Origin of the sequence: Luteimonas campi (assembly GCF_051162505.1) — a bacterium.
Taxonomy (GTDB): domain Bacteria; phylum Pseudomonadota; class Gammaproteobacteria; order Xanthomonadales; family Xanthomonadaceae; genus Luteimonas.
This window is the reverse complement of sequence record NZ_JBNWEM010000001.1, coordinates 455,586-513,256: the sequence shown is the minus strand read 5'-3', so window position 1 is coordinate 513,256 and position 57,671 is coordinate 455,586. Positions and strand designations below refer to the sequence as shown.

General features: G+C 69.3%; 45 protein-coding genes, 1 other RNA gene and 1 pseudogene (2 of these 47 cut by a window edge). 31 read left to right on the top strand and 16 right to left on the bottom strand.

The genetic code is table 11. The features are described from left to right. The 3 genes in view from ACQYVW_RS02370 to asnS are tightly spaced (at most 19 nt apart) and all read right to left on the bottom strand, a layout consistent with a single transcriptional unit that may run on beyond the window. On the bottom strand, positions 1-192 hold the 5' portion of the coding sequence (locus ACQYVW_RS02370; protein ID WP_434945923.1) for a hypothetical protein. 129 nt of this gene lie to the left of the window's left edge; 192 of the gene's 321 nt are visible here — the first part of the coding sequence; its start codon is at positions 190-192; its stop codon lies beyond the left edge, outside the window. Beyond that, the gene (locus tag ACQYVW_RS02365) at positions 189-494 is read right to left on the bottom strand and encodes a hypothetical protein (protein ID WP_434933239.1); all 306 of its coding nucleotides are present in this window, start codon (positions 492-494) and stop codon (positions 189-191) included. The genes ACQYVW_RS02370 and ACQYVW_RS02365 overlap by 4 nt, the downstream gene beginning before the upstream one ends. A 19-nt stretch (positions 495-513) precedes the next feature. Continuing rightward, positions 514-1,914, bottom strand: coding sequence for an asparagine--tRNA ligase (gene asnS, locus ACQYVW_RS02360; RefSeq protein ID WP_434945922.1), 1,401 nt, complete (start codon positions 1,912-1,914; stop codon positions 514-516). Between the two features lie 102 nt (positions 1,915-2,016). On the opposite strand from asnS, the gene ACQYVW_RS02355 reads away from it, so the two are divergent. From ACQYVW_RS02355 to ACQYVW_RS02335, 5 genes are all read left to right on the top strand, one after another. After that, positions 2,017-2,358 (top strand): HesB/IscA family protein, encoded by a 342-nt coding sequence (locus ACQYVW_RS02355; protein ID WP_434933206.1) that lies wholly within the window; start codon positions 2,017-2,019, stop codon positions 2,356-2,358. Between the two features lie 298 nt (positions 2,359-2,656). After that, positions 2,657-3,088 carry a 30S ribosomal protein S6 gene (gene rpsF, locus ACQYVW_RS02350; protein ID WP_434933207.1) on the top strand — a complete coding sequence of 144 codons (432 nt, stop codon included), beginning with the start codon at positions 2,657-2,659 and terminating at the stop codon, positions 3,086-3,088. Positions 3,089-3,099: 11 nt separating this feature from the next. Continuing rightward, positions 3,100-3,330: a 30S ribosomal protein S18 gene (gene rpsR, locus ACQYVW_RS02345; protein WP_146385085.1), complete on the top strand. Its 231-nt coding sequence runs from the start codon at positions 3,100-3,102 to the stop codon at positions 3,328-3,330. Positions 3,331-3,488: 158 nt separating this feature from the next. Then, complete coding sequence (rplI, locus tag ACQYVW_RS02340; RefSeq protein WP_434933209.1) at positions 3,489-3,941, top strand: 50S ribosomal protein L9; 453 nt, start codon at positions 3,489-3,491, stop codon at positions 3,939-3,941. A gap of 382 nt (positions 3,942-4,323) precedes the next feature. Beyond that, complete coding sequence (locus ACQYVW_RS02335; protein ID WP_434933210.1) at positions 4,324-5,724, top strand: replicative DNA helicase; 1,401 nt, start codon at positions 4,324-4,326, stop codon at positions 5,722-5,724. A 12-nt stretch (positions 5,725-5,736) separates the two neighbouring features. Here ACQYVW_RS02335 and ACQYVW_RS02330 read toward each other — a convergent pair whose 3' ends face one another. Further along, on the bottom strand, positions 5,737-6,462 hold the full coding sequence (locus tag ACQYVW_RS02330; RefSeq protein WP_434945921.1) for a hypothetical protein: 726 nt from the start codon (positions 6,460-6,462) through the stop codon (positions 5,737-5,739). A gap of 137 nt (positions 6,463-6,599) precedes the next feature. Here ACQYVW_RS02330 and alr point away from each other — a divergent pair, with 137 nt between their 5' ends. The 3 genes from alr to ACQYVW_RS02315 all read left to right on the top strand — a co-directional run bounded on the left by alr (position 6,600) and on the right by ACQYVW_RS02315 (position 10,028). Then, the gene (gene alr, locus ACQYVW_RS02325) at positions 6,600-7,730 is read left to right on the top strand and encodes an alanine racemase (protein ID WP_434945920.1); all 1,131 of its coding nucleotides are present in this window, start codon (positions 6,600-6,602) and stop codon (positions 7,728-7,730) included. A gap of 28 nt (positions 7,731-7,758) precedes the next feature. Further along, positions 7,759-9,189 (top strand): cryptochrome/photolyase family protein, encoded by a 1,431-nt coding sequence (locus ACQYVW_RS02320; RefSeq protein WP_434933213.1) that lies wholly within the window; start codon positions 7,759-7,761, stop codon positions 9,187-9,189. 164 nt (positions 9,190-9,353) lie between these two features. Further along, positions 9,354-10,028, top strand: coding sequence for a YiaD family glycine zipper/OmpA-like lipoprotein (locus ACQYVW_RS02315; protein ID WP_434933215.1), 675 nt, complete (start codon positions 9,354-9,356; stop codon positions 10,026-10,028). Positions 10,029-10,147: 119 nt separating this feature from the next. On the opposite strand, the gene ssrA is transcribed toward ACQYVW_RS02315, so the two are convergent. Beyond that, positions 10,148-10,500, bottom strand: a transfer-messenger RNA (tmRNA) gene (ssrA, locus tag ACQYVW_RS02310). Between the two features lie 109 nt (positions 10,501-10,609). Between ssrA and ACQYVW_RS02305 the strand changes: the two genes are divergently transcribed. Continuing rightward, positions 10,610-12,844, top strand: a complete 2,235-nt coding sequence (locus ACQYVW_RS02305; protein WP_434945919.1) for a CHASE domain-containing protein — start codon at positions 10,610-10,612, stop codon at positions 12,842-12,844. Positions 12,845-13,004: 160 nt separating this feature from the next. Here the strand turns inward: ACQYVW_RS02305 and smpB are convergent, their stop codons facing one another. After that, the gene (gene smpB, locus ACQYVW_RS02300; RefSeq protein ID WP_434933217.1) at positions 13,005-13,499 is read right to left on the bottom strand and encodes an SsrA-binding protein SmpB; all 495 of its coding nucleotides are present in this window, start codon (positions 13,497-13,499) and stop codon (positions 13,005-13,007) included. 38 nt (positions 13,500-13,537) lie between these two features. On the opposite strand from smpB, the gene ACQYVW_RS02295 reads away from it, so the two are divergent. Both ACQYVW_RS02295 and ACQYVW_RS02290 read left to right on the top strand, forming a co-directional pair. Further along, on the top strand, positions 13,538-13,966 hold the full coding sequence (locus tag ACQYVW_RS02295) for a type II toxin-antitoxin system RatA family toxin (protein ID WP_434945918.1): 429 nt from the start codon (positions 13,538-13,540) through the stop codon (positions 13,964-13,966). Between the two features lie 3 nt (positions 13,967-13,969). Then, entirely contained in the window at positions 13,970-14,239 is a 270-nt protein-coding gene (locus ACQYVW_RS02290; protein ID WP_434945917.1) for an RnfH family protein, read from the top strand. 102 nt (positions 14,240-14,341) lie between these two features. Here the strand turns inward: ACQYVW_RS02290 and ACQYVW_RS02285 are convergent, their stop codons facing one another. Beyond that, on the bottom strand, positions 14,342-14,728 hold the full coding sequence (locus ACQYVW_RS02285; protein ID WP_434933240.1) for an outer membrane protein assembly factor BamE: 387 nt from the start codon (positions 14,726-14,728) through the stop codon (positions 14,342-14,344). Positions 14,729-14,845: 117 nt separating this feature from the next. On the opposite strand from ACQYVW_RS02285, the gene fur reads away from it, so the two are divergent. Continuing rightward, positions 14,846-15,250, top strand: coding sequence for a ferric iron uptake transcriptional regulator (gene fur / locus ACQYVW_RS02280; protein WP_434933221.1), 405 nt, complete (start codon positions 14,846-14,848; stop codon positions 15,248-15,250). Positions 15,251-15,292: 42 nt separating this feature from the next. Here the strand turns inward: fur and ACQYVW_RS02275 are convergent, their stop codons facing one another. The 4 genes from ACQYVW_RS02275 to recN form a co-directional block, all read right to left on the bottom strand. Beyond that, positions 15,293-15,982: a sensor histidine kinase gene (locus ACQYVW_RS02275; RefSeq protein ID WP_434945916.1), complete on the bottom strand. Its 690-nt coding sequence runs from the start codon at positions 15,980-15,982 to the stop codon at positions 15,293-15,295. Further along, complete coding sequence (locus tag ACQYVW_RS02270; RefSeq protein WP_434945915.1) at positions 15,979-17,739, bottom strand: response regulator; 1,761 nt, start codon at positions 17,737-17,739, stop codon at positions 15,979-15,981. Before ACQYVW_RS02270 ends, ACQYVW_RS02275 begins: the two co-directional genes overlap by 4 nt. After that, positions 17,724-23,174, bottom strand: a complete 5,451-nt coding sequence (locus tag ACQYVW_RS02265; protein WP_434945914.1) for a HAMP domain-containing protein — start codon at positions 23,172-23,174, stop codon at positions 17,724-17,726. Before ACQYVW_RS02265 ends, ACQYVW_RS02270 begins: the two co-directional genes overlap by 16 nt. Before the next feature lie 438 nt (positions 23,175-23,612). Then, the gene (recN, locus tag ACQYVW_RS02260) at positions 23,613-25,283 is read right to left on the bottom strand and encodes a DNA repair protein RecN (protein ID WP_434945913.1); all 1,671 of its coding nucleotides are present in this window, start codon (positions 25,281-25,283) and stop codon (positions 23,613-23,615) included. 206 nt (positions 25,284-25,489) lie between these two features. Here recN and hrcA point away from each other — a divergent pair, with 206 nt between their 5' ends. The 10 genes from hrcA (at position 25,490) to recJ (ending at position 38,857) form a co-directional block, all read left to right on the top strand. Beyond that, positions 25,490-26,548, top strand: a complete 1,059-nt coding sequence (gene hrcA, locus ACQYVW_RS02255) for a heat-inducible transcriptional repressor HrcA (RefSeq protein ID WP_434945912.1) — start codon at positions 25,490-25,492, stop codon at positions 26,546-26,548. Between the two features lie 44 nt (positions 26,549-26,592). Beyond that, positions 26,593-27,096 (top strand): nucleotide exchange factor GrpE, encoded by a 504-nt coding sequence (grpE, locus tag ACQYVW_RS02250; RefSeq protein WP_434933228.1) that lies wholly within the window; start codon positions 26,593-26,595, stop codon positions 27,094-27,096. Positions 27,097-27,202: 106 nt separating this feature from the next. Further along, positions 27,203-29,125 (top strand): molecular chaperone DnaK, encoded by a 1,923-nt coding sequence (gene dnaK, locus ACQYVW_RS02245; protein WP_434933229.1) that lies wholly within the window; start codon positions 27,203-27,205, stop codon positions 29,123-29,125. Between the two features lie 111 nt (positions 29,126-29,236). Then, positions 29,237-30,367, top strand: a complete 1,131-nt coding sequence (gene dnaJ / locus ACQYVW_RS02240; RefSeq protein ID WP_434933230.1) for a molecular chaperone DnaJ — start codon at positions 29,237-29,239, stop codon at positions 30,365-30,367. Between the two features lie 47 nt (positions 30,368-30,414). Next, the gene (gene dapB, locus ACQYVW_RS02235) at positions 30,415-31,125 is read left to right on the top strand and encodes a 4-hydroxy-tetrahydrodipicolinate reductase (RefSeq protein ID WP_434945911.1); all 711 of its coding nucleotides are present in this window, start codon (positions 30,415-30,417) and stop codon (positions 31,123-31,125) included. Positions 31,126-31,326: 201 nt separating this feature from the next. Next, a complete protein-coding gene (gene carA / locus ACQYVW_RS02230) occupies positions 31,327-32,463 on the top strand; it encodes a glutamine-hydrolyzing carbamoyl-phosphate synthase small subunit (protein WP_434945910.1) in 1,137 nt (378 codons plus the stop codon). Further along, a complete protein-coding gene (gene carB, locus ACQYVW_RS02225) occupies positions 32,463-35,714 on the top strand; it encodes a carbamoyl-phosphate synthase large subunit (protein WP_434945909.1) in 3,252 nt (1,083 codons plus the stop codon). Before carA ends, carB begins: the two co-directional genes overlap by 1 nt. Before the next feature lie 22 nt (positions 35,715-35,736). Next, positions 35,737-36,201: a transcription elongation factor GreA gene (gene greA, locus ACQYVW_RS02220; protein ID WP_434933241.1), complete on the top strand. Its 465-nt coding sequence runs from the start codon at positions 35,737-35,739 to the stop codon at positions 36,199-36,201. 5 nt (positions 36,202-36,206) lie between these two features. Next, the gene (locus ACQYVW_RS02215; RefSeq protein WP_434933234.1) at positions 36,207-37,139 is read left to right on the top strand and encodes a phosphoglycerate mutase; all 933 of its coding nucleotides are present in this window, start codon (positions 36,207-36,209) and stop codon (positions 37,137-37,139) included. Next, the gene (gene recJ, locus ACQYVW_RS02210) at positions 37,139-38,857 is read left to right on the top strand and encodes a single-stranded-DNA-specific exonuclease RecJ (RefSeq protein ID WP_434933235.1); all 1,719 of its coding nucleotides are present in this window, start codon (positions 37,139-37,141) and stop codon (positions 38,855-38,857) included. Before ACQYVW_RS02215 ends, recJ begins: the two co-directional genes overlap by 1 nt. Before the next feature lie 12 nt (positions 38,858-38,869). On the opposite strand, the gene ACQYVW_RS02205 is transcribed toward recJ, so the two are convergent. Further along, the gene (locus tag ACQYVW_RS02205; RefSeq protein WP_434945908.1) at positions 38,870-40,093 is read right to left on the bottom strand and encodes an acyltransferase family protein; all 1,224 of its coding nucleotides are present in this window, start codon (positions 40,091-40,093) and stop codon (positions 38,870-38,872) included. A gap of 146 nt (positions 40,094-40,239) precedes the next feature. Here ACQYVW_RS02205 and ACQYVW_RS02200 point away from each other — a divergent pair, with 146 nt between their 5' ends. Continuing rightward, positions 40,240-41,121, top strand: coding sequence for a LytTR family DNA-binding domain-containing protein (locus ACQYVW_RS02200; RefSeq protein WP_434945907.1), 882 nt, complete (start codon positions 40,240-40,242; stop codon positions 41,119-41,121). A gap of 7 nt (positions 41,122-41,128) precedes the next feature. On the opposite strand, the gene ACQYVW_RS02195 is transcribed toward ACQYVW_RS02200, so the two are convergent. After that, positions 41,129-43,003 (bottom strand): GGDEF domain-containing protein, encoded by a 1,875-nt coding sequence (locus tag ACQYVW_RS02195; RefSeq protein ID WP_434945906.1) that lies wholly within the window; start codon positions 43,001-43,003, stop codon positions 41,129-41,131. A gap of 121 nt (positions 43,004-43,124) precedes the next feature. On the opposite strand from ACQYVW_RS02195, the gene prfB reads away from it, so the two are divergent. The 3 genes and pseudogenes from prfB to ACQYVW_RS02180 all read left to right on the top strand — a co-directional run. Further along, a protein-coding gene (gene prfB / locus ACQYVW_RS02190; RefSeq protein WP_434933827.1) for a peptide chain release factor 2 occupies positions 43,125-44,253 on the top strand; the annotation gives its coding sequence in 2 pieces (ribosomal slippage) (positions 43,125-43,199 and positions 43,201-44,253; 1,128 coding nt in all). 140 nt (positions 44,254-44,393) lie between these two features. Continuing rightward, positions 44,394-45,917, top strand: a complete 1,524-nt coding sequence (gene lysS / locus ACQYVW_RS02185; protein WP_434933826.1) for a lysine--tRNA ligase — start codon at positions 44,394-44,396, stop codon at positions 45,915-45,917. Positions 45,918-46,063: 146 nt separating this feature from the next. Beyond that, a pseudogene (locus tag ACQYVW_RS02180) lies at positions 46,064-47,134 on the top strand (HD domain-containing phosphohydrolase); the annotation flags it as partial. A gap of 175 nt (positions 47,135-47,309) precedes the next feature. Here ACQYVW_RS02180 and ACQYVW_RS02175 read toward each other — a convergent pair. Further along, positions 47,310-48,983 carry a long-chain fatty acid--CoA ligase gene (locus tag ACQYVW_RS02175; protein WP_434933825.1) on the bottom strand — a complete coding sequence of 558 codons (1,674 nt, stop codon included), beginning with the start codon at positions 48,981-48,983 and terminating at the stop codon, positions 47,310-47,312. A gap of 146 nt (positions 48,984-49,129) precedes the next feature. Here ACQYVW_RS02175 and ACQYVW_RS02170 point away from each other — a divergent pair, with 146 nt between their 5' ends. Beyond that, entirely contained in the window at positions 49,130-49,630 is a 501-nt protein-coding gene (locus tag ACQYVW_RS02170) for a Cif family virulence factor (RefSeq protein ID WP_434945905.1), read from the top strand. A 1,076-nt stretch (positions 49,631-50,706) separates the two neighbouring features. On the opposite strand, the gene acnA is transcribed toward ACQYVW_RS02170, so the two are convergent. Beyond that, on the bottom strand, positions 50,707-53,466 hold the full coding sequence (gene acnA, locus ACQYVW_RS02165) for an aconitate hydratase AcnA (protein ID WP_434945904.1): 2,760 nt from the start codon (positions 53,464-53,466) through the stop codon (positions 50,707-50,709). Positions 53,467-53,635: 169 nt separating this feature from the next. On the opposite strand from acnA, the gene ACQYVW_RS02160 reads away from it, so the two are divergent. From ACQYVW_RS02160 to ACQYVW_RS02145, 4 genes are all read left to right on the top strand, one after another. Further along, complete coding sequence (locus tag ACQYVW_RS02160) at positions 53,636-53,833, top strand: AbrB/MazE/SpoVT family DNA-binding domain-containing protein (protein ID WP_434933822.1); 198 nt, start codon at positions 53,636-53,638, stop codon at positions 53,831-53,833. Continuing rightward, entirely contained in the window at positions 53,830-54,228 is a 399-nt protein-coding gene (locus ACQYVW_RS02155) for a type II toxin-antitoxin system VapC family toxin (protein WP_434933821.1), read from the top strand. Before ACQYVW_RS02160 ends, ACQYVW_RS02155 begins: the two co-directional genes overlap by 4 nt. A 35-nt stretch (positions 54,229-54,263) precedes the next feature. Further along, positions 54,264-56,855 carry a bifunctional aconitate hydratase 2/2-methylisocitrate dehydratase gene (gene acnB / locus ACQYVW_RS02150; RefSeq protein ID WP_434945903.1) on the top strand — a complete coding sequence of 864 codons (2,592 nt, stop codon included), beginning with the start codon at positions 54,264-54,266 and terminating at the stop codon, positions 56,853-56,855. Positions 56,856-56,994: 139 nt separating this feature from the next. Beyond that, a complete protein-coding gene (locus ACQYVW_RS02145; RefSeq protein ID WP_434945902.1) occupies positions 56,995-57,315 on the top strand; it encodes a DUF3817 domain-containing protein in 321 nt (106 codons plus the stop codon). Between the two features lies 1 nt (position 57,316). Here the strand turns inward: ACQYVW_RS02145 and hflD are convergent, their stop codons facing one another. Continuing rightward, positions 57,317-57,671, bottom strand: partial view of a high frequency lysogenization protein HflD gene (gene hflD, locus ACQYVW_RS02140; RefSeq protein WP_434945901.1) — the 3' portion only. Its footprint extends 245 nt past the window's final position; the window shows 355 of its 600 coding nt (coding positions 246-600); its start codon lies beyond the right edge, outside the window; it ends in the stop codon at positions 57,317-57,319.

Here is a 57,671-nt window from a genome sequence, read left to right as displayed (position 1 = left end):
GGCGACGAATTCCGCGTCCATCAGCATGGCGCGCGCGGTGTCCTCGCTGTCGTAGACCAGGCTGTTGCCGTCGCTGTCGAATACTTCGGCCGTGCCCGCCTCGCGCACGCGCAGCCGCGCCCACACCACGGTGCGGCCGAGGCTGGCCAGCCACCATTGTTCGAGTACGTGGGGAGGGGATCGATCGTTCACTTCAGCACCAGGGCCCAGAGCCAGAGGATGGCCGACGCGGCCAGCGCGGCGAGGATGACGAAGGCCGAGATGCGCGCAGGCGTGGCCAGGCCGGTGAACTGCGCGTCGTGCACTTCGCGATAGCCGCCGCCCAGCAGCCAGCGCAGCGACTTGCGGCCGAGGAAGGGGCCGGAACCCAGTCCGGCATGGATCTCGGGATGGCGGTCGCGCAGGTGCACCAGCGACAGCGGCCAGAAGATCACGAAGGCCGTGATCCCGCCGATCGCGATGCCGATGAAGCACAGCGCCGCGAACAGCACGATCGGTTCGGACAACAGCACCTCAGTACTCCGCGGTGCCGGGTGCGCGCGGGTAGGGGATCGCGTCGCGGATGTTGGACAGGCCGCACACGTACACGATCAGCCGCTCGAAGCCGAGGCCGAAGCCGGCGTGGGGCACGGTGCCGTAGCGGCGGAAGTCGCGGTACCAGGCGTAGTGTTCGCGGTCCAGGCCGAACTGGTCCATGCGCGCGTCCAGCACGTCCAGGCGCTCCTCGCGCTGGCTGCCGCCGATGATCTCGCCGATGCCCGGCGCCAGCACGTCCATCGCCGCGACGGTCTTGCCGTCGTCGTTGAGGCGCATGTAGAAGGCCTTGATGTGCTCGGGATAGTTGGTCACCACCACCGGGCGGCCGACGTGCTGTTCGGTCAGCCAGCGCTCGTGTTCGGTCTGCAGGTCCAGGCCCCATTCGACCGGGAAATCGAACTTCTGCCCCGACTTCTGCAGCAGCGCCACCGCATCGGTGTACTCGATGCGTTCGAACGGCGCGTTGATGAACTTCTCCAGCCGGCTGATGGCGTCCTTCTGCACCCGTTCGGCGATGAAGGCCATGTCGTCGCCGCGCTCGTCGAGCACCGCGCGGAACAGGTGCTTGAGGAAGTCCTCGGCCACGCGCGCGTCCTCGGCCAGGTCGGCGAAGGCGATTTCCGGCTCGATCATCCAGAACTCGGCCAGGTGGCGCGTGGTGTGGCTGTTTTCGGCGCGGAAGGTCGGGCCGAAGGTGTAGACCTTGCCCATCGACAGCGCGAAGGCCTCGACGTTGAGCTGGCCCGACACCGACAGGAACACTTCCTTGCCGAAGAAGTCCCGGGAGAAGTCGACCTCTCCGCGGTCGTTGCGCGGCAGGTTGGCGAGGTCCAGGGTGGAGACACGGAACATCTGTCCGGCGCCTTCGGCGTCGGAGGTGGTGATGATCGGGGTGTTGATCCAGTAGTAGCCGTTCTGGTGGAAGTACCTGTGCGCGGCCTGGGCCAGACAGTGGCGGATGCGGGTGACCGCCCCGAACAGGTTGGTGCGCGGACGCAGGTGCGCGACCTCGCGCAGGAACTCCAGCGAATGCGCCTTGGGCTGGATCGGATAGGTCTCCGGATCCTCCACCCAGCCGACCACCTCGATCGATTCGGCCTGGATCTCGAAGCTCTGGCCCTGGCCCTGCGAGGCCACCAGGGTGCCGCGGGCGACGACGGCGCAGCCTGCGGTGAGGCGCTTCACCTCGTCCTCGTAGTTCGACAGGGTGGCGGGCGCCACCACCTGGATCGGCGCGAAGCAGGAACCGTCGCTGACGTTGACGAAGCTCAGCCCGGCCTTGGAGTCGCGCCGGGTGCGTACCCAGCCACGGACCGTGACTTCGCCGCCGGCGGGGATCCTGCCCGCGAGCGCGTGTTCGACGCTGGTAACCGTCATGCCTTGAATCCTGCGGAGAGGGGCCGATATCGGAACGCACAGTTTACCGTGCTGCAGACCCCTCAAAGGCCTTCTTCAGGCACCCCGCGCTAGAATCACGTCATGGCCATCCAGCTCACGCCCCCCGCCCTCGAACGTGTCCGCCAGTTTCTGACCGGCAGCCCCGATGCGCTCGGACTGCGTTTCGGAGTGAGGAAGACCGGGTGCTCGGGCTGGGGCTACGAGGTGGAACTTGCGCGCGATGTGCGCGAAGGCGACGCGGTCAGCGAACAGGACGGCGTGCGCATCTACGTCGATGCCGCCAGCCAGCCGATGGTCGAGGGCACCACGATCGACTTCGTGCGCAAGGGCCTGAACCACGAGTTCGTGTTCGACAACCCCCGGGCGGCGGCCGAGTGCGGCTGCGGCGAGAGCTTCACGACCGACGCCGACCGGGCGGCCTGAGCGCCGCACCGTTCGGGGCATCGGCTGCGGGCTTTCGCCGGAACGACACCACGCATTGCGGCCCGGCAGCCCGCGCTCCGCTTGTCCCGGCCGTCGGGAGACCGGAGGTGGCGCGCCTGGGGTCGGCAGGGCCCGGCCTTGGCGCCACCGCCTTGCTCGCAAGCCATTGATCCGCCATAATGCGCGGCTCCCTGCGGCCCGCGTCTGCAGGGGCCTTGCTCCACCGCGTCCATTCCGGGGCGTTGGGGAGCTGTCCGGGCCGTCCGCGAGGGCGCCCGAATACCCGAAAGGACAACCCATGCGTCATTACGAAATCGTGTTCCTGGTCCACCCGGACCAGAGCGAACAGGTGCCGGCGATGATCGAGCGTTACAAGACGCTGATCGAGAACGGCAACGGTACGGTCCATCGTCTCGAGGACTGGGGCCGCCGCCAGCTGGCCTATCCGATCGACAACCTGGTCAAGGCCCACTACGTGCTGCTCAACATCGAAGCCGGCCAGGACGTGCTCAACGAGCTCGTCGAGGGCTTCCGCTTCAACGACGCCATCCTGCGCCACCTGGTGATGCGCCGCGACGAGGCCGAGACCGAGCAGTCCCTGATCATGAAGAACAAGGACGAGAAGGGCGACAAGCCCGAGCGCACCGAGCGTCGCCGCCGCGATGACGAGGAAACCACGTCCACCGACGGCGACGGCAGCAAGGCCGAATCGACCGACGCCGCCGCCTGAGGAGCACCGACATGTCCAAGTTCTTCCGCCGCCGCAAGTTCTGCAAGTTCACCGCCGAGGGTGTCAAGGAGATCGACTACAAGGATCTCAACACCCTGCGCCAGAACCTCACCGAGAACGGCAAGATCGTGCCGAGCCGCATCACGGGCACCAAGTCGCGCTACCAGCGGCAGCTGGCGCTCGCGGTCAAGCGCGCGCGTTTCCTCGCGCTGATCCCGTACACCGACAACCACAACGTCTAAGGCGCGGCCCGCACGACGCGGGCCGTTTCTTCCTCCCGCAGGCGGGAGGAGAGGGCAGGGTGGCGATCGCGTCGCCACCTCCTCGACGCACCGATCCGTCCGATTCGGACAGCAACCGTTGCGGCGCCTCGCGCCGCTAACGAATACGGAGCAACGACATGCAACTGATCCTGCTGCAGCGCGTGACCAACCTCGGCAACCTCGGCGACAAGGTCACCGTGAAGCCGGGCTACGGCCGCAACTTCCTGGTTCCCCAGGGCAAGGCCGTGCCGGCCACCGCCGCCAACCTGGCCGAGTTCGAGGCCAAGCGCGCCGAGTACGAAGCCAAGGCCCAGGCCATCACCGACCAGGCCCAGGCCCGCCTCGCGAAGCTGGAAGGCGCCAGCGTGACGATCTACGCCAACGCCTCCACCGAGGGCAAGCTGTATGGCTCGGTCGGCCCGCGCGACATCGCCGAGGCCCTGACCAAGGCCGTGGCCCCGGTCGAGAAGTCGGAAGTCGTGATGGGCGAAGGCCCGCTGCGCAACACCGGCGAGTTCGACGTGGTGATCCACCTGCACGCCGACGCCGAGACCACGGTCAAGGTGATCGTCGAGCCCGAAGCGGCCTGAGTTTCCGCCAAGGTTGGACCCAGGACAGGCGCCGCGAGGCGCCTGTCCTGTTTCGGGGGCGGGAAGGGCCGGGGCGACCTGCGTGGCCCGTCGCCAGTCGCCGCGGGACCGGGCGGGCCGGGTGTTCGCACCCGGGCCGTGCGCACCCGAAGGGCCGAGTTTCCCTGCCTGTCGGCGAGATGTTCCGCTGCCGACGTGCGGAGGCATCCTGAAGCCGCCGGGAACGCGTCGGAGCCGCCCTCGCGCGGTCGCATGTCGCGAGACCTCCGCGCGCGATCTTATCCACAGCTTGTTCCGTCGCGTGCCCACAGCCGTGGCCGCTACGATGACCGGCCCGGTGCCGCCGACGCGGCCCGGACCGTTGCCAGGAGTGACTTGCACGATGTCCGCACGCCCCGGCTTCCGCCAGGACCAACGCAGCGAACCCCGCATCGACCAGCTGCGCGTTCCCCCGCAATCGGTGGAGGCCGAGCAGGCGGTGCTCGGTGGCCTGATGCTGGCGCCCGATGCCTTCGACCGCATCGCCGACCTGCTCAACGACAAGGACTTCTACCGGCGCGACCACCAGCTGATCTACCGCGCCATCCGCGAGCTGGCGGAGAAGGACCGTCCCTTCGATGCGGTCACCCTGGGCGAGTGGTTCGAATCCAATGGCCTGTCCGAGCAGGTGGCCGGCGGCGCCTACCTGGTGGAACTGGCCAGCACCACGCCCTCGGCGGCCAACATCAAGGCCTATGCCGAGATCGTGCGCGACAAGGCGGTGCTGCGCCAGCTGATCGAGATCGGCACCGAGATCGTCAACGACGGCTTCCAGCCCGAGGGCCGCGAGAGCGCCGAGATCCTGGCCAAGGCCGAGCAGCAGGTGTTCGCGATCGCCGAGGCCGGCTCGCGCGGGCGCCAGGACTTCACCCCGATCAACAAGGCCATGGCCGAGGCCTTCGACGTGCTGCAGACGCGGCACGCCAACGGCGGCGGCATCACCGGCCTGCCGACCGGCTACACCGAGTTCGACCAGATGACGGCCGGCCTGCAGCCGACCGACCTGATCATCCTGGCCGCGCGCCCGGCCATGGGCAAGACCACCTTCGCACTCAACATCGCCGAGTACGCGGCGATCAAGACCAAGAAGGCGGTGGCGGTGTTCTCGATGGAAATGTCGGCCAGCCAGCTGGCGCTGCGCCTGATCTCGTCCAACGGGCGGATCAACGCCACCCGCCTGCGCACCGGCCAGCTCGAGGACGAGGACTGGAGCCGCGTGACCAGCGCGATCCGGATGATCAAGGAAACCAAGATCTTCATCGACGACACGCCGGGCCTGTCGCCCGACGTGCTGCGCGCCAAGGCGCGCCGTCTCAAGCGCGAGCACGACCTCGGCCTGATCGTGATCGACTACCTGCAGCTGATGGCCGTGCCCGGCAACAGCGAGAACCGCGCCACCGAGATCTCCGAGATCTCGCGCTCGCTCAAGGGCCTGGCCAAGGAACTCAACGTGCCGGTGATCGCGCTGTCGCAGCTCAACCGCTCGCTGGAAACGCGTACCGACAAGCGCCCGGTGATGGCCGACCTGCGCGAGTCGGGCGCCATCGAGCAGGACGCCGACATCATCATCTTCATCTACCGCGACGAGTACTACAACAAGGAAAACTCGCCGGACAAGGGCCTGGCCGAGATCATCATCGGCAAGCAGCGTAGCGGCCCGACCGGATCGGTGAAGCTGAAGTTCTTCGGCGAGTACACCCGCTTCGACAACCTAGCCCACGACTCGGTGGGCAGCTTCGAATAGCGCCGGCCCCGCTCACGGCAGCGCTGCGTCCGGATCACGCGCGGGAAACGCGCCCGTGCAGTCCTGCAGCGATTGCATGAGTCCATCCGCGAACGAGGCGGCAATCTGCCGCACCAGTTCGATCTCGGGTGCGCTGGTGGGATTCGGGACCGGCGGATACACCGTCACCTCGTAGCGGTCGGGCCATCGGGAGAACTCGCGAAGCTCGGCGATCGAACGGTAATGTCCCGCGGGCATATCGTGAAACGCGATCGCGATCGGAAACGGATCCAGATGCGACGGCATTCGCGACACGGCGTTCGCCAGGTGCCTGCGCATGACCGGGCCCATGGCGGAATCCGCCACGCTGAACCGGTACAGCGCCTCGGGGAGCAGCGCGTCGACTTCGCGCGCGCTTTCGATCTGCCTCGCATGATCCTGTCGGCTGTCCAGGGGGGCGGGCATGATTGAACTGACGACGGACATTTCCAGCCCCGAGTCGTACTCGACCCTCACCAGCGATGTGCTGGTCCCATTGAACAGGCCGCTGACGCGGTGTCTCGCCTCCTCCGGCACCGGAAAGCGGAGGCAGTAGACTCCGGGAAACGCGAAGCCGCCATCCCAGTCGCCAGGGGCGATCTCCACTGCGGAGCCGTCGATGAAGCGGGCGGGAGCGGGCGCCCCGGAAGCGGAGGCGATGGATGCGAGGCCCAAGGCCAGGCAGGAGGTCGCCAGGCGGCATTGCACGAATCCGTTCATGTCCACGATCTCATCCTGAGTCCGGACCTGCAGCATACCCGGCGACCGCCACGGCGCGAACGCCCATGCGGCGCGTCGCGTCGCTGGAGATAGAATCGTCGCCTGCCGCACGCCTCCATGCCCCCCGGCGCATCGTCTTGCACCCCATCTCCAACCAGCGGCCCAGCCGCATCCGGGTCGACCTCGAGGCCATCGCCGGCAACTACCGCGCGATCGCCGCCCATGTCGGCGTGCCGGTGATGCCGATCGTCAAGGCCAATGCTTACGGCCACGGCCTGGTCGAGGTCTCGCGACGGTTGCAGTCCGCCGGCGCGCAGCAGCTGGGCGTGGCCTTCCTCGAGGAGGGAATCGCGCTGCGCGAAGCCGGCATCGGCGTGCCGATCCTGGTGCTGGGGGGGATTTTCGGCCCGCAGGTCTCCGGTTTCATCGTCCACGACCTGGAGCTCACCGTCTCCTCGCTGTCCAAGCTCGCGCAGGTGGAGGAGGCCGCCCGGGCGCTGCGCCGGCGCGCGCGCGTGCACCTGAAGATCGATACCGGGATGGAGCGCATCGGCGTGCACGCCGCCTCGGCCGGGCCCCTCATCGAGGCGGCGGCGCGCTCGCCCTGGTGCGAGGTCGTCGGGGTGTATTCGCACCTGGCCTGCGCCGACGATCCGGACGCGCCGATGACCGCGCTGCAGCTGGAGCGCTTCCTCGAGGCCTGCGCGCATTTCGAGCGGATCGGAGCGCCGATGCCGCGCCGCCACCTCGCCAATTCCGGCGGCGTGCTGCACTTTCCCGACACCTGGCTGGACATGGTGCGCCCCGGCATCCTGCTCTACGGGGTGCTGCCCGGTCCGGCTTCGAGGCGCACGGTCGCGGTGGCGCCGGCGCTCTCGCTGGTCTCGCAGGTGGTCTACTTCAAGGTGGTGCGCGCCGGCAGCACGGTCGGCTACGGCGCCAGCTGGACGGCGCAGGGCGATACCCGGATGGTGACCGTGCCGCTGGGCTATGGCGACGGCTGGCCGCGCGCGCTGTCCTCGCGCGGGCAGGTGCTGGTGCGTGGCCGCCGCCATCCGGTCGTGGGCCGGGTATGCATGGACCAGTTCATGGTCGACATCGGTGCGCACAGCGCCTGGAACGAGGACGAGGTGGTGCTGGTCGGCACGCAGGGCGGCGAGACCATCACGGTGGAGGAAGTCGCCTGTAGCGCAGGTACGATCCCCTACGAGATCCTGGTCCAGCTCAACGAACGCATCCCGCGCGAGTATCTCGGCCGGGCGCGCTGACGTCCCTTCACGACAGGACCGCGGATCGATGGCCAATGCCCTGGTGTGGTTCCGCAACGACCTGCGGCTGGACGACCAGCCTGCGTTGCGCGCGGCCCTCGACGCCGGCCAGGTGCCGGTCTGCATCTACATCCACGCGCCTGAGGAAGAGGGCGCATGGCGGCCGGGCGCGGCCTCCGACGCCTGGCGCCAGCGTTCGCTGGCGGCACTCGACGCAAGCCTGCGCGCACGCGGCTCGCGGCTGCGGATCTTCAGCGGCCCCAGCCTCGAACTGCTGGGTACCATCGCGGCGGCCTGCGACGCCGAGGCGGTGTACTGGACGCGCCGCTACGAGCCGGCGATCGAGCGACGCGACGCCGCGATCAAGCGCGCCCTGCGTGCCCAGGGTCTGCACGCGGAGAGTTTCAACGGCTCCCTGCTGTTCGAACCCTGGACGCTGGCCACCCGACAGGGCGGACCGTATCGCGTGTTCACGCCGTTCTGGCGCACCGCACTGGCGGACTGGCACCCGGCCACGCCCTGGTCCCCACCTGCGTCGCTGCCCGACATCGAAGGCGATCCCGACGGCATCCGGCTCGATGTGCTGCGGCTTGCACCCGCGCGCGGCTGGGATGCCGGCTTCTGGGAGCACTGGACGCCGGGCGAGGCCGGCGCCCGCGAGGCGCTCGAGGTGTTCCTGGACGGCGCCCTGCACGGCTACCGGGAACAGCGTGAGCGGCCCGACCGGGTCGGCAGTGCGCGCCTGTCGCCACACCTGCATTTCGGCGAGATCACGTCCTGGCGCATCGCCGCGGCGCTCGAAGCCCGGCGCACCGCGGCGACGGGTGCCGACATCGATGCCTTCCTGCGACAGCTCGGCTGGCGCGAGTTCGCCCACCATCTGCTCCACCATTTTCCCCAGAGCCCCGAGCACAACTTCGATCGCCGGTTCGACGCCTTCGCCTGGGCCCGGCCCGACCAGCGGCTGCTGGAGGCCTGGCGGCGCGGCCGCACCGGTGTGCCGATCGTCGATGCGGGCATGCGCGAGCTCTGGCACACGGGATGGATGCACAACCGGGTCCGCATGATCGTCGGCAGCTGGCTGTGCAAGCACATGCGCCAGCACTGGCGCGAGGGCGCGCGCAGGTTCCACGAAACCCTGGTCGATGCGGACCTGGCCAACAACACCATGGGCTGGCAATGGGTGGCCGGCACCGGCGCGGACGCGGCGCCGTATTTCCGCGTGTTCAATCCGGTAACCCAGGCCGGCAAGTTCGACCCCGAGGGCCGGTACGTGGCCCGCTGGCTGCCCGAGCTCGCGGCGCTGCCGCTACCGCTGCGCCACGCCCCCTGGCTGGACCCGGGCAGGGCCAGGCAGCTTGCGCCGGATTATCCCGCGCGCCCAATCGTCGACCTGGCTGCGGGGCGGGAGCAGGCCCTGCACGCCTACCGCTCGCTGCGCGAGGCGAATACGGACTGAAGCATTCCCCGCAGCGGCGATCACGGTCCTGGCCCGAGTTTCCTGAACGGAAACGTGCCGTGCTCCGGGAGCGCGTGCGCCCCGTCACCAACCGTTGGCATGGCGCATGGTCTGCTGGCGGCCCATTCATGAAGCGGGACAGCCGCCCGCAGGAGACCGCCAACATGCGCAACAAGACCGCGATCGCCATCTCGGCCGTACTCGCCGGCTCGATGCTCGCCGGCTGCGCCACGTACACCGGCCAGACCAATGCGCCGGACGATCCCAACCGCACCCGCAACAACGCGCTGATCGGCGCCGGCATCGGCGCCGTGGCCGGCCTGCTCAGCGGCGGCGACGCCACCGAGCGCCGCCAGCGCGCCATGGTGGGCGCTGGCGTGGGTGGCCTGGCCGGTGGCGCGGTGGGCGCCTACCAGGACCGCCAGGAAGCCGAACTGCGCCGCCAGACCGCGGGCACCGGCATCCAGGTCGACCGCGAAGGCGACACCATCAAGCTCAACCTGCCCGATGGCGTGACTTTCGATTTCAACCGCACCGAGCTCAAGTCGCAGTTCTATCCCGCCCTCAACAACGTGGCCAACACGCTGCGCGAGTACAACCAGACCATCGTCGAGGTCAGCGGCCATACCGACAACGTCGGCGGCGAAGCGGTGAACCAGCGCATCTCCGAGCAGCGCGCCCAGAACGTGGCCAGCTACCTGATCGGCCAGGGTCTGCAGCGCGAGCGCTTCGAGGTAGCCGGTTTCGGCTACCGTTTCCCGGTGGCCGACAACAGCACCGAACAGGGCCGCGCCCTGAACCGTCGCGTCGAGATCAGGATCGTGCCGCTGCAGGGCTGAGCAGGCCCGACATGACGTCCGGAGGGGGCCGCGCGAGCGGCCCCTTTCTTTGCTGGCGGCGGGGCGGGCGGGGCAGGGCCACAAAAAAAAGCCGGAACCTGAAGGTTCCGGCCCGTGTTTGGTGGAGGTGGCGGGAATTGAACCCGCGTCCGAAGGCACTCCATCCCCAGCACTACATGCTTAGCCCACCGTTGGATCTCGTCCCGGAGCAGCACGGTGTGCGAAGCGCACCCCGGAACCAGCCTGTGAGTTCAACCGGGGCAGACAGGCGGCCGCCACGGCTGGTTCCCGTAATAATGACCCTACATCCACGAGTACGGGCACAAGTGGGTTCGGGGCTTTACGCCTTAAGCGGCGAGAGCGTAGTTGTCGTCGTTGGCAACTAGAGTTTGCCGCTGGATTAACGAGGAAAGCTGCCCCCTCGGCATGCGCCAGGCGATTTCGCAACCCCCGTCGAAGCCAGTGCACCCCCGGGAATGTCGATCACGCTGACACGCCCAGTATAGGGGCGGGCGGGAGCCACGCAAGGCGGGCGGACGCGCCGCGCTCCGGGCATTCAGGCTTGCCGGTATGCTGTGTTGATGTCGCAGGTCTTGCCAGGCGCTGTCGGGGCTGCCGGCCGCAGCCGTCCGCGGGTGCGCCGGGGCTATGTGCTGGCGGTGCTGACCCTGATCGGTTCGCTGCTGATCGTCTGGCATTACGCTGGCCTGGCGGGCGAACGGGAGCGCATGGCCCTGCATGCCCGTTTCGTCTCCGACAGCAATGAGATCACCACGCAGCTGCGCCAGCGTCTGCTGCATTACGAGCTCGCGCTGCGCGGGGGGGTGTCGCTGTACTGGTCCGTAGCGCGCCCGACCCAGCGGCAGTGGCGCGACTACGTGGGCGGACTCGACATAGAGCACCAGTTCAAGGGCATGATGGGACTGGGCTACGTGCCCTATCTGCGCCGCAGCGACCTCGACGCACTGCAACTGGCGATGCGCGACGAAGGCAAGGGCCTGTTCCAGATCCGCCCGCACGGCGTGCGCGAGATCTACGGCCCGATCCTGCTGCTGGAGCCGCAGACGCTGCCCAATCGCGATGCGATCGGTTTCGACATGTTCTCCGAAGCCGGCCGCCACCGGGCGATGGCGGCGGCGCGCGACAGCGGCGAGGTCAGGCTGAGTGCGCCGCTGGCGCTGCTGCAGGATCGCGATGGCCGCCAGGACGACCTGCTGATGTTCGCGCCGGTCTACGCCAACGGCATCCAGCCGGGCAACCTGCTGGCGCGACGCAACGCGATCTCGGGCTGGGTATACGCGCCCTTCAATGCGCGCGCCTTCGTCGACAGCGCGCTCGAGCCGTATCGCAACGGCCAGCTCATCCGTATCCTCGACCTCGGCGACGATGTCGGCGGGGAGCGCCTGCTGCACCAGGATGCGGACTACATCGCGCACGCCGGGGCCGAAGCCGGCCCGCTGCAGCACAGCACCACCTTCGAAGCCTACGGGCGGCAGTGGCGCATCGATTTCCAGCCGCGGGCGCAGGCCGGGACCGGACGCGGCCTGTCCGACCGCGAGGCGGTGCTCGCCGCCGGTGCGGCGCTGTCGCTGCTGTTGTTCGCGGTAGTGCTGGCCCTGGCCCATACCCAGTCGCGCGCCGAGCGCCTGGCCGAGGCGATGAGCGAGTCGTACCGGCGCAGCGAACAGCGCCTGCGCAACGCCATGCTGTATTCGGGCACCGGCATCGCGCTGCTCGACGGCGAGGGTCGCATCGTCGAAGCCAATCCGGCCCTGTCCAGGATCCTGGGCGTCGCCCTCGGCGCCCTGCCTGGAACCCGCTTTTCCGCGCAGTTCCTCGATCCGGAGGCCGAGACCGCGCTGGCCGACAGCGCGACCGCGCCGGCGACGCTGCAACTGCGGCGCAGCGATGGCGACATCCGCCTCGTGCAGGCGGTGCTGTCGCCGGTGCCCGGCGATATCGGCAGCGATGTCGCGATGCTGGTGCAGGTGGACGATGCCACCGATCGCCTGCGCGCCGAACGCGCCGTGCGCCTGCTCAACCGCACCCTGGAGGCGCGCGTCGAGCAGCGCACCCACGAGCTGACCCTGGCCAACCGCGAGCTGGAATCGTTCGCCTACAGCGTGTCGCACGACCTGCGCGCGCCGCTGCGCACGGTCGAGGGCTTCAGCCGCCTGCTTGGCGAGCGGTTCGCGCCCGAAATGGGCCCGGAGGCGCTGGACTATCTGGCGCGGGTGCGCAACGCGGCCAACCGCATGGATGCGCTGATCGATGCCTTGCTGAAGATGTCGCGGATCACGCGCGAGCCACTGCGCCACGCACGTGTGGACATGAGCCGGCTGGCCACGGAGGTGATGGCGGACCTGCGCCAGGCCGAGCCGTCGCGGCAGGTCGAGGTGGAGATCGAGCCTGGCCTGGTCGCGGGCGGCGATCCGGCGTTGCTGCGCAACCTGCTGCAGAACCTCCTCGGCAACGCCTGGAAGTTCAGTGCCGGACGGTCGCCGGCGCGGATCCGCCTGGCGGCGGATGCGGGGGCGGCGGACCTGCCGGAGGGCATGGCGGGTTTCGTGGTATGCGACAACGGCGCGGGATTCGACCCGGCCTATGCGTCCAAGCTGTTCAGGCCGTTCCAGCGATTGCATGGCGCGGACGAGTACGAGGGGCACGGCATCGGCCTGGCCACGGTCAAGCGCATCGTCGAGCGGCATGGCGGCAGCATCCAGGCCGAGGGCCGGTCGGGCGAGGGGGCTACGTTCCGCTTCACGCTTCCGGCCGAACCCGTGGAGCCGCACGAGCCACGCCAGCCGCAGGACTGATCGCGGCCGGTCTCGGCGGCGGCGGAAGTGCGTACGGGGCGCATGCCGGGCCTCTTCCCGGCACGGACCGAGAGCGGCTTGCCCGGGATCCTCTCAGATCACCCCGCCGTCGGGTTGGCGTTTCGCGACAGGCCCGAGGTGGGCGCTTGCCGGATCGCCCTCACGCGTCCTTGTTGTGGGCGCGCATCACGCGCTGGCGGTCGCGGCTCCAGTCGCGGTCCTTGGAAGCCTGGCGCTTGTCGTGGCTCTGCTTGCCCTTGGCGAGCGCGATCTCGAGCTTGACCTTGTTGCCCTTCCAGTACAGCGCGGTCGGGACCAGCGTGTAACCGTCCCGCTGCACGCGGCCGATGAGGTTGTCGATCTCCCGACGATGCAGCAGCAGCTTGCGGCTGCGGTGCGCATCGGCCACCACATGGGTGGACGCCTGGATCAGCGGCGTGATCTGCGCGCCGTACAGGAACAGCTCGCCGTCGCGGACCATGGCGTAGCTTTCGCCGATGTTGGCGCGGCCGGCGCGGATCGCCTTGAGTTCCCAGCCCTGCAGCGCCATACCCGCTTCGAAGCGCTGGTCGAGATGGTAATCGTGGCGCGCGCGCCGGTTCAGCGCGATGGTCCGGTCGCCGTTTGCCTTATCCTTGCCGCTCTTCTTGCCCATCCCGCCATTGTCCCCGAAGCAGGTCACCCGCGCGAGCCATGCCCACGATCCAACGCAGCGCCCTGGTGGAACATTCAGTCAATCGCATGTTCGAACTGGTCAACGACGTCGCCGCCTATCCGCGCCGCTTCGGCTGGTGCGAGGACGCCCGGATCATCGAGTCGGCCGAAACCCGGGTGCTGGCCAGGCTGGAACTGGGCATCGGCGGCTTCCGCACCTGGTTCACCACCGAGAATACGCTGTCGCCGCCGCACCTCATCGAGATGGAGCTGCGCGACGGGCCGTTCAAGCGCCTGCACGGCCGCTGGCAGTTCCATGCCCTGGACGAAAGCGCTTGCAAGGTGTCGCTTTCGCTCGATTTCGAGCCGCAGAGCAGCCTGATGCTGCCAGTGCTGTCGCTGGGGCTGCGCGGCCTGGCCGACCGCATGGTGGACGACTTCGTGCGCGTGGCGAACGCGGAGGCCTGAGCGGTGCGGGTCCAGCTGATCCGCGCCTGGACCGGTCACTACCAGGCCGAAACGCTCGAGTTGCCCGAGGGGGCGAACGTGGCGGACGCGCTGGCGCGCAGCCACCTCCCGCGCGAGGGCGTGGTCGGCTTCGCGGTGCATGGCGAGCGGGTGGACGTGGACGCGCGACTGCGGGACGGCGACAGGCTCGAACTGCTGGGGCCGCTGCTGGCCGACCCCAAGGACAGCCGGCGTCGGCGGGCCAGGGTGCAGGCCGAGCGCGGGCGTCGCTGAGCCGCAAGGGCGCGCGGGCGTCACGCCGCCAAGGCCAGGAAGCACCACGCGCGACGCGCCGGGGGTGCCGGCCGCGCCCGACGCGCATCGCCAGCCGCGCGACTAGCGGCGCTGGTTGCCTTTCTCTTTCGGCAGGTTGCCGAAGCGGCGCATGCGTTCGGACAGTTCCTTGTCCTGCTCGGCGAAGTATTCGCCTTCCCAGCGGGTGAGCTTGTCGTTCTCGAACCACAGCGTGAGGTTCTTCACCTCGGTCTCGCCGCGGCGGTTGGTGCGTTCGGTGGCCGTGTAGTCCCAGCGCTGGTGGTGGAACGGGTCGGCGATCGACGGGGTGCCGAGCAGGGTCACCACCTGCTGCTTGTCCATGCCGGCCTGCAGCTGCTCGACCGCGGTCTGCTCGATCAGGTTGCCCTGGTAGATCGGCTGCTTGTACAGGATGCCGCAACCGGCCGTGCCGAGGGCGACCAGGACGACGAACAGGAGGCGGGGAATGCGCATGGAATCGGGGCCTGCGGAACCGGGCTGTGGATGCCGCGATGATACACTCCCGGGCGCACCGAGGCCGGCGTCCAAGCAGCTGGCGCTAAATCGGCTGTGAATGGAGGCTCCATGGAATCGACCGAACTGCGCAAGGCCGGGCTGAAGGTGACGCACCCGCGCATGCGCATCCTGCAACTGCTCGAACAGAAGAACCCGCGCCAGCACATGACCGCGGAGGACATCTATCGCCAACTGCTGGAGCAGGGCGACGAGATCGGCCTGGCGACGGTGTACCGAGTGCTGACCCAGTTCGAAGCCGCCGGACTGGTGACCAAGCACAATTTCGAGGGCGGGCACGCCCTGTACGAACTCGACCGTGGCGACCACCACTACCACATGGTCGACATGAGCAGCGGCCAGATCACCGAGTTCGAAAGCCCGGAGATCGTGAGCCTGCTCAACAAGATCGCCGGCGAGCACGGCTACCTGCTCGACGAGCACTCGCTGGTGCTCTACGTGCGCCGCAAGCGCTGAGCGACGGGGCCTGCGCGGCGGGCCCGGCCCCGCCGGCCGTGTCTAGCGGGACGTCGCGGCCGGCCCGGGCGAGGAGCCTGCGGCCGGCAGTTCCAGCACCAGGTCCAGCGTCTCCGGATCCCGCGCGCTGCCCTCGAGGCTGCCACCATGTGCGTCCGCGATCGCGCCGGCGATCAGCAGCCTGAAGCCCAAGGTGTCGTCGGGCGGATCGGGGTGCGGCGCCGCCAGCAGCAGTTGCGCCAGTTCGTCCGAGGCCCCGGCGCAGCGCAGTGCGCAGGTCATGCGCAGGCCGCCGCCTGCCGCTTCGATCCGGGCGGACACGGGCGTCGATTGTCCGCGCGTGAGCTGCATGCCGAGCAACAGCTGGAACAACTGCGCAAGCCGCAACACGTCGCCCTGCACCTGCAGACCATGCGCCGCGGGATCCAGCGCGACCTGGGGCGGGCAGTCCTGCGCGCCGCCGCCCAGGTCGGCGAGCAGGGCCGCGATGTCGACCGTCTCGCGATGCGCGACCAGGCGGCCGGTTTCTGCCCGGCCGAAATCGCTGAACTCGCCGATCATCCCGCTGAGGCGCTCGATCTGGCGGTCGAGCACGGCGAGCAGTTCGTCGCGCTGGCTGTCGCTGATGGCGGGCTCGCGGAGCAGGTAGACCGCTGTCTGCATCGGCGCCAGCGGCCCGCGCAGGTCGTGCGCGACACGGTCGACCCAGGCCTTGCCCAGCGGCGTGCTCACGGCGCGGCGTTCCGTCCGCCCGCAGCGGCGCACAGGCGCCGGATCGCCTCCAGCTGCGGTGGCTTGACCAGGTGTTCGTCGAAGCCCGCCTCGCGGGTACGGTTGCGGTCCTCCGCATGGCCCCAGCCGGTGACTGCCACGATCGACAGGGCGTCCTGCCCGCGGCGGGCCCGCAGGGCACGCGCGATGTCGTAGCCGCTGCGTCCGGGCATTCCCACGTCCAGGAGCACCAGGTGGGGCGAGAAGCGCTCGACCTCGGCCTCCACCCCCGCGGGGTCGTACAGCTGCACGACCTCGTGACCGAGCGTACGCACCATCAGCGCCAGCGTGTCGGCGGCATCGCGGTTGTCGTCGACCACCAGCACGCGGCTGGGACCGGTGCCGCCAGCGGCCGGCTCCGCGTCCGCCGGCACCGGGCTGGCCACGGCCGTCCCGGACGCGGGATGGCGCGGCAGGCGCACGCGGAAGGTGCAGCCGCGGCCCAGTCCGGCGCTTTCCACCTCGACCCGGCCGTCGTGCATCGCCGTGATCTTCTGGACCAGGGTCAGCCCGATGCCGAGCCCGCCCTGCGCGCGTTCGACGGTGGTGTCGACCTGGCGGAACATCTCGAACACGTTCTCGAGCGACTCGCCGGCCAGGCCGATGCCGTTGTCGTGCACGCTCACCACCACCTCGTCGTTGGGCTCGTCCAGCGCGGCCTCCAGTTCGATATGGCTGCCGGGGTCGGAGTATTTGGCGGCATTGTTGAGCAGGTTGGCGAACACCTGGGCCAAGCGCGCCTGGTCTGCGTAGAGGACGATGTCGGCGGGATCGAGTTTGAGCACGAAGGTATGGCCACCGCCGTCGAGCCATGGCCGGGCGATCTCTACGGCCGCATCCAGCACGCCGGCCAGGGACGCCTCGCAGGGGCGCAGCGTGAGCTTGCCCTGGCTGATGCGGGCGATGTCGAGCAGGTCGTCGATCATCCGCACCAGCAGCGCCAGCTGGCGCTCCATGGTGTCCTGCAGCGGGTCCTCGGCCGCCGACTGCAGGCGGCGGATGCTGAGCGCGTTCTGCAGCGGTGCCAGCGGGTTGCGCAGTTCATGCGCCAGGGTCGCCAGGAAGACGTTCTTGCGCTGATCCACCCCGCGCAGCCGTTCCTCGGCGCGCGCGCGTTCGGCCACCTCGGTCTGGAGTTCGGCATTGCGGCTGGCCAGTGCCTCGTTGGCCAGCCGCAGCGATTCGTTCAGCGCCTCGAGCTCACGTGCCTTTTCGCGCTGCAGTTCCTGGTTGCGGGCGGCCAGGCTGGCGTTGAGCAGCTGCAGTTCGCGCCGCTTGCGGTACAGCTCCACCAGCACTTCGACCTTGCTTCGCAGGATCTCCGGGATCACCGGCACCATCACGAAGTCCACGGCCCCCAGCTTGTAGCCCTGCAGGCGGTCCATGTCCGAGAGGTTGACCGCGGTGACGAAGATGATCGGCGTGTTCTCGTAGCGCGGGTGTCCGTGGATCAGGCTCGCGGTCTCGAAGCCGTCCATCCCCGGCATGTTCACATCGAGCAGAACCAGGGCGTAGTCGTCCTCCATCAGGCGCTTGAGCGCCTCGTGTCCGGAGCGCGCCTGCACCAGGCATTCGCCCAGCGGCTCGAGGATGGCCTGGTAGGTGAGCAGGCGTGCGGGCTGGTCGTCGACCAGCAGGATCCGCGCCGGCCCGGCGACCAGGGCCGAGGCGCTGTCCTCCGCAGGCGCGATGCGCGCGTCCATCACCGGTGCAGCCATTGGCGCAGCACCCCCAGCAGTTCGTCGGTCACCACCGGCTTGGCCAGGTAGTCCGAGGCGCCGGCTTCCAGGCATTTCTCGCGGTCGCCCTTCATCGCCTTGGCGGTGACCGCGATGATCGGCAGGGCGCGCGAGGCGGGCAGCCTGCGGATGGCGCGCATGGTTTCGTAGCCGTCCATCCCGGGCATCATGATGTCCATCAACACCGCCGCGATCGCATCGTCGCCGGCGACCTTCTCGATCGCCTCCTGGCCGGTGCCGGCGGCCACCACCTGCATGCCGTGGCGTTCCAGCACGCTGGACATGGCGAAGATGTTGCGGACGTCGTCGTCGACCACCAGCACGCGCTTGTCGGCCAGCGCATGGTCCGAGGCGTGCAGGCGCTCGACCATGCGCCGCTGCGCGGGCCGCAGGTCCGCGATCACGCGATGCAGGAACAGCGCGGTCTCGTCGAGCAGCCGCTCCGGCGACTCGACGTCCTTGATGACCACGCTCTTGGCCGTCTGCCGCAGCAGCTGCGCTTCCTCGGCGCTGAGCTCCTTGCCGGTGAACACCACGATCGGCAGTTCGTGCAGCGAGGGTTGCTGCTGGATGCGGTCGAGCAACTCGAAGCCGCTCATGTCGGGCAGGCGCAGGTCGATCACCGCGCAGTCGTAGCTGCCCGAGGCCAGCGCCTCTAGCGCGGCGGCACCGCTGCCGACGGTGTCGATGGCCACGTCGTCGTGCGCGATGAGCTGCTCGATGCCGAGGCACTCGTGGGCGTCGTCCTCCACCACCAGCAGGCGCTTGACCCGCGGCATCGCATAGTCGCGGATCCGCTGCAGCGAGGCACCGATCGCTGCGCTGGTGGAGGGTTTGGCCAAGAAGGCGAAGGCGCCGCGCTCCAGGCTCTGGTGGCGGCCTTCCTCCACCGTGAGGATCTGCACCGGAATATGGCGCGTGCCAGGATCCTGCTTCAGCCGCGCCAGCAGCGTCCAGCCGAGCATGTCCGGCAGGAAGATGTCGAGGCAGATCGCGGTAGGCGCGCAGGCATGGACCAGCTGCAGCGCCTCGCCGCCGGTGGTCGCCACCAGCACCCGGAAGCCCTGCGCCCGGGCAAGGTCGCGCAGCACGCCGGCGAAGCGGACGTCGTCCTCCACCAGCAGCAGTACCGGTGCGTCGCCCGGAAGCAGGTCGCGGTCGTCGTTCACCGGACCAGGGTCGGTGCGCGAGGGCTCGGGTGCGGCATGGCCGCCATACGGCGCGCTCCAGGCGCGCCTCGCGCCGGCCTGGTCGCTGCCGGCGTGGTGCAGCGGCAGGTACAGGGTGAAGGTGCTGCCGGCGCCGGGTTCGCTGCGCAACTGCAGTTCGCCGCCGAGCAGGCCGGCGATCTCGCGGCTGATCGCCAGCCCCAGGCCGGTGCCGCCGTACTGGCGCGACGTGCCGGCGTCGGCCTGCTGGAACGCCTCGAACACGATCTTCTGCTTGTCCTGGGAAATGCCGATGCCGCTGTCGCTCACCTCGAACGCCACCACCGCGCCGGCGTCGCGCAGGCTGGCGTTGTCGGGAGACCAGCCGGAGGCGGCGTTGTAGGCGCGCATGCGCACGCTGCCCTGCGGGGTGAACTTGAACGCATTGGAGAGCAGGTTCTTGAGGATCTGCTGCAGCCGCTTGGGGTCGGTGCTGAGCGCCGGCTCCAGCGCGGGATCGAGATCGATGGTGAATTCCAGCTCGCGCCGCTCGGCCTCGTGGCGGAACGCGCGCATCAGGTTCTCGCGCAGGTGGGCGAAGCCGACCGGCTCCACCTCGACCGTCACCGTGCCAGATTCGATCTTGGACAGGTCGAGGATGTCGCTGATCAGGTTGAGCAGGTCGGTGCCTGCGGCGTGGATGGTCTTGGCGAACTCGACCTGGCGCCCGCTGAGGTTGGCATCGGGATTCTCGGCCAGCTGCTGGCCCAGGATCAGGATCGAGTTCAGCGGCGTGCGCAGCTCGTGCGACATGTTGGCCAGGAACTCGGACTTGTAGCGCGAGGTCAGCGCCAGTTCCGCCGCCTTCTCCTCCAGCTCGTGCCGCGCGTGCTCGATCTGCCGGTTCTTCTGCTCGACTTCGGCCTTCTGTTCGGCCAGCAGCTGGGCCTTCAGCGCGATCTCCTCGTTGGTCTGCTGCAGCTCGTCCTGCTGCGACTGCAGCTCCACCGCCAGCTGCTGCGACTGCGCCAGCAGCCGCTCGGTTCGCATGGTCGATTCGATGGTGTTGAGCACGATGCCGATGCTGCCCGACAGCTGCTCCAGGAAGACGCGCTGCGACTGGGTGAAGCCCGACAGCGACGCGAGTTCCAGCACCGCCTTGACCTGCTTTTCGAACAGCACCGGAAGCACGATCACCGCGCGCGGCACCGCGCTGAGCAGCCCCGACTGGATCTGCACCGATCCGGCGGGGACATCGTCGACCAGGATCAGCCGGCCCTCCGCCGCGCACTGGCCGACCAGGCCTTCGCCGAAGGCGAGGGTGCCGGGCTGGGGTGCGCCGGGCGCGTCGGCATAGCGCGCCAGCTGCCGCAGCCGCGCGCGCGGGCTGGCGTCGTCGGCCTCCACCACGTAGATCAGCCCCTGCTGGGCACCGACCAGCGGCGCCAGCTCCGACAGCAGCATCTGCCCCAGGGTGAGCAGGTCGCGCTGGCCCTGCATCATGCCGCTGAACTTGGCTAGGTTGGTTTTCAGCCAGTCCTGCTCGCTGTTGCTTTCGGTGGTTGCGCGCAGGGTGCCGATCATCAGGTTCATGTTGTCCTTGAGATCGGCGAGTTCGCCGCGGACATCGACCGTGATCGAACGGGTGAGGTCGCCCTGGGTCACCGCGGTTGCGACCTCGGCGATCGCACGCACCTGGGTGGTGAGGTTGGCGGCGAGCTGGTTGACGTTGGCGGTGAGGTCCTTCCAGATGCCGGCCGTGCCCGGCACCTTGGCCTGTCCGCCGAGCCGGCCCTCCACGCCCACTTCGCGCGCCACGGTCGTCACCTGGTCGGCGAAGATCGCCAGGGTGTCGGTCATGCCGTTGATGGTGTCGGCGAGCTCGGCGATCTCGCCCTTGGCCTCCACCGTCAGCTTCTGCTGCAGGTCGCCCGTGGCCACCGCGGTCACCACCTTGGCGATGCCTCGCACCTGGGCGGTGAGGTTGGTGGCCATGGAGTTGACGTTGTCGGTCAGGTCCTTCCAGGTGCCGGCGACGCCGGGCACCTGCGCCTGTCCGCCGAGCTTGCCCTCGGTGCCGACCTCGCGCGCCACGCGGGTCACTTCCGCGGCGAAGCCGTTGAGCTGGTCCACCATCGTGTTGAGGGTGTCCTTCAGCTGCGCGATCTCGCCCTGCGCATCCACCGCGATCTTGCGCGACAGGTCGCCGCGCGCCACCGATGTCGCCACCTCGGCGATGTTGCGCACCTGGGTGGTGAGGTTGGTGGCCATGGAGTTGACGTTGTCGGTCAGGTCCTTCCAGGTGCCGGCGACGCCGGGCACCTGGGCCTGTCCGCCGAGCTTGCCCTCGGTGCCGACTTCGCGCGCCACGCGGGTCACTTCCGCGGCGAAGCCGTTGAGCTGGTCCACCATGGTGTTGATGGTGTTCTTCAGCTGCAGGATCTCGCCCTGCGCATCGACCGCGATCTTGCGCGAGAGGTCGCCCCTGGCCACCGCGGTGGTGACTTCGGCGATGTTGCGCACCTGGGTGGTGAGGTTGGACGCCATCGAGTTGACGTTGTCGGTCAGGTCCTTCCAGGTGCCGGCCACGCCGGGCACCTGGGCCTGTCCGCCGAGTTCGCCCTCGGTCCCGACCTCGCGCGCCACGCGGGTCACCTCCGCGGCGAAGCCGTTGAGCTGGTCCACCATCGTGTTGATGGTGTCCTTGAGCTGCAGGATCTCGCCCTGCGCGTCCACCGCGATCTTGCGCGACAGGTCGCCCCTGGCCACCGCGGTGGTGACTTCGGCGATGTTGCGCACCTGGCTGGTGAGGTTGGAGGCCATGGCGTTGACCGAGTCGGTCAGGTCGGCCCAGGTGCCGTCGACGCCGGGCACCTGGGCCTGTCCTCCGAGCTTGCCCTCGGTGCCGACCTCGCGCGCCACGCGGGTGACCTCGGCGGCGAAGCTGTTGAGCTGGTCCACCATCACGTTGATGGTGTCCTTGAGTTCGGCGATCTCGCCGCGCACGTCCACCGTGATCTTGCGCGACAGGTCGCCGCGCGCCACCGCGGTGGTGACCTCGGCGATGTTGCGCACCTGGCTGGTGAGGTTGGAGGCCATCGAGTTGACGTGGTCGGTCAGGTCCTTCCATGTGCCGGCGACGTCGGGCACCTGCGCCTGTCCTCCGAGCTTGCCTTCGGTACCCACTTCGCGCGCCACGCGCGTGACTTCCGCGGCGAAGCCGTTGAGCTGGTCGACCATCGTGTTGATGGTGTCCTTGAGCTCGGCGATCTCGCCGCGCACGTCCACGGTGATCTTGCGCGACAGGTCGCCGCGCGCCACCGCCGTGGTGACCTCGGCGATGTTGCGCACCTGGCTGGTGAGATTGGACGCCATGGCGTTGACCGAGTCGGTCAGGTCCTTCCAGGTGCCGGCGACGCCGGGTACGATCGCCTGTCCGCCGAGCTTGCCCTCGGTGCCGACCTCGCGCGCCACGCGCGTGACTTCCGATGCGAAACCGCGAAGCTGATCGACCATCGTGTTGATGGCCTCCTTGAGCTGCAGGATCTCGCCGCGCACGTCCACGGTGATCTTGCGCGACAGGTCGCCGTTGGCGACCGCGATGGTGACCTCGGAGATGTTGCGCACCTGGGCGGTGAGATTGGACGCCATCTGGTTGACCGAGTCGGTCAGCTCCTTCCACACGCCCGAGACGCCGGCCACCTGGGCCTGGCCGCCCAGGCGTCCGCCGGTGCCCACCTCGAGCGCCACGCGCGTGACTTCCGAGCTGAACTCGCCCATCTGCTCGATCATGCGGTTGACGATCGTGGCCGAGCGCAGGAACTCGCCCTGCAGCGGACGCCCGTCGGCTTCCAGCGGCACGCTGCGGGTGAGATCGCCCTTGGCCACGCCGGCGATGGCCTCGGTGATCGTGGCGACAGGCCGGACGAGGTCGTCGACCAGATCGTTGACCGAGCCTTCCATGCCGCCCCAGCTGCCGTGGCGGTTGGGCAGGGAGATGCGTTGCCGGGTGAGGCCCTCGCGCCCGACCTTTTCGCCGACGCGGGTCAGTTCCAGCGCCAGTTCGCGGTTGCTGCGCACCACGGTGTTGAACGCGTCCGCGAGTCGACCTTCCAGGCCTTCCCAGTGGCCGGGAAGCTCCACCATGAAGTCGCCCTGTGCGACTGCCTGGAGCGCGGACAGCATCATGCGCATCGCCTCGTCGGACCGGCCTGGCGCCGGCTCGGCGGGCGCGACATCCACCGCCTGCATCGTCTGCGTCACCATCCTGCCTTCCCCTGGAGTGGATCGCCCGTCCAACCGGCGACGATACGCCGCGCCTCGCTGGTAGCGCTCACGCCGTCATCACGGTCAGCAGCGCGGTCCTGCGGCCCAGAAGGCGCTTGGGCGCGGTCGCTTGCGCGACGTGGGCCACCGCCGGACACGGTGCTCCGGCGAGGTGGGTCGGCTTCACAGGCGCGCATGGCAGCAGTCAACCGTCAGCCGCCTGCATCGCACGCCGCGCCTGGTGCATGGACGACTCTCAACAGGGGCGGCGCGGTGCCGGGACTTCAGGACGCGGCTACCGGCGCGGCCGCTGCCGACCAAAGCGATCGCCCGCGGAGACGCTGCAGTCAGGGATGCCTGCAGCCGCCAGATGCCTGGAAGGCACGGGAACGGGGTCTGGGAGCGATGGCGACAGGGCCAACGTGGCCGCCGCAGGGTTCAATCGACCGTGCTGGCCAGCAGCCGTTTCGCGGCCGCGCGCGCTTCCTTCGACACTTCCACGCCGCCCAGCATCCGCGCCAGTTCTTCCTGGCGCTCGCGGGCGTCGAGGGCACGTACCGCCGAGCGGGTCTGTCCGTCCCGGTCGGCCTTGCTCACCAGGTAGTGTGCATGGCCCTGCGCGGCCACCTGCGGCAGGTGGGTCACGCACAGCACCTGGCAGCGGGCCCCCAGGGCACGCAGTTTCTGGCCGACGATCTCGGCCACGGCGCCGCCGATGCCCGAATCGACCTCGTCGAACACCATCGTCGGCACCGTGTCCGACCCCAGCGCCGCGACCTCGATCGCCAGCGACACCCGCGACAGCTCGCCGCCCGAGGCCACCCGGCGCAGCGGCCGGGGCGGCTGTCCTGCATTGGCGGACACCAGGAACTCCACGCGCTCGCCGCCCTGGGGATCGGGGCGGCCGGCGTCGATCGGCTCGAGCGCCACCTCGAACACGCCCCCGCCCATGCCCAGTTCGGCGATCAGCGCGGTGGTGGCGTCCGACAGCCGCGCCGCGGCCTGCGACCGGGCCCGGCCGAGGGCATCGGCCGATTCGCGCCAGCGCGCGGCGGCGCGGTCGATCTCGCCCGCCAGCGAGTCCAGCCGGGTGCCGGCATCGCGCAGCGATTCGAGTTCGGCGGCGAAGCCGGCCTGGCGGTCCGCCAGTTCTCCCGGTGCGACGCGATGCTTGCGCGAGAGTTCGTGCAGGCGCGCAAGGCTGGCGTCGAGCGCCTCGAACTGGGCCGGGTCGACCTCCAGTTCCTCGCGCACCCGCTGCAGCAGCAGGGTGGCCTCTTCCAGCTGGATCGCGGCCGAGTCCAGCATCGCGTCGACTTCGCCCAGGCGCGGCTCGTGCGCCAGTTCGCGCGACAGTCCGCTGCGCAACTGCTGCAGGCGGCGCACCAGCGAGGGGCCGTCGTCGCCGGCCAGGCCGTCGAGCGCCTCATCGCAGGCTCCGATCAGGCCGGCCGCATGCGCCTGGCGGCGGTGGCCGGACACCAGGGCATCGATCGCTTCCGGGCGCAGGTCCTCGCGTTCGAGTTCGGCGAGCTGATGGGTCAGCCAGTCGATCCGCTCGGAGACGTCGCCGGTCCTGGACAGCGCGTCGCGCTCGCGCAGCAGCGCAGTCCAGGCCGCAGCGGCCTCGCGCACCGCGGCCAGTTCCGCGTCGTGGCGGCCGAAGGCGTCGAGCAGGGCGAGCTGGCTGGCCTTCTCCAGCAGCGCTTGGTGCTCGTGCTGGCCGTGGATCTCGACCAGCAGCCCCGCCAGCTGGGACAGCTGGGCCAGGGTGGCCGGCCGGCCGTTGATCCAGGCCCGCGACCCGCCGTCCGCGCGCAGGGTGCGACGCAGGGTGCAGGCGCTGCCGTCATCGAATTCCTGCTCGCGCAGCCAGGCCAGTGCCGCCGGGACCGCGGCCGGGTCGAACTCGGCATGCAGTTCGGCCCGCTGGGCGCCATGGCGGACCATGCCGGCGTCGGCCCGCAGGCCCGACAGGAAGCCCAGCGCATCGACCAGCAGCGACTTGCCGGCGCCGGTTTCGCCGGAAATCACGGTCATGCCCGGACCGAACTCGAGTTCGGATTCGGGGACGACGGCGAAGTCGCGAAGGGTCAGGCGCTTGAGCATGGCCGGGCATTGTAGTGCGCGCGGTCGCAACAACCGAGACGGTCACGGCCCGGATCATGAGGGCAGGGCGGTGGGCGGGCGAGCCGGCTGGCCGGCAGGGGAGGGGCCGGCATCGCGTAGGGCCGGGCGCCGGCGGGGTCGGCCGTCTGTAGCGGGCCCGGCCCGTGCGGCTTGCGGGCCACCGGTCCGGGCGATCTAATCAGCCGATGGCCGCCTCCCCGCCCGGCAGCAATCTCGACCCGCGTGCGCGGCAGCTGCTGCGCACCCTGATCGCGCGCCACATCCACGATGGCGAGCCGGTCGGTTCGCAGACGCTGGCGCGGCATTCGGGTCTGGACGTGAGCGCGGCGACCATCCGCAACATCCTGGCCGATCTGGAGGAGCAGGGGCTGCTGGCCGCGCCGCACACCTCGTCAGGGCGCGTCCCCACGGCGCAGGGCTATCGCGTGTTCGTCGACTCGCTGCTGCAGGTACAGCCGCTGTCGGGCGGCGAGCTGTCGCGCCTGCGCGGCGAGCTGGCCGCGGGCGGCGGCACCCAGTCGCTGCTGGGCAGCGCCTCGGAGCTGGTCTCGGCGATGACCCATTTCGTCGGCGTGGTGTCGGTGCCGCGCCGCGAGCAGTTCGCCTTCCGCCACATCGATTTCGTGCCGCTGGACGCGCAGCGGGTGATGGCGATCCTGGTGTTCGCCGACCACGACGTGCAGAACCGCATCATCCAGACCCGCCGCCCCTTCGAGGGCGCGGAACTGGAGCGGGTGGCGAACTATCTCAACGCCAACTTCGCTGGGCGCCCGGTGGCCGACATCCGCGCCACCCTGGTGCGCGACCTGCAGGCCGCCCGCGACGAGATGGAGGCGCTGCTCACCCATACCGTGGAGCTGGCCGAGCAGGCACTGGCGCCGGCCGACAGCGACGACATGCTGCTGGCCGGCCAGACGCGCCTGATCGGGGTGCAGGACCTGTCGGACCTGGACCGCCTGCGCGAACTGTTCGAGGCCTTCGCACGCAAACGCGAGATCCTGCAACTGCTGGAGCGCACCATCCGCGCTCCCGGGGTGCGGATTTTCATCGGCGAAGAGACCGGGCTGGCCCCGCTGGAGGGCGTCTCGCTGGTGACTGCGCCCTACGCGGCCGGCGGCAAGGTGCTGGGGGTGCTGGGCGTGATCGGGCCGACCCGGATGGCCTACGACCGGGTCATTCCCGTGGTCCAGGCGACGGCGGACCTGCTGGGCGCCGCCTTGAATCCGGACCTGCCGACCCCATAGCTCCGGGGCCGGCGGCCAGCGACCGCCTCCAACCAATCCAGGACATGACGACGGAACCGATGCAGGAGGCCGCGCCCGCGGCCGAAGAGACGAATACCGAGGACCGCATCCAGGCGCTCGAGGCCGAGCTCGAGCAGTTGCGCGCGCAGTCGCTGGTCGACCGCGCCGACATGGAAAACCAGCGCAAGCGCCTGGAGCGCGACGTGCGCAACGCCTGCCGCTTCGCCAACAAGCAACTGCTGGGCGACCTGCTGCCGGTCTTCGACAGCCTCGAGGCCGCGCTCAACACCGCCCCAGCCGAAGACCCGCTGCGCGATGGCGTGGTGCTGACCCTGCGCGAGCTGACCCGGGTGTGCGGCAACAACGGCCTGATCGAAGTGGCGCCCGCGCCGGGCGAGGCCTTCGACCCGGAGCAGCACAACGCCATGAGCGCGGTGGAGACCACCGACGTCGCGCCGGGCACGGTGTTCCAGGTGTTCCAGAAGGGCTACCTGCTCAACGAACAGCTGCTGCGCCCGGCCCTGGTGTCCGTCGCCAAGCACGACTGACGCTGAAAACCCGCCCCGCGGCGCTTGAAGCGCCCGCGAGGCAGCCCCAGATACGCACCATCGGCGGCCTGCCGCCACCAGACAAGATTCCAGAGGGAACCCCATCATGGCAAAGATCATCGGTATCGACCTGGGCACGACCAACTCGTGCGTGGCGATCATGGACGGCGGCAAGGCCAAGGTCATCGAGAACAGCGAAGGCGACCGCACCACCCCGTCGGTGGTGGCCTACACCAAGGACGGCGAAGTCCTGGTCGGCGCCTCGGCCAAGCGCCAGGCCGTCACCAACCCCAAGAACACCTTCTATGCCGTCAAGCGCCTGATCGGCCGCAAGTTCACCGATGCCGAGGTCAAGAAGGACCTCGACCTGGTGCCCTATGCCATCGTCGCGCACGACAACGGCGATGCCTGGGTGCAGACCAGCGACGGCAAGAAGCTGTCCGCGCAGGAAGTCTCCGCGCGCATCCTGGAAAAGATGAAGAAGACCGCCGAGGACTACCTGGGCGAGAAGGTCACCGAGGCCGTGATCACCGTGCCGGCCTACTTCAACGACAGCCAGCGCCAGGCGACCAAGGACGCCGGCCGCATCGCCGGCCTGGACGTCAAGCGCATCATCAACGAGCCGACCGCGGCCGCCCTGGCCTATGGCCTGGACAAGGGCGGCGGCGACCGCAAGATCGCGGTGTACGACCTCGGCGGCGGCACCTTCGACATGTCGATCATCGAGATCGCCGAAGTCGACGGCGAGAAGCAGTTCGAGGTGCTGGCCACCAACGGCGACACCTTCCTCGGCGGCGAGGACTTCGACAAGCGCGTCATCGACTACCTGGTGGAAGAGTTCCAGAAGGACCAGGGGATCGACCTGCGCAAGGATCCGCTTGCCCTGCAGCGCCTGAAGGACGCGGCCGAACGCGCCAAGATCGAGCTGTCCTCGGCGCAGCAGACCGAGGTGAACCTGCCCTACGTCACCGCCGACGCCTCGGGCCCGAAGCACCTGAACATCAAGCTGACGCGCGCCAAGCTCGAGGCCCTGGTCGAGGACCTGGTGCGCAAGACCATCGAGCCGTGCAAGGTGGCGCTCAACGATGCCGGCCTGCGCGCGTCCGACATCAGCGAGGTGATCCTCGTCGGTGGCCAGACCCGCATGCCCAAGGTGCAGCAGGCCGTGGCCGAGTTCTTCGGCAAGGAGCCGCGCAAGGACGTCAACCCCGACGAGGCCGTGGCCATCGGCGCGGCGGTGCAGGGCGGCGTGCTGGCCGGCGACGTCAAGGACGTGCTGCTGCTCGACGTGACCCCGCTGAGCCTGGGCATCGAGACCCTGGGCGGCGTGTTCACCAAGATCATCGAGAAGAACACCACGATCCCGACCAAGGCCTCGCAGACCTTCTCCACCGCCGAGGACAACCAGTCGGCCGTGACCGTGCACGTGCTGCAGGGCGAGCGCGAGCAAGCCCGTTTCAACAAGTCGCTGGCGCGTTTCGACCTGACCGGTATCGAACCGGCGCCGCGCGGCATGCCGCAGGTGGAGGTGTCGTTCGACATCGACGCCAACGGCATCGTCCACGTCACCGCCAAGGACAAGAAGACCGGCAAGGAGCAGAAGGTCGAGATCAAGGCCGGTTCGGGCCTGTCGGACGACGAGATCCAGCGGATGGTCGCCGACGCCGAGGCGCACCGCGACGAGGACCGCAAGTTCCAGGAACTGGTCGGTGCGCGCAACCAGGCCGACGCGCTGGTGCACAGTGCGCGGACGGCGGTAAAGGACAACGGCGACAAGGTGCCGGGCGACGTGATCGGCCGGGTCGAGGCGGCAATCGCCGATGTCGAGACCGCGATGAAGGGCGACGACAAGGGCCAGATCGAAACGCGCACCAAGGCGCTGGAGGAAGCCGCCCAGGCGCTGTTCGCGGCCGCGGCGTCCGCCCAGCAACCCGGTGGCGCAGAGGCGGGTGGGCAGTCGGCGGCCGGCGACGACGTGGTCGATGCCGAGTTCACCGAGGTCAAGGACGAAAAGGGCCGGGATTCGTAATTCGGAATTCGGGATTCGAAAGAGCGGCGCTCCGGCTCCGCTCTTTTGTGTCCCGCCCCGGGTTTCCCTGCTTCTACCAATCCCCAATCCCGAATCCCCAATCCCAGCTCAATGAAACGCGATTACTACGAAGTCCTCGGCGTCGCCCGCAATGCCAGCGAGGAGGACCTGAAGAAGGCCTATCGCCGCTGCGCGATGAAGCATCACCCGGACCGCAATCCGGGAGACAAGGCCGCCGAAGCCGCGTTCAAGGAGTGCAAGGAGGCCTACGAGGTCCTGTCCGATGGCGGCAAGCGCCGCCTCTACGACCAGCACGGCCACGCTGCGTTCGAGCACGGCATGGGCGGCGGCAACGCCGGTCCGGGCTTCGGTGGCGCCGACATGGGCGACATCTTCGGCGACATCTTCGGCAACATCTTCGGTGGCGGCGGCGCCGGGCGTGGGCCGCGTCGTGGCGCCGACGTCGGCTACGTGATGGAGCTGGACCTGGAGGAAGCGGTCAGCGGCGTCGAGAAGCGTATCGAGATCCCGACCCTGGCCGAATGCGAGGATTGCGACGGCAGCGGCTCGGCCGATCGCAAGCTCGAGACCTGCGGGACCTGCCACGGCCGCGGCCAGGTGCGCTTCCAGCGCGGCATCTTCTCGATGCAGCAGCCTTGCCCGCACTGCCATGGCCGCGGCCAGACCATCGCCAATCCCTGCCAGAGTTGCCATGGCAACGGCCGCATCGAGGACGAGAAGGTGCTGTCGGTGAAGGTGCCGGCGGGCGTGGACAGCGGCGATCGCATCCGCCTGGCGGGCGAGGGCGAGGCCGGCCCGGCCGGCGCGCCGCCCGGCGATCTCTACGTCGAAGTGCGGGTGCGTGCGCACGACATCTTCGAGCGCGACGGCGACGACCTGCATTGCGAGGTGCCGATCCGCTTCTCGCAGGCGGCGCTGGGCGACAGCGTGCGCGTGCCGACCCTGGGCGGCGAGGCCGAAATCCGCATTCCGGCCGAGACCCAGACCGGCAAGGTGTTCCGCCTGCGCGACAAGGGCGTCAAGTCGGTGCGCAGCCGCGCGCCGGGCGACCTGTACTGCAAAGTCGTGGTGGAAACGCCGGTGAACCTGACCAGCGAACAGCGCGAGCTGCTGGAGCAGTTCGAAGCCACGTTCACCGGCGAGAACGCACGCCGGCATTCGCCCAAGTCCAGCACCTTCCTCGACGGGGTGCGCGGCTTCTGGGACCGCATGGTGTCCTGACCCGGCCCGGCCTTGCCGGGCCTGGTGCGCGCCGCTAGCCTGCGCGCATGACCACGACGCCCATCCGACTCCTCATCCACGGCGCCTCCGGGCGCATGGGCCAGGCCCTGCTGCGCCTGGCCGCCGACCAGCCCGCCCTGCAGGTGGTGGCGGCGGTGCAGCGGCGCATCGGCCAGCGCGTGGTGGACGGGATTCCGCACTTCGCCAGCAGCGAGCTGCAAGGCGTGCCCGCGTTCGATGTGGCCATCGATTTCAGCCTGCCCGAGGGCTTCGACCCCATGCTGGCGCTGTGCGTGGGCCGCGGTGCGGGATTCGTGTCGGGAACGACCGGGATCTCCGACCGGCAGCGTCTGGCGCTGGGCCAGGCCTCGGCGAGGATCCCGCTGCTGTGGGCGTCCAACTTCAGTCTCGGCGTGGCCGTGCTGGATGAGCTGGTCGAGCGTGCGGCCGCCGCGCTGGCGGGCTGGGACTGCGACATCGTCGAGTCGCACCACACGCAGAAGCAGGACGCGCCCTCGGGCACCGCGCTGTCGCTGGGCGAGGCCGCCGGCCGCGGTGGCGCGCAACCACGCTACGCATCGCTGCGGGCAGGCGACATCGTCGGCGAGCACCTGGTGCAGTTCACCGCCGCAGGCGAGCGGATCGAACTGGTTCACCGTGCAACCAATCGCGACATCTTCGCGCGGGGCGCGCTGCACGCGGCCATGCGGCTGCAGGGGCGCCCGCCTGGCCAGTACCGGCTGCGCGACCTGCTGTAGCGCGCGGGAAGCCGACCACTGCACCGCGCTGCTCCGACGGCGGTCGCGCGGCAAGCCGGCAATCCGTTCAGTTCCTGGCCTCGATCCTCTGGCGCCGCAGGCGGTGCCCCGGTATCATTCTCGCTCGCCTGATTCCTCACCGCCCCGGACCGGTTCGAAGCCGCTTCGGCGGTTTTTTGCAACCTCACGTAGGCGAAGCCAGTGACCCAGACTGCAATCCTCGTCCTCGAAGACGGCACCGTATTCGAGGGCGTTTCCGTGGGCGCCAACGGCCTGTCGGTCGGCGAGGTGGTGTTCAACACCGCCATGACCGGCTACCAGGAAGTGCTCACGGACCCTTCTTACGCGCGCCAGCTGGTGACGCTGACCTATCCTCATATCGGCAACACCGGCTGCACCGACCAGGACGACGAGGCCGCCTCCGTCTGGGCCGCGGGCCTGATCGTGCGCGACGTGCCGCGCCGCCCCAGCAGCTGGCGCAGCCAGGTCGCGCTGCCGCAGTGGCTGCAGCAGCGCGGCATCGTCGCCATCGCCGGGATCGACACCCGCAAGCTGACCCGCCTGCTGCGCGAGCGCGGGTCGCAGAACGGCGCGCTGATGGGCGGCGAGATCGACGTCGACAAGGCACTGGAGGCGGCGCGCAAGTTCCCCGGCCTCAAGGGCATGGACCTGGCCAAGGTGGTCAGCACCGATGCCCCCTATGCCTGGACCGACGGCTCGCTGGACCTCGACAGCGGTGAGGTCGTGAAGGCGCCGGCCCGCTACCGCGTGGTGGCCTACGACTTCGGCGTGAAGCGCAACATCCTGCGCATGCTGGCCGAGCGCGGCTGCGAGCTGACCGTGGTACCGGCGCAGACGCCTGCGGCCGAGGTACTGGCAATGCAGCCCGACGGCGTGTTCCTGTCGAACGGCCCCGGCGACCCGGAGCCTTGCGACTACGCCATCGCCGCGATCCGCGAACTGATCGCGGAGAAGACCCCGATGTTCGGAATCTGCCTGGGCCACCAGCTGCTGGCGCTCGCCGCCGGGGCCCGGACCATGAAGATGCCCAGCGGCCACCACGGCGCCAACCATCCGGTGCAGTCGCTCGGCGATGGCCGGGTGATGATCACCTCGCAGAACCACGGTTTCGCGGTCGACGAATCGAGCCTGCCGGCCAACGTGCGCGTGATCCACCGCTCGCTGTTCGACGGCACCAACCAGGGCATCGAACTGACCGATGCGCCGGCGTTCTCGTTCCAGGGCCATCCGGAAGCGAGCCCGGGTCCGCAGGACGTATCCCCGCTTTTCGACCGCTTCATCGCGTCGATGGCGAAGCAGCACGCAGAGAAGCACTGATGCCAAAGCGCAACGACCTCAAGACCATCCTCATCATCGGCGCTGGCCCGATCGTCATCGGCCAGGCCTGCGAGTTCGACTACTCCGGCGCGCAGGCGTGCAAGGCGCTGCGCGAGGAGGGCTACCGGGTGGTGCTGGTCAACAGCAACCCGGCCACGATCATGACCGACCCCGAGATGGCGGACGCGGTCTACATCGAGCCGATCAACTGGCAGACGGTCGAGAAGATCATCGCCAAGGAAAAGCCCGACGCGCTGCTGCCGACCATGGGCGGCCAGACCGCACTCAACTGCGCCCTGGACCTGGCCGACAACGGCGTGCTCGAGAAGTACGGCGTCGAGTTGATCGGAGCCAAGCGCGAGGCCATCCGCATGGCCGAGGACCGCGAGCTGTTCCGCGTGGCCATGCAGGAGATCGGCCTGGAATGCCCCAAGGCCGAGGTCGCCCGGACCTTCGAGCAGGCGGTCGAGATCCAGGCCAAGGTCGGCTATCCGACCATCATCCGTCCGTCCTTCACCCTCGGCGGCAGCGGCGGCGGCATCGCCTACAACCGCGAGGAGTTCGAGGAGATCGTCAAGCGCGGCCTGGAGCTCTCGCCGGTGGGCGAGGTGCTGGTCGAGGAGTCGGTGCTGGGCTGGAAGGAGTTCGAGATGGAAGTGGTCCGCGACACCGCGGACAACTGCATCATCGTCTGCTCGATCGAGAACCTCGATCCGATGGGCGTGCACACCGGCGACTCGATCACCGTCGCGCCGGCGCAGACGCTCACCGACAAGGAATACCAGCGCCTGCGCGATGCGTCGCTGGCGGTGCTGCGCAAGATCGGCGTGGATACCGGCGGCTCCAACGTGCAGTTCGGCATCAATGCCGAAACCGGCCGCGTGGTCGTGATCGAGATGAACCCGCGCGTGTCGCGCTCGTCTGCGCTGGCGTCGAAGGCCACGGGCTTCCCGATCGCCAAGGTCGCCGCCAAGCTCGCGGTCGGCTACACCCTGGACGAACTCAAGAACGAGATCACCGGCGGCAAGACCCCGGCCTCGTTCGAACCCTCGATCGACTACGTCGTCACCAAGATCCCGCGCTTCGCCTTCGAGAAGTTCCCGCAGGCCGACGCCCGCCTGACCACTCAGATGAAGTCGGTGGGCGAGGTGATGGCGATGGGCCGCACCTTCCAGGAATCGGTGCAGAAGGCCCTGCGCGGGCTGGAGACGGGCAAGGTGGGCTTCGACCCGACCGGGCTGGACCTGTCCGACGAGACCGATCTGGTGCGCCTGCGCCGCGAGGTCAAGGAAGCCGGTCCCGAGCGGCTGTTCTACCTGGCCGATGCATTCCGCGCCGGGCTGTCGGTGGACGAAGTGTTCTCGCTGTCCTTCGTCGATCCCTGGTTCCTCGACCAGATCGAGGACATCGTCGCGGCCGAGAAGGTGGTGGCCGCCGGGGGAATCGACGCGCTCGACGGCGCGCGCCTGCGCGCGCTCAAGCGCATGGGCTTTGCCGACGCGCGCCTGGCGCAGCTGGTCGGCACCGACGAGTCGGCGATCCGCGCGCTGCGCCGCGCCCACGGCGTCCGCCCCGTCTACAAGCGGGTGGACTCGTGCGCGGCCGAATTCGCCACCACCACCGCCTACCTGTACTCGACCTACGAGGAGGAGTGCGAGGCCGAGCCGACCGGGCGCGAGAAGATCATGATCCTCGGCGGCGGGCCCAACCGCATCGGCCAGGGCATCGAGTTCGACTACTGCTGCGTGCACGCCGCGCTCGCCCTGCGCGAGGACGGGTACGAGACCATCATGGTCAACTGCAACCCGGAAACCGTGTCGACCGACTACGACACCTCCGACCGCCTGTACTTCGAGCCGCTCACGTTCGAGGACGTGCTGGAGATCGTCGAGCTGGAGAAGCCCAAGGGCGTGATCGTGCAGTACGGCGGCCAGACCCCGCTGAAGCTGGCGCGTGCGCTGGAGGCCAACGGCGTGCCGATCATCGGTACCTCGCCCGATTCGATCGACCTGGCCGAGGACCGCGAGCGCTTCCAGAAGCTGGTCGACCAGCTCGGCCTGAAGCAGCCGCCCAACCGTACTGCCCGCAGCGCCGAGGAGGCGCAGGTGCTGGCGCGCGAGATCGGCTATCCGCTGGTGGTGCGCCCGAGCTACGTGCTCGGCGGCCGCGCGATGGAAGTGGTGCACGCCGATGCCGACCTGGCGCGCTACATGCGCGACGCGGTCAAGGTGTCCAACGATTCGCCGGTGCTGCTCGACCGCTTCCTCGACAACGCGGTGGAAGTGGATGTGGACGTGATCGCCGATCGCGACGGCAACGTGCTGATCGGCGGCGTGATGGAGCACATCGAGGAAGCCGGCGTGCATTCGGGCGACTCGTCCTGCTCGCTGCCGCCGTACTCGCTGCCGGCCGAGGTGCAGGAGCGCCTGCGCGAGCAGGTGGTGGCCCTGGCCAAGGCGCTGAACGTGGTCGGCCTGATGAACACCCAGTTCGCGGTGCAGACCGAGGACGACGGCAGCCACACCATCTTCCTGCTGGAAGTGAATCCGCGCGCCTCGCGCACGGTGCCGTTCGTGTCCAAGGCCACCGGCATGCCGCTGGCCAAGGTGGCCGCGCGCTGCATGGCCGGCATGAGCCTGGCCGAGCAGGGCGCGACGAAGGAGATCGTGCCCGACTACTACTCGGTCAAGGAAGCGATCTTCCCGTTCGCGAAGTTCCAGGGCGTCGATCCGATCCTCGGCCCGGAGATGCGCTCGACCGGCGAGGTGATGGGCGTGGGCCGCAACTTCGGCGCCGCGTTCGCCCGCGCGCAGGAGGCCGCCGGCATCAAGGCGCCGCCCGCGGGCGGCAAGGCCTTCGTGTCGGTGCGCGATCCGGACAAGAAGCGGGTGCTGCCGGTGGCCCGCGATCTGGTGAAGCGCGGCTACGCCATCGTCGCCACCGCCGGAACCGCGAAGTGGCTGCGGGAGAACGGCATCGACTGCGAGCAGGTCAACAAGGTGATCGAGGGCCGCCCGCACATCGTCGACCTGATCAAGAACGGCGAGATCGCCTACATCGTCAACACCACCGAAGGACGTCAGGCCATCGCCGACTCCTTCTCGATCCGGCGCGAGGCCTTGCAGCAACGCGTCACCTATTCCACCACCGTCGCCGGCGCGCGCGCGCTGTTGCATTCGCTGGATTTCCGCGGCAGCGGCCCGGTCTGGGCGCTGCAGGAACTGCACCAGACCCTGCGCGCGGACGCCTGAGGAGCTGATTATGCGAGCACCCATGACCATGGCCGGTGCGCAGCGTTTGCGCGCCGAACTCGATGAACTCAAGTCGGTCAAGCGGCCGGCGGTGATCGCCGCCATCGCCGAGGCGCGGTCGCACGGCGACCTGAAGGAGAACGCCGAGTACCACGCCGCCCGCGAGCAGCAGGGCTTCATCGAAGGCCGGATCCAGCAGTTGGAAAGCGAGCTGTCGCATGCCGATGTCATCGACGTGGCGCGTCTGAACGCCGGCGACAAGGTGGTGTTCGGCGCCAAGGTGACCATCGCCGACGTGGAGACCGACGAGGAAAAGCGCTACCAGATCGTGGGCGACCTCGAGGCCGACATCAAGCTCGGCCTGATCGCGATTTCGTCGCCGGTGGCGCGCGCCCTGATCGGCAAGCACGCCGGCGACAGCGTGACCATCGAGGCGCCGGCAGGATCGCGCGAGTACGAGATCGTCGACGTCAGCTACAGCGACTGAGGCCCATGGCGACGGCGACCCTGCTGCTGCCTGCCGCGCGCCGGCTGGGTGCGCCATCGGCCGGGGTCGCCGCGGCACTGGGGCGGGCCGACGCGGTCGGCGGACTCGGTGATGGCCGGCGTGCGCAGCTGCGCCGGCATGTCCGCCTCGTGCCCGACCACTGGCCGGTGGCCGCGCTGACCCGGCAGCTCGATGCCGGCGATGCGGCGGGCGCGAGCTGGCTGCGCGCCGATCCCTGCCGGATCCAGCCGGATATCAACGGCGCGCGGCTGCTCGACCACGGCGACACCCTGGGCCTGGATGCGGACGACGTCGCGCAACTGCTGCCGGCGCTCAAGCCGCTGTTCGGCGATGCCGGCATGCCGATCGATGCGCCGGTGCCGTCGCGCTGGTACCTGCGGCTGGCGCCTTCGACGCCGTTGCCCACGTTCGCCGAGCCGGACGATGCCCTGGGGGACGACGTCTTCGAACACCTGGCCGAAGGCAGTGAGGGTCGCCGCTGGCGCGTGCTGCTGACCGAGGCGCAGGTGGTGCTGCACAACCATCCCTGGAACCAGCGCCGCATGGAATCCGGCAGGCGGCCGGTGAACTCCCTCTGGTTCTGGGGCGGCGGCAGGCTGCCGGACCAGGTGCAGTCGCCACGGACGCGTTTCCACGGCGGCGACGAGCTGGCCGCTGCCCTCGCCACGCTGGCCGGCAACGCCGCGGCCCTGCCGGCGCGGTTCGAAGCGGGCGAGGGCGATGTCCTGTTCGACCTGTCCACGCTGCGCGACGGCGAAGTCCTCGAGCGCGCCTGGCTGCAGCCTGCGCTGGCCTCGCTGAGCGCGGGCAGCATCGACGCGCTGGTGCTCGACACCGCCGATGGTGCGACGTTCACCCTGCGGCGGCGGCAGCGCTGGCGGGTCTGGCGTCGACCCCGCCCGGATTTCCAGGGGTGATGGCGCCCAGGATCCGCAGGCGCGATTACCGGCTGGGCGAGGGCTGGCCCGAGGCGATGCCGCCGCTGCTGCGGCGCATCTATGCCGCGCGCGGCATCGGAGATCCTGCGCTGGCGCAGCCCAGGCTCGCGCACCTGCCGCCACCCGATGGCCTCGGCGGATTGGTCGAGGCCGTGCGCCTGCTTGCCGATGCGATCGCGCGCGAGCAGCGGATTCTGGTCGTCGGCGATTTCGACGCCGATGGCGCCACCGCCTGTGCGGTGGCGGTACGCGGCCTGCGCATGCTCGGCGCGCGCGATGTGGTGCATGCGGTGCCCAACCGCATGCTGCACGGCTACGGCCTGTCGGTCGGGCTGGTCGAAGAACTTGCTGCGCTGCGGCCCGGCCTGCTGGTAACCGTCGATCATGGCGTGGCCTGCCACGCCGGCGTGGCGGCGGCGAAGGCGCGCGGCTGGCCGGTGCTGGTCACCGACCACCACCTGCCGGGCGAGACGCTGCCGCCGGCCGACGCCATCGTCAATCCCAACCTGCGCGGCGACGCCTTCGCCTGCAAGGCGCTGGCCGGGGTGGGCGTGATCTTCTACGTGCTGCTGGCGCTGCGTGGACGGTTGCGCGACGAGGGCGCGTTCGCCGGGCGCGATCTCCCCGACCTGTCGGTGCTGCTCGATCTGGTGGCGGTCGGCACCGTGGCCGACCTGGTGCCGCTGGACGCCAGCAACCGCGCGATGGTGGCGGCCGGCCTGCGCAGGCTCCGCGCCGGGCGCGGCTGTGCAGGGCTGCAGGCGCTGATCGAAGTGTCCGGGCGGCGCGCCGAGACCCTGGCCGCCGCCGATATCGCGTTCGCGGTCGCGCCGCGGCTCAACGCCGCCGGTCGGCTGGAGGACATGTCGCTGGGCATCGAATGCCTGCTGAGCGACGATCCGCGCCAGGCGCGCGAACTGGCCGGGCGCCTGCACCAGATCAATGCCGAACGGCGCGGCGTGCAGCAACTGATGGTCGACGATGCCGAGACCGCGCTGGCCAGGATCCCGGCCGTGGGCGGCGAGCCGGCGCTGGCGGTCTGCCTGTTCGATCCGGACTGGCACGCCGGCGTGGTGGGGCTGGTGGCCTCGAAGATGAAGGAGCGCCTGCACCGGCCGGTGATCGCCTTCGCGCCGGCCGAACCGGGCAGCGACCAGCTTCGCGGTTCGGCGCGGTCGATTCCCGGCCTCCACATCCGCGACGTGCTGGCCGCGGTCGACTGCGCGCATCCCGGGCTGGTCGAGCGTTTCGGCGGTCACGCCATGGCCGCCGGCATGAGCCTGCGGCGGGAAGCGCTGGCGGCCTTCGAGCGGGCTTTCGCGGAGGCCGTTGGCCGCATGCTGGATCCGGTGCTGCTGCAGGCCGAGCTGCTCAGCGATGGCGAACTGCTGCCGGGCGAATTCGACCGCTTCCACGCCGAGGCGATCCGCGATGGCGGCCCCTGGGGACAGGGATTCGCCGAACCGCTGTTCGACGGTGTGTTCGAGGTGCTCGACTGGAAGCCCGTGGGCGACCGCCACCTCAAGCTGCGCCTGCGCGCCGAGGGCGTGCGCAGCCCGCTGGCGGCGATCCAGTTCGGCGGCCTGCCGGGGGAGGCGCCGGCCGCGCGGCAGCGCCTGGCCTATCGCCTGTCGCCCGACGACTGGCGCGGTGGCGACGCGATCCAGCTGATCGTCGAGCACCGTGCGCCGGCCTGAGGCGCCGGCAGGCTAGCGCTCGCGCACCGCGATCGCGTCGCCTTGGAGGCCGGGCGCCGGAGCGGCCTGTTCGCGGTAGCCGAGGCCGAACAGCGGCCGCAGCAGGGCGATGCGGCGGACCAGTTCGTATCCGGCGAAGGCCAGCGCGAAGGTCGCCAGCACCAGCAGCGGGCCCTCCAGCAGCGGCCGCAGTCCCAGCGGCCGCAGCTGCCAGGCCAGCACTACGATGATGGTCTGGTGCAGGATGTAGACCGGGAAGACCGCACGCGACAGGTAGCGCAGTACCGGGCTGTCGCCTGGCGCGATCCGGCGCGCGAACCCGAGTACCGCCACGATCGCGCACCACTGGTTCAGGCCCCACGCGGCCCGCATCGACAGGCGCAGCGCCTGCGGCGGCTGCAGGTCGCGGAACATCTCGAAGTAGAGGGCGATCGCCAGCCAGCTGCCCAGCCACAGCGCCAGGGCGGGCCAGCGCAGGCGCACGAAGGCGTCCCAGACGCGCGTCTGGCGCGCCAGCAGGAAGCCGAGCGCGAACACCGTGAAGTACTGGACATGGTTGTACCAGTCGTCGACCAGCGCGTGGGTGGAGCCGAACCGCTCGATCAGCGTCATCCGGGCGAGGATCAGCGCCAGCGCCGGCCACACCAGCAACGCCGCGCCGCTGCCGAGCCAGGTGCCCAGGCGCCCGCCCGCGTTCGCCACTGCGCGCGGCGCCAGGCGCAGCGCCAGCCACGCGACAGCGGTGTAGACCCACAGGTAGGCCACGAACCACAGGTGGTTCCAGGTCGGCACCGCCAGGCAATCGTCGCCCCGGCAGAAGCTGTCGTCGGCAGCGAGGTAGCGGGCCCAGAACGCCAGGTATCCGTCGTGGTAGCCGCCGGGCAGCTTGTCGACCACTTCGTAGTACGACTGCGGCGGCACCACCACCAGCATGCCGAAGGCCAGCGGCAGCAGCAGCCGCCACGAACGCTGGCCGAGGAAGCGGGGCGGCGCGCCGGGGCTGCCGGCCTGGCGCTGCATCTTTCCGACCAGGAAGGCGGTGGCCACGCCCGAGACGAGGAACAGCAGCGACAGCCGCCATGGCGAGCTCATCATCATGAAGGGCTCCAGCGCCGGCCCCGCATGCGGGCTGTCCACGTGCCATTCCCAGGTCACGTAGTACATGCCCACGTGGTAGAGCACCAGCAGGCCGAAGGCGAGGACGCGAACCCAGTCGAGATCGTGGCGGCGTGTCATGGGCAGACAGAACGATGGCGGATGGCCCAGAGTGGGGAACTGTCGCTGCGACCGCCAGCCCGAAGTGACCGGCCGACACGCCCCGGGGACGAACCGCGGGCGCGAAGGGACGGCCCGCGGCGGCGCGGCACGTAGAATCGGCCCCCATGCCGGCCACCGCCACCGCCACCGCCTACGAGCGCTACGCCCCCTGGCGTCCCTGGGTCGAGGCCGGCGTGGTGGCCGCGGTCCTGGTCATCAACGGGATCGGCAACAGCATCAACACCTGGATGGAACTCGACCGCCATGTCGATAATCCGTTCCAGCGTTGGGAACCGGCCGTGTGGGAGGCCAGCAGCGCGCTGATGTGGGCCCTGCTGATCCCGCTGGTGGCGCGCCTGGTCGAGCGCTATCCGAGCCAGTGGCACAACCTGCACCGCCGCCTGCCGCTGCACCTGGTGGCGAGCGTGGCGGTATCGCTGGTGCACGTGCTGGGCATGGTAGGGCTGCGCATCCTGGCCTATCGCTGGCAGGGCGCCGACTACGATTTCGGACCCTGGCCGCGCGAGTTGCTCTACGAATACCTCAAGGACGTGCGCAGCTACGTCTGGCTCGTGTGCGTGGTCGAGGCCTACGGCGTGCTGCTGCGGCGACTGCAGGGCGAGGTCAGCCTGCTCGGCGCGCCGGACGAGGGGCCGGCGGTGGAGCCGGTCGAGCGGCCCGAGCGCTTCCTGGTGCGCAAGCTGGGGCGCGAATTCCTGGTCGACGCCGACGACATCGAATGGCTGCAGGCCTCGGGCAACTACGTCAACCTGCGCGTGCGCGGGCACGACTACCCGCTGCGGAGCACGATCGGCGGCATCGGCGAGCGGCTCGACCCGGCGCGGTTCGTCCGGATCCATCGCAGCTACATCGTCAACCTGGCGCACCTGTCCTCGATCGAGCCGCTGGACACCGGCGATGCCCGCGTGCACATGAAGGATGGAAGCGTCCTGCCGGCCAGCCGTCGCCATCGCGGCGCGCTGCGCGGGCGGTTCGTGGAGAGCTGAGAGCCGCTCAGCCGCCCGCGGCCGGTGCCTGCCAGGGCACGGGCTGGCGGCTGGAGGCCACCTCGATCTCGCCGCGCGCCGCCAGCGCGGCCGGGTCGGCCAGCACCTCGTCGATGGCGTAGCGCCCGGGCCCGCGTCCCCACAGGCCCACCCAGGCATCGCGGCCGCTGCGCTTGGCCGCGTACAGCGCGCGATCGGCCAGCGACACCGTGTCCTCCCAGCCTTCGCCGACGCCGGGAAAGAAGGGCTGGCTGGCGAAACCGATCGATACCGACAGCGGCTCATCGGCACCACCGGCCGCCGGGTCTAGGCGCAGCGATGCCATCGCGGTGCGCAGCCGTTCGGCCACGGCGCTGGCGTCGGCCAGGTCGAGGTTGCGGCAGCCCACCAAGAATTCCTCCCCGCCCCAGCGCGCGACCAGGTCCCCGGGCCGCGACGATGCACGCAACTGCAGGGCGACCGCCTTGAGCACGGCATCGCCCGCGGCGTGGCCGTGGCGATCGTTGCGCCCCTTGAAATGGTCGATGTCGATCAGAAACACCACGCTGCGGCGATCCGCATCTTCGGCCGCGGATTCGCCGCGCTGCAGTTCGCGCGAAGCCGCGCGCCGGTTGAGCAGCCCGGTCAGGCCGTCCACCGTGCTCAGGCGGCGCAGGCGCGCGGTGACGCCGCGCTGGTACCAGGCGAACGCGGCCACCAGCAGGACCAACGTCAGGAAGGCGGCGATCGACGCGTTGCGCAGCCGCGCGGCATGCGCCAACTCCAGGGCTTCGATCCGGCGCTCTTCGCGCAGCCGCAACAGTTCCTCGGCGCTGCGCGTGTCCTGCAGCCTGGCCTGGAGCCCGGCAAGCCCTTCCAGGCTCTGCTGCCGGGCTGCGACCTCGATCGCGCGCAGTTCCTCGGAGGCCGCCAGGGCCTGGCGCCAGTCGCCCAAGGCCCTGAGCGCGGCGAGTTCCGCGAGCAGGGCCTCGCGCTGTTCGAATCCGAACACCTCCGCCGGCAGCAGGCCGCGGGCCTGCCGGGCGCGCGCCAACGCCTCCTGTGCCTGGCCGTCGCGCAGCGCCGCCTGGGACAGCCGCAGCAGGGTCGTGGCCGCGCCGCTGGGATCGGCCAGCGCCTGCTGGCGATCCACGATCTCCAGCAGCTCCCCACGCGCGGATGCGGGCAGCCGCCCGTCCGCGGCCGGCAGCGCCAGGCGCTCGGCACGCGCGCGATGCAGCACCATCTCCTGGCCTGCGGCGCTGGCCAGGCGTTCGGCTTCGGCGAATGCCGCCAGCGCGTCGGCGGGCCGGCCCATGCGCCGGAAGTTCATGCCGCGGTTGTAGGGCAGCAGCGCCCGCGGCTCGCCGATGCGCCGCTCCACCTCCGCGGCCCGCGCAAAATACGCCTCGGCTTCCTCGAAGGCGCCCAGGCCCTCGCTCTGGATGCTGCCGACGTTGGCCAGCATCGCCGCCTGCGCCTCGTCCGATTCGCTCTGCTTCGCCGCCTCGTAGGCGCGCCCGTAGTAGTCCAGGGCTCCCTGGATGTTGCCCAGCATGTGCAGGGTGGCGCCGGAGTTGGAAAGCGCGCGCAGCTGGAACTCCGGCGGCATCGGATGGCGCTGCATCAGCGCATCGACGGCCGCGACGGCGTCCAGTGCGCGCCGCGCCTGTCCGGCGTTCGCCGCCGAGCGCCCCAGGCAGGTGGTGAGCTTGATGCGTTCCTCCACGCCCAGGCCCGGGGTCTGCAGCGTCTGCTCGGCCAGGGCGGCCGCTTTCGCCGGGTCGCTGTCACGCAGCTCGAAACAGCGCGCGATCTCGGCATCGCCGGGCGCTGCTGCGGCGGTAGCGACGATGGCCGCCAGGGCCAGCAGTGACAGCGCGCGCCGGATGCGGTTGGACATGGGGCGTGGCGTGACGGCGGGGCGGAGGAACGCCGATTCTAACTGCCGGCGGCGTGTCCGCCCTGTCTGCGACAGCGCGGGATTGCTAGAATCGCGGGCTGTTTACCGCCGGTACCACGCCATGATCGAACTCAACCCCGTGCGCCAGCGCATCGCCGACCTGTCCGGTCGGCTGGATGCGCTGAGGGGGTTTCTTTGACTACGATGCCAGGCGCGAACGGCTCGAGGAAGTAGAGCGCGAGCTCGAGAATCCCGACATCTGGAACGATCCGGAGCGCGCGCAGGCGCTGGGGCGTGAGCGGTCCATGCTCGACAAGACCGTCAACGGCATCCGCAGCCTCACCGAGGGCCTCGCCGGTGCCGGCGAGCTGCTCGAACTGGCCGAGATGGAAGACGACGAGGACACCGCGCTGGCCGTGGTCGCCGACGTCGATGGCTACCAGAAGGGCGTGGAGCAGCTGGAGTTCCAGCGCATGTTCTCCGGCAAGATGGACAGCAGCAATGCGTTCGTCGACATCCAGGCCGGTGCCGGCGGTACCGAGGCCCAGGACTGGGCCGAGATGCTGCTGCGCATGTACCTGCGCTGGTGCGAATCGCGCGGCTGGAAGACCGAACTGATGGAGGCCAGTGGCGGCGATGTCGCCGGGATCAAGTCGGCCACGCTGCGGGTCGAGGGCGACTTCGCCTACGGCTGGCTGAAGACCGAAACCGGCGTGCACCGGCTTGTGCGCAAATCGCCGTTCGACTCGGACAACCGCCGCCACACCAGCTTCACCTCGGTGTTCGTCTCGCCCGAGGTCGACGACAACATCGACATCGAGATCAATCCGGCCGACCTCAAGACCGACGTCTACCGCTCCTCGGGCGCCGGTGGCCAGCACGTCAACAAGACCGAGTCGGCCGTGCGCATCACCCACGTCCCCACCGGGATCGTGGTGGCCTGCCAGACCGGCCGCAGCCAGCACCAGAACCGCGACAACGCGATGAAGATGCTGGCCGCCAAGCTCTACGAACTCGAGATCCAGAAGCGCAACGCCGAGCGCGATGCGGTGGAGGCCACCAAGTCCGACATCGGCTGGGGCAGCCAGATCCGCAACTACGTGCTCGACCAGAGCCGGATCAAGGACCTGCGCACCGGTGTGGAGCGCTCCGACACGCAGAACGTGCTGGACGGCGACCTGGACGAGTTCATCGAGGCCAGCCTCAAGTCCGGCCTCGAAGCCGGCGCCAAGCGCACGGATGCGGTCTGACGCGCGGCCGGCAGCGCCGCGCTGAGCGCAGGCCGCGCGCGGCGTCGCGCTTCGGCAGCACCGGCCGCTGAGCGCACGGCTGGTCGCTTCCAACACATCCTCCCGCGCCGACAATGTTCCATCTCCTACAGGCAAGACCCGTGACCGACCAGAAGCCAGAGACGCAGCCGCCCGCCGACGAGAACACGCTGATCGCCGAGCGCCGAGCGAAACTGACGGCGCTGCGCGGGCAGGGCGTGGCCTTTCCCAACGATTTCCGGCGCCACGACTATGCGCAGGATCTGCAGGACGAATACGGCGACGCGGAGCGCTGGAGCGGCGACGCGCTCGAATCGACCGGCCGGCGGGTGCAGCTGGCCGGACGCATGCTCGCCAAGCGGGTGATGGGCAAGGCCGCCTTCGCGCAGATCCAGGACGTCAGCGGCCGTATCCAGCTGTTCCTGCAGTCGACCGCCCTGGGCGAGACCTACGACGCGTTCAAGACCTGGGACGTCGGCGACATCGTGGCCGCGGAAGGCAGCCTGATGCGTACGCGTACCGGCGAACTGTCGGTCAAGGTCGAGCGCCTGCGCCTGCTGACCAAGTCGCTGCGTCCGCTGCCGGACAAGTGGCATGGCCTGGCCGACGTGGAGCAGCGCTACCGCCAGCGCTACGTCGACCTGGTGGTCACCCCGGAAGCGCGCGAGGTGTTCGTCAAGCGCTCGCGCATCATCGCCGCGATCCGCCGCTGGCTGGACGCGCGCCGCTTCCTCGAAGTGGAGACGCCGATGATGCACTACATCGCCGGCGGCGCCACCGCGCGCCCGTTCTGCACCCACCACAACGCGCTCGACCTCGATCTGTACCTGCGCGTGGCGCCCGAGCTCTACCTCAAGCGCCTGGTGGTCGGCGGCTTCGAGCGCGTCTACGAGATCAATCGCAACTTCCGCAACGAGGGCGTGAGTACCCGCCACAACCCCGAGTTCACCATGCTCGAACTCTATGAGGCCTATGTGGCCTACGAGGAGATCATGGACCTCACCGAAGGGTTGATCCGCGATGTGGCGCAGGAGACGCTGGGCACCACCGCGGTCGAGTGGGACGGCCACGCCATCGACCTCGGCCCGGCGTTCCGCCGCTGGAAGATGGAAGACGCGGTGCGCGAGCTCAACCCGCAGATCAGCCAGGCGGACTGCCGCGACCGGGCGGCGCTGGCGCGACACTGCGCGGCGCTGAAGATCCCGGTCAAGCCCGGCTACGGCTGGGGCAAGCTGCTGCTGGAGATCTTCGAGAAGACCGTCGAACCCGGCCTGGTGCAGCCCACCTTCATCACCCATTACCCGGTCGAGGTCTCGCCGCTGGCGCGCGAGTCCGACCACGAGCCCGGCATCACCGACCGCTTCGAACTCTTCATCGGCGGCAAGGAAATCGCCAACGGCTTCTCCGAGCTCAACGATCCGGAGGACCAGGCCGCGCGCTTCCGGGCCCAGGTCGAGGCCAAGGAGGGCGGCGACGACGAGGCCATGCACTACGACGCGGACTACATCCGGGCGCTGGAGGTCGGCTTGCCGCCCACCGGCGGGCTGGGCGTGGGCATCGACCGGCTGGTGATGCTGCTCACCGGCTCGTCCTCGATCCGCGATGTGCTGCTGTTCCCCTACATGCGTCCGGAGGCGGGCGGCTAGCCCCGGCCTGCGCTAACCTGCGTTTGCGTACATACTCCAGACAGAGGTACAGGGAAGGATCCGGTATGGGCACGGGATTTGCTAGCTATCCACCCACCGGGCAGCGGGCCGGCCCAGCAGGGCGGGAACGCATGCCTACGGAGCCAGAAGTCCCCATGAACATCGTCATCGTCGACGACCAGACATCCGCACGCACCATGCTGCGGCATATCCTCGAGGACATCAGTCCCGAGCTTGACGTGCTGGATTTCGGCGACCCGCAGGCGGCGCTGCGCTGGTGCGAGGAAAACAGGCCGGACCTGCTGCTGCTCGACTACCGGATGCCGGTGATCGACGGGCTCGAGTTCGCGCGGCGCTTCCGCAAGCCGCTGCTGCACCGGGACGTGCCGATCGTGCTGGTCACGGTGGTGGGCGACGAGCCCATCCGCCAGGCGGCCCTGGATGCGGGGGTCATCGATTTCCTGGTCAAGCCGGTGCGGCCGCGCGAGCTGCGCGCGCGCTGCCGCAACCTGCTGCAGCTGCGCCAGCAATCCGAATCGATCAAGCAGCGCGCGCTGTCGCTGGAGCAACGGCTGCTGTCGAGCATGCACGAGGTCGAGGAGCGCGAGCGCGAGACGCTGCACCGGCTGGCGCGCGCGATCGAGTACCGCGACTCCGGCTCCAGCGCCAACCTCGCGCGGCTGGCCGCGGTGGCCGGGCTGGTCGCCGAGCAGCTGGGGCTGTTCGAGGACGAAGTGCGGATGATCGAGCTGGCCGCGCCGCTGCACGACATCGGCAAGATCGCCATTCCCGACTCGGTGCTGCTCAAGCCCGGTCCGCTGGACCCGGCCGAAACCGCGCTGATGCGCGAGCATCCGCGCATCGGCCACGAGCTGCTGTCCGGCAGCCAGAACCGCTTCATCCAGCTGAGCGCGGTGATCGCGCTGCGTCACCAGGAGCGCTTCGACGGCAGCGGCTATCCCGACGGCCTGGCTGGCGACGAGATCCCGCTGGAGGCGCGCATCGTGGCGGTGGCCGACGTGTTCGATGCGCTGGTGTCCAAGCGGCCGTACAAACCGGCCTGGAGCATCGACGAGGCCCTGGCCTACCTGAGCGACCAGTCCGGCAAGCTTTTCGACCCGGGCTGCGTGGCGGCCCTGCTCAAGAACCGCGAGCGCCTGGACGCGATCTGCCAGCGCTTTGCGCTCAAGGCGCAGGCATCGGGGCCGGAGGCCTGACGCTGCCGCGCGGTCGTCGTGGCCGCGCCTTCCGCTACCGTCCCGCTACACGGCCAGATACCCGTTTCCGGCTGTCCGCTGTAAGCCGCGATTCTGCTTGCGCCCGCCTGTCACCCACCGCGCGTCGGCAGAATCTGCCGTCCTGGGGCAGGTTTTGCCCCAGGACGCGCGAGGCTCAGGCGGCCTCGTCGCGCAGGGCGCGGCGCAGGATCTTGCCCACGTTGGTCTTGGGCAGCTCGTCGCGGAACTCCACGTGGCGCGGCTGCTTGTAGCCGGTCAGGTTCTCGCGCGCATGCGCCTTGACCTGCTCTGCGGTGAGGGCAGGGTCCTTCTTGACGATCACCACCTTGACCGCCTCGCCGGAGCGCTCGTCGGGCACGCCGACCGCGGCCACTTCCAGCACCCCCGGCATCATCGCGATCACGTCCTCGATCTCGTTGGGGTACACGTTGAACCCTGAGACCAGGATCATGTCCTTCTTGCGGTCGACGATGTAGAAGAAGCCCTGTTCGTCCATCTTCGCCATGTCGCCGGTATGCAGCCAGCCTTCGGCGTCGATCGCGGCAGCGGTGTCTTCGGGGCGGTTCCAGTAGCCCTTCATCACCTGCGGGCCGCGCACGCACAGCTCGCCCACCTCGCCGACCGGCAGCATCCGGCCGTCCTCGTCCTTGACGCAGCATTCGGTCGAGGGCACCGGCAGGCCGATCGCGCCGTTGTACTCGGCCAGGTTCATCGGGTTGATGCAGGCGGCCGGGGAGGTCTCGGTCAGGCCATAGGCCTCCACCAGGGTCACGCCGGTGACCTTCTTCCAGCGTTCGGCCACCGCGCGCTGCACGGCCATGCCGCCGCCGAGGGTGGTGTGCAGCGAGGAGAAGTCCACCTGGTCGAAGCCGGGCGTATTCAGCAGGCCGTTGAACAGGGTGTTGACGCCGGTGATGGCGGTGAACGGTTCGCGCTTGAGCTCCTTGACGAAGCCGGGCATGTCGCGCGGATTGGTGATCAGGATGTTCTTGGCGCCGAACTTCATGAAGACCAGGCCGTTCGCCGTCAGCGCGAAGATGTGGTACAGCGGCAGGGCGGTGACGATCACCTCCTTGCCCGGGCTGACTTCGCCACCGACCCAGGCCGAGGCCTGCTGCATGTTGGCCACGAGGTTGCGGTGCGTGAGCATCGCGCCCTTGGCCACGCCGGTGGTGCCGCCGGTGTACTGCAGGAACGCGATGTCGTCGTGCGTGATCGAGATTTCCGGCAGCGGGTGCTGGCTGCCGAGACGCAAGGTGTCGCGGAAGCGCACGGCGCCGGGGATGTCGAACTCGGGCACCATCTTCTTCACGTTGCGCAGCACGAAGTTGACGATGGGCCCCTTGGGGAAGCCAAGCAGGTCGCCCAGCCCGGTGGTGATCACCTGCTGCACGTCGGTGTGCGGCACCACGTCCTGGACGGTTTTGGCGAAGTTGTCCAGCACCAGGATCACGCTCGCGCCCGAGTCCACCATCTGGTGCTTCAGTTCGCGCGCGGTATACATCGGGTTGACGTTGACCACGGTCAGGCCGGCCCGCAGCACGCCGAAGGTCGCGATCGGGTACTGCAGGCAGTTGGGCATCATGATCGCGACGCGATCGCCCTTCTTGAGCTTCAGTTCGCCCAGCAGGTAGGCGGCGAACTGTCTGCTGAGTTCATCGATCTGGGCGTAGGTCAGCGCCTTGCCCATGTTGGTGAACGCGGGACGGTCGCCGAACTGCCTGATCGACTGCTCCAGCACCGCGGGGATCGACTGGAACTCGTCGACATCGATTTCAGCGGGAACACCGGCTGGATACTGCGCAAGCCACGGGCGTTCGATCGTCATGCGTTCCCCTCCACGGGACGTTCGGGCCGGCATTCTGGGCGATACCGATCAGTATGGATTGGAGCATAGGGCTTGGAGGGCTGGCAAGGCGCGCGGCGTGGGTGCAGGGCAGGCCTGCGCGCGCTGGAGGCCGTACAGTAGTGGCCATGGAAAACAGTAGTCGAACCGTTGGCGGCGATCCGGATCGCGCCCGTCGTGTTGGGGCGCGTGCGGGGCGGCTGGGGCGCGTTTTGCTGTGGTCGTTCCTGCTCGCGCTGTCCATGTCCTGCGCGCGGGAGGAACCCGAGGCCGCGTTGCGCGGACGCGTGGCCACGCTGGTCGCGGCGATCGAGGCGCGCGATCCTGCTGCGCTGCAACAGCATCTGGCCGAGGACTTCATCGGCAACGAGGGCCTCGATCGCGACGGGGCGCGCAGGCTGGCGACGGGCTTCGCGCTGCGCTATCGGGAGGTCGGTCTGGCGATGGGGCCATTGGATGTCGAGTTGTCGCCTGCCCATGCGACGGTGCGTGGAAATGCGATCCTTCGTGGTGGCAGCACTGGTCGTGCGCTCCCGGACAGTGCGCAGGTGTACGAGGTCGAGTCGGGGTGGCGTCTGGAGGATGGGGAGTGGATGCTGGCCAGCGTGCGCTGGACGCCGACGTTCTAACGCTTGTGCCGCATCGGGGTCGCGGAGCTTTAGCGTCGGGCCTCATTGGTGACGCTCACACGCGGCGGCGTGGCACATTCGTTGTCTTCGCGCCTGGGGGATTGCGCGATGTGGAGCGGGCTCGCTCAGTTCACCTGGGTTCTGATGGGCCTGCCGGGGGCAGCGGGCCTTCTCCGCGAATGTCCTCCGGCCTGCGCCGGTGGCGCAGGCCTCCCCCTTGATTTCGCTGCGAAGGCCCGCTGCCCCCGGCAGGCTGCGCCAGGCCGGATGTCGACAAGCCGTGCCTGGGATTGGAGTGCATTGAGCGCACGCGTGTATGAGGGTGGGTGACAGCGCGGATACGCGGCGCCACGGGTTGCTGGTTTGACCGTGCGGCGTGTGCCGTGCCCGTGTGTTGCGGGTTCGATCATTCTTCATCGCGAGCGAGGGGGCCTGCCGGCGCCAGCGGGCCTTCTCCGCGAATGTCCTCCGGCCTGCGCCGGTGGCGCAGGCCTCCCCCTTGATTTCGCTGCGAAGACCCGCTGCCCCCGACAGGCTGCGCCTGGCCGGATATCGACAAGCAGTGCCTGGGTTTGGAGTGGGTTGAGCGCACGGGTATCAGGGAGGTGGCAGCGCGGACACGTGGCGGCGCGGGTTGCCCGGTTGGCCATGCTGAGTGTGTGCCGCGTCCGTGTGTTGCGGGTTCGATCATCTTCATCGCGAACGGAGGGGCCTGCCGGGGGCAGCGGGCCTTCTCCGCGAATGTCCTCCGGCCTGCACCGGTGGCGCAGGCTTCCCCGTTGATTTCGCTGCGAAGGCCCGCTGCCCCCGACAGGCTGCGCCTGGCTGGATCTACAAGCAGTGTCGGATTCGAGTGCGTCGATCGCGAGCGAACGCCCGGCGCGCTGCGCCGGGCGGGGGCTTCCGCACGTGATGCGCCGAGCCGTTATTGGCGTGCGGCGAGCTGGCGGAGCACGTAGTGGAGCAGGCCGCCGTGGCGGGTAAGCGCAGGCCGTTTGCGCGGCATGCCGCGCGGCCTGTGCGAACGCCCGGCGCGCTGCGCCGGGCGGGGCTTCCGCACGTGATGCGCCGGGCCGTTACTGGCGTGCGGCGAGCTGGCGGAGCACGTAGTGGAGCAGGCCGCCGTGGCGGAAGTACTCCACTTCCTTTGGCGTCAGCAGAAGCACGTCGACGTTGATCCGCTTCACGGTGCCATTGGCATGCGTGGCCACGATGGTGGCTGCCTTCGCGCGGCCGTCCTCCAGGCCCACGATGTCGATCACCTCGGTGCCGTCCAGGCCATGGGTCTGCGCGTTCTCGCCCTCGCGGAACTGCAGCGGCAGCACGCCCATGCCCACCAGGTTGGCGCGGTGGATGCGCTCGAAGCTTTCCGCCACCACGGCCTTGATGCCGAGCAGGTTGGTGCCCTTGGCCGCCCAGTCGCGGGAAGAGCCGGTGCCGTACTCCTTGCCGGCGAACACCACGGTGGGTACGCCCGCGGCGCGGTACTGCATCGCCGCGTCGTAGATCGACATCTTCTCCGGGGTGCCGGGCGCGCCCGGTGCGCCGAAGTACAGGGTGTTGCCCCCCTCTTCGCCGCCGAAGAAGAGGTTCTTGATGCGGATGTTGGCGAAGGTGCCGCGCACCATCACGTCATCGTTGCCGCGGCGCGAGCCGTAGCTGTTGAAGTCGGCCGGCTGCACGCCGCGCGACTGCAGGAAGCGCCCGGCGGGCGCATCCTTCTTGATGCTGCCGGCGGGCGAGATGTGGTCGGTCGTGATGGAATCGCCGAACAGGCCCATCACCCGCGCGCCGCGGATGTCGTCGATGCTCCCGACCTCCATCGTCATGCCGTCGAAGTAGGGCGGGTTCTTGATGTAGGTCGACGCATCGTCCCATGCGTAGAGCTCGCCGTCGGGCGACTCGATGGTGTTCCAGCGCGTGTCGCCCTTGAATACGTCGGCATAGTTTTGCTTGAACATCTCCGGCCCGATCGTGCGGGCAATGAAGTCGCCGATCTCCTTGTTGGTGGGCCAGATGTCGCGCAGGAACACGGGATTGCCGTCCGGGTCGTGGCCGAGCGGTTCGGTGGTGAGGTCGATGTCCACCGTGCCGGCGAGCGCATAGGCCACCACCAGCGGCGGCGAGGCGAGATAGTTCATCTTCACCTCGGCGTGGATGCGGCCTTCGAAGTTGCGGTTGCCCGACAGCACCGAGGTCACGACCAGGTCGCCGGCGGCGATCGCGGCACTGACTTCCGGCGGCAGCGGCCCCGAGTTGCCGATGCAGGTCGTGCAGCCGTAGCCGACGACATAGAAACCGATCTTCTCGAGTTCGCCCAGAAGTCCGGCCTTTTCGAGGTAGTCGGTGACCACGCGCGAACCCGGGCCGAGCGAGGTCTTGACCCAGGGCTTGCGGTCCAGCCCGCGAGCCGCCGCGTTGCGGGCCAGCAGGCCGGCGCCGATCATCACCGCGGGGTTGGATGTGTTGGTGCAGGAGGTGATGGCGGCGATCACCACCGCGCCGTCCTTGAGCCGCACGTTGCGGCCATCGATCACGGTGTCGTGGAAGCCCTTCTGCAGCAGGTCGTTGCCCACCGCCGCGCCGCCGCCCTCGGCGACGAAGTTCGCCACGTCGGGGCTGCGCCGATCGCGATTGGCCGTGAGCACCGGGAGGTTCTCGCGATAGTTCCGCTTCACCTCTTCCAGCAGGACCCGGTCCTGCGGCCGGCGCGGGCCGGCCATGGACGGCTTCACGTCGCCCATGTCCAGATGCAGCACGCTGCTGTAGGCGGCCTCCGGCGCGCCGGGCTCGTGCCACAGGCCCTGCGCGCGCGCATAGGCTTCGACGAGTTCGATCTGCGCTTCGTCGCGACCCGACAGGCGCAGGTAGTTCAGCGACTCCTGGTCGATCGGGAAGATGCCGCAGGTGGCGCCGTATTCGGGCGCCATGTTGCCGATGGTGGCGCGGTCGGCCAGCGGGAGGTGCTGCAGGCCATCGCCGAAGAACTCCACGAACTTCCCCACCACGCCGTGCTTGCGCAGCATCTCGGTCACGGTGAGCACCAGGTCGGTAGCAGTGGCGCCCTCGGGCAGCCTGCCGGTGAGTTTGAAGCCGACCACCTGCGGGATCAGCATGGACGAAGGCTGGCCCAGCATGGCGGCCTCGGCCTCGATGCCGCCCACGCCCCAGCCGAGCACGCCGATGCCGTTGATCATCGTAGTGTGGCTGTCCGTGCCGAACACGGTGTCCGGATAGACCCAGGGCTGGCCGTCCTTTTCGCCGGCGAAGACCACGCGGGCGAGGTTCTCCAGATTCACCTGGTGGACGATGCCGGTGTTGGGCGGCACCACCTTGAAGTTGTCGAAAGCCTTCTGGCCCCAGCGCAGGAAGCCGTAGCGCTCGCGGTTGCGCTCGAACTCGATCTTGCCGTTGATGTCGAGCGCATCGGGCTTGCCGAACACATCCACCTGCACCGAGTGGTCGATCACCAGTTCGGAGGGGATCAGCGGGTTTATCTGCTCGGGCCTGCCGCCCAGGCGCACGACCGCGTCGCGCATCGCCGCCAGGTCGACCACGCAGGGCACGCCGGTGAAGTCCTGCAGCACCACGCGCGCGGGCATGAAGGCGATCTCGATGTCCGGCACCGCCGCGGAATCCCAGTTCGCCACCGCCTCGATATGGGCTGGCAGCACGGTCACGCCATCTTCGTGCCGGAGCAGGTTCTCCAGCAGGATCTTCATCGAGTAGGGCAGGCGGGCGATCCCGAAGCGCTCGCCCAGGCGGGGCAGGCTGGCGTAGGTGAAGGACTTGCCGCCGACCTCGAGGGTGGCGTGGGTGGAAAAGCTGTCGGCCATGTCGGGACTCCTTTGGCTGATGGGCTGCGGCGTCTGCGGTCGAGTCTACGCTGGTCCGCGTTGCGGTCCCGAGACGCTCTTTCTGCGCGTGGGGAAGTATGGAGGCTGCGGTATGGGGGCGGAAGTATGTATAATCCATCCATACCGTTCCGTGCATGGGAGACTCGCGATGGAAGCCACCGTGGCCGAACGCGGCCAGATCACCCTGCCCAAGGCCGTGCGCGATGCGCTGGGACTCACCAAGGGCAGCGTGCTCAAGGTCGAGCTGGACGGCAGCCGCATCATCCTGCGCAAGAGCGTGGACGACGCGATCTCGCGCGTGCGCGGCAAGTTCGCGCTCGATCCCGGGGCTCGGAAGGACGGATGATCGCCGCCGACGCGCCAGTGCTGGTGGAACTGCTGACCGACGGGCCGCGTGCCGACGCCGTCGAGGCCAGCCTGCGCCAGTGCCTGGCCGGCGGGCGCGTGGTGCTGTGCGACGTGGCGCTGGCGCAGCTGTGCGCTTCGCTGCGCAACGGGGCCGATGCGCTGGCCGCGCTTGAGGAGATGGGCGTGCATTTCAGCGCAGTCGAGGCCAAGTCCGCGCTTCGCGCCGGCGAAATGGAGCGGCGGCAACGGCAGCGCGGCGGCGAGCCGCGCCCGGTCGCCGACTTCCTGGTGGGCGCGCACGCCTTGCTGCAATGCGATGGGCTGGTGACGTTCGACACCGCCTTCCACCGCGACTATTTCAAGGGCCTGAAGCTGATCGTGCCCAAGGCCTGAACCTGTTTGTCACCGTTTTTTCTGGAGAAACCCCGATGTTGGAAGCCTATCGCCACCACGTCGCCGAGCGCGCTGCGCTGGGCATCCCGCCGCTGCCGCTGAGCGCGCAGCAGACCGCCGAGGTCATCGAACTGATCAAGGCGCCGCCGGCGGGCGAGGAAGCCTTCCTGGTCGACCTGATCACCAGTCGCGTGCCGGCCGGCGTGGACGATGCCGCGAAGGTGAAGGCCTCGTACCTGGCTGCGCTGGCCTTCGGTACCGAGGCGACGCCGCTGATCAGCCGCGAGCGCGCCACCGAACTGCTGGGCACCATGCTGGGCGGCTACAACGTCGCGCCGCTGATCGAGCTGCTCGACGATGCGGTCGTCGGCGCCATCGCCGCCGAAGGCCTGAAGAAGACCCTGCTGGTGTTCGACGCCTTCCACGACGTGGAAGAAAAAGCCAAGGCCGGCAACGCTCACGCCAAGGCCGTGCTGCAGAGCTGGGCCGATGCCGAGTGGTTCACCTCCAAGCCGGAAGTGCCGCAGTCGCTGACCATCACCGTGTTCAAGGTGCCGGGCGAGACCAACACCGACGACCTGTCGCCGGCACCGGATGCCACCACGCGCCCGGACATCCCGATGCACGCGCTGGCGATGCTCAAGAACAAGCGCCCCGACGCGCCCTTCGTGCCGGAGGAAGACGGCAAGCGCGGTCCGATCCAGGAGATCCTCTCGCTCAAGGACAAGGGCCATCTGGTGGCCTATGTCGGCGACGTGGTCGGCACCGGCTCGAGCCGCAAGTCCGCCACCAACTCGGTGCTGTGGTGGACCGGCGACGACATCCCGTACATCCCCAACAAGCGTGCCGGCGGCGTGTGCCTGGGCAGCAAGATCGCGCCGATCTTCTACAACACCATGGAAGATGCGGGCGCACTGCCGATCGAGCTGGACGTGTCGCAGATGGAACACGGCGACGTGGTCGAGCTGCGTCCCTACGACGGCAAGGCGCTGAAGAACGGGCAGGTGATCGCCGAGTTCCAGGTCAAGTCGGAGGTGTTGTTCGACGAGGTGCGCGCCGGTGGCCGCATCCCGCTGATCATCGGCCGCGGCCTGACCGCCAAGGCGCGCGAATCGCTGGGCCTGCCGGCCACCGACCTGTTCCGCCAGCCGCAGCAGCCGGCCGACAGCGGCAAGGGCTACTCGCTGGCGCAGAAGATGGTCGGCCGTGCCTGCGGCCTGCCGGAAGGGCAGGGCGTGCGTCCGGGCACCTACTGCGAGCCGAAGATGACCTCGGTCGGTTCGCAGGACACCACGGGTCCGATGACCCGCGACGAGCTGAAGGACCTGGCCTGCCTGGGCTTCAGCGCCGACCTGGTGATGCAGTCGTTCTGCCACACCGCGGCGTATCCCAAGCCGGTCGACGTCAAGACCCACCACACCCTGCCGGAGTTCATCTCCACCCGCGGCGGCATCTCGCTGCGCCCGGGCGACGGCGTGATCCACAGCTGGCTCAACCGCATGCTGCTGCCCGACACCGTCGGCACCGGCGGCGACTCGCATACGCGTTTCCCGGTGGGTATTTCCTTCCCGGCAGGTTCGGGCCTGGTGGCGTTTGCCGCCGCCACCGGCGTGATGCCGCTGGACATGCCCGAGTCGGTGCTGGTGCGCTTCAAGGGCGAGATGCAGCCCGGCGTGACCCTGCGCGACCTGGTCAACGCGATCCCGTACTACGCCATCAAGTCCGGTCTGCTGACCGTGGCCAAGCAAGGCAAGAAGAACATCTTCTCCGGCCGCATCCTCGAGATCGAGGGCCTGCCGGACCTGAAGGTGGAGCAGGCGTTCGAGCTGTCCGACGCCTCGGCCGAGCGTTCGGCGGCCGGCTGCACGGTGCGGCTCAACAAGGAGCCGATCATCGAGTACCTCACCAGCAACATCACCCTGCTGAAGTGGATGATCGCCGAAGGTTATGCGGACGCGCGTTCGCTGGCACGCCGCATCGCGAAGATGGAAGCCTGGCTGGCCGACCCGCAGCTGCTCGAGCCCGATGCCGACGCCGAGTACGCGGCGGTGATCGAGATCGACCTGGCCGAGGTGCACGAGCCGCTGCTGGCCTGCCCGAACGACCCGGACGACGTGAAGACCCTGTCCGACGTGGCCGGTACCAAGATCGATGAAGTGTTCATCGGTTCGTGCATGACCAACATCGGCCACTTCCGTGCCGCGGCCAAGCTGCTGGAAGGCAAGCGCGATATCCCGACCCGCCTGTGGGTCGCGCCGCCGACCAAGATGGACGCCTCGGAGCTGACCAAGGAGGGCGTGTACGGCACCTTCGGCACCGCCGGCGCGCGCATGGAAATGCCGGGCTGCTCGCTGTGCATGGGCAACCAGGCCCAGGTGCGTGAGGGCGCGACGGTGTTCTCCACCTCCACCCGCAACTTCCCCAACCGCCTGGGCCGCAACTCCAACGTGTTCCTGGGTTCGGCGGAGCTGGCGGCGATCTGCTCGCGCCTGGGCAAGATCCCGAGCAAGGAGGAGTACATGGCGGACATCGGCGTGATCAACGAGAAGGGCGCCGAGATCTACCGCTACATGAACTTCGACCAGATCGAGGAGTATCGCGAGACGGCGGCCAGCGTCGCCGCCTGACGCCACTGGCAGGGGCGCGCCCGACGCGGGCGCACCCGGCCGAGGATCGACGGCCGGACCGGTCCGGTGCCGGCCGTCCTTTTATGGATGCGCCACACCGGCGCTGGTGGGAGGCGAGCCTTCCCTGGGACCCGATCGCATGACCCGTTCCGACCGCCTCGCCCCCATGGGGCGGCTGTTCGCCATCGTCGCCTTCATCGAGGCCGCCACCTGGGCCGGCCTGCTGCTGGGCATGTTGCTCAAGTACGGCACCGGCACCACCGAGCTGGGTGTGTGGCTGTTCGGCCGCCTGCACGGCATCGCGTTCCTGGCCTACGTCGCCGTGACCGTGGTGGCCGGCGCGAGACTGCGCTGGCCGGCATGGGCGCTGCTGCTGGCCCTGCTCGCGGCAGTGCCGCCGCTGGCGACCCTGCCGCTGGAAATCTGGTTCCGCAGGCGCGGACTGCTGTCCGCGCGTTGAGTCAGTCCAGCCAGCCCTCGATCGACTGCTGGACCGCGCGCTTGCGCAGGAACAGGTCCCAGACGCTGCCGCCCAGCTGGCGCCACAGCACGGCCGAGCGCAGCGCGGCGAGCAGGATGGCGCGGATCTCGGCGACCACGCCTGCCTGCCCCAGGTAGTGCGGGTTGCCCTGCACCATGACCTTGGGGCGCAACTGGCTCACGGTCTCCGAATACAGCGTGCCCAATGCCGCCAGGACTTCGGGATGGCCCGCACCCAGGCTCTGCGCCTGCGGCAGGATCGCCAGGATGCCTGCGTGCACGCGTCCCGCCACGTCGTCGTCGGCGACGAAGCGGCGTTCGAGCTGGGTCACCGAC

Coding starts and splice junctions, on each gene's coding strand:
- ACQYVW_RS02320 (WP_434933213.1), top strand. CDS start 7,759: ATGGCCAATGCCCTGGTGTGGTTCCGCAACGACCTGCGGCTGGACGAC.
- recN (WP_434945913.1), bottom strand. CDS start 25,283: ATGCTCAAGCGCCTGACCCTTCGCGACTTCGCCGTCGTCCCCGAATCC.
- ACQYVW_RS02200 (WP_434945907.1), top strand. CDS start 40,240: ATGCCGGCCACCGCCACCGCCACCGCCTACGAGCGCTACGCCCCCTGG.
- ACQYVW_RS02355 (WP_434933206.1), top strand. CDS start 2,017: ATGGCCATCCAGCTCACGCCCCCCGCCCTCGAACGTGTCCGCCAGTTT.
- asnS (WP_434945922.1), bottom strand. CDS start 1,914: ATGACGGTTACCAGCGTCGAACACGCGCTCGCGGGCAGGATCCCCGCC.
- ACQYVW_RS02315 (WP_434933215.1), top strand. CDS start 9,354: ATGCGCAACAAGACCGCGATCGCCATCTCGGCCGTACTCGCCGGCTCG.
- carB (WP_434945909.1), top strand. CDS start 32,463: ATGCCAAAGCGCAACGACCTCAAGACCATCCTCATCATCGGCGCTGGC.
- dapB (WP_434945911.1), top strand. CDS start 30,415: ATGACCACGACGCCCATCCGACTCCTCATCCACGGCGCCTCCGGGCGC.
- acnA (WP_434945904.1), bottom strand. CDS start 53,466: ATGGCCGACAGCTTTTCCACCCACGCCACCCTCGAGGTCGGCGGCAAG.
- rpsR (WP_146385085.1), top strand. CDS start 3,100: ATGTCCAAGTTCTTCCGCCGCCGCAAGTTCTGCAAGTTCACCGCCGAG.
- ACQYVW_RS02215 (WP_434933234.1), top strand. CDS start 36,207: ATGGCGACGGCGACCCTGCTGCTGCCTGCCGCGCGCCGGCTGGGTGCG.
- rpsF (WP_434933207.1), top strand. CDS start 2,657: ATGCGTCATTACGAAATCGTGTTCCTGGTCCACCCGGACCAGAGCGAA.
- ACQYVW_RS02145 (WP_434945902.1), top strand. CDS start 56,995: ATGACCCGTTCCGACCGCCTCGCCCCCATGGGGCGGCTGTTCGCCATC.
- dnaJ (WP_434933230.1), top strand. CDS start 29,237: ATGAAACGCGATTACTACGAAGTCCTCGGCGTCGCCCGCAATGCCAGC.
- dnaK (WP_434933229.1), top strand. CDS start 27,203: ATGGCAAAGATCATCGGTATCGACCTGGGCACGACCAACTCGTGCGTG.
- ACQYVW_RS02265 (WP_434945914.1), bottom strand. CDS start 23,174: ATGGTGACGCAGACGATGCAGGCGGTGGATGTCGCGCCCGCCGAGCCG.
- fur (WP_434933221.1), top strand. CDS start 14,846: ATGGAATCGACCGAACTGCGCAAGGCCGGGCTGAAGGTGACGCACCCG.
- smpB (WP_434933217.1), bottom strand. CDS start 13,499: ATGGGCAAGAAGAGCGGCAAGGATAAGGCAAACGGCGACCGGACCATC.
- ACQYVW_RS02195 (WP_434945906.1), bottom strand. CDS start 43,003: ATGTCCAACCGCATCCGGCGCGCGCTGTCACTGCTGGCCCTGGCGGCC.
- ACQYVW_RS02155 (WP_434933821.1), top strand. CDS start 53,830: ATGATCGCCGCCGACGCGCCAGTGCTGGTGGAACTGCTGACCGACGGG.
- greA (WP_434933241.1), top strand. CDS start 35,737: ATGACCATGGCCGGTGCGCAGCGTTTGCGCGCCGAACTCGATGAACTC.
- grpE (WP_434933228.1), top strand. CDS start 26,593: ATGACGACGGAACCGATGCAGGAGGCCGCGCCCGCGGCCGAAGAGACG.
- ACQYVW_RS02335 (WP_434933210.1), top strand. CDS start 4,324: ATGTCCGCACGCCCCGGCTTCCGCCAGGACCAACGCAGCGAACCCCGC.
- acnB (WP_434945903.1), top strand. CDS start 54,264: ATGTTGGAAGCCTATCGCCACCACGTCGCCGAGCGCGCTGCGCTGGGC.
- ACQYVW_RS02295 (WP_434945918.1), top strand. CDS start 13,538: ATGCCCACGATCCAACGCAGCGCCCTGGTGGAACATTCAGTCAATCGC.
- ACQYVW_RS02160 (WP_434933822.1), top strand. CDS start 53,636: ATGGAAGCCACCGTGGCCGAACGCGGCCAGATCACCCTGCCCAAGGCC.
- rplI (WP_434933209.1), top strand. CDS start 3,489: ATGCAACTGATCCTGCTGCAGCGCGTGACCAACCTCGGCAACCTCGGC.
- recJ (WP_434933235.1), top strand. CDS start 37,139: ATGGCGCCCAGGATCCGCAGGCGCGATTACCGGCTGGGCGAGGGCTGG.
- ACQYVW_RS02270 (WP_434945915.1), bottom strand. CDS start 17,739: ATGGCTGCACCGGTGATGGACGCGCGCATCGCGCCTGCGGAGGACAGC.
- ACQYVW_RS02330 (WP_434945921.1), bottom strand. CDS start 6,462: ATGAACGGATTCGTGCAATGCCGCCTGGCGACCTCCTGCCTGGCCTTG.
- ACQYVW_RS02205 (WP_434945908.1), bottom strand. CDS start 40,093: ATGACACGCCGCCACGATCTCGACTGGGTTCGCGTCCTCGCCTTCGGC.
- ACQYVW_RS02170 (WP_434945905.1), top strand. CDS start 49,130: ATGGAAAACAGTAGTCGAACCGTTGGCGGCGATCCGGATCGCGCCCGT.
- hrcA (WP_434945912.1), top strand. CDS start 25,490: ATGGCCGCCTCCCCGCCCGGCAGCAATCTCGACCCGCGTGCGCGGCAG.
- ACQYVW_RS02175 (WP_434933825.1), bottom strand. CDS start 48,983: ATGACGATCGAACGCCCGTGGCTTGCGCAGTATCCAGCCGGTGTTCCC.
- ACQYVW_RS02305 (WP_434945919.1), top strand. CDS start 10,610: ATGTCGCAGGTCTTGCCAGGCGCTGTCGGGGCTGCCGGCCGCAGCCGT.